The organism is Streptomyces sp. NPDC002588, assembly GCF_040295925.1.
Classification (GTDB): domain Bacteria; phylum Actinomycetota; class Actinomycetes; order Streptomycetales; family Streptomycetaceae; genus Streptomyces.
In genome coordinates, this window is sequence record NZ_JBEOWF010000022.1 from 113,211 (window position 1) to 163,134 (window position 49,924).

Sequence of the window (49,924 nt, forward strand, 5' to 3'; positions counted from 1 at the left end):
TTCATGAAAGTCGGCTTTCTGGCACTCGCGGTCTGTGCCGGCAGGGGCTATTCGGTGTCGGTGAGGATGGAGCGGGGGTGCAGTCGCAGGACCCCGACGCCCGGGATGGCGGTGGAGACCAGGGAGATCCCGAGCCCGATGCCGGCGACCTTGCCGACGGTGGCCGGCTCGACCCGCACCGTGGCCGGAGCGATCTCGGCATCCGGTGCACGGGCCGCCGAGGCCGGCTTGTCGTCCTGGCTGCCGAGGAGCGCGTCACCCGCGGGCTGTCCGGCGAGCGAACCGGCGAGCGCGGCGAGCGCGACGGCGGGCAAGGCCACGGCCGCCACCTCCACGGCGTGCTGGCCGATGAGTTTCCACTTCTTCTCGCCCATCGCGAGCAGCACCCCGAGCTCGGCGCGCCGCTCGCGGATCTGCAGCGTCACGATGAGGCCGAGGATCAGCGCACCGGCCAAGGCGATCACCCAGACGATCAGTCCCGCGAACGTGCCGACCCGCTGGATCGGGCGGACCTGATCCTTGTACGCCTTGTCGTTGACGCGGAAGTCGAAGCTGCCCGCGCCGAGGAGCCGTTCGGCCTCGTCGTGCAGCTGCTCGGCCTGGTCCGGCGATCCGATCCTGAAAACCGCCTCGCTGACCGTCACGATGCCGGTACCGAGCTGCTGCGCGGTGCCCACCGGCACGTACAGCGCGTTGCCGGGCAGTTCGTGCGGCGGCGCCCACCTCGTCGGATCCTGCCTCGGGTCCTGGAAGACGCCGACGACCGTCAGCGGCACCGTGCGCTTGCCGTCCGCAGACCGCACCCGGACGGTGTCGCCCGCCTTGAGGTCGTTCTCGTCGGCCAGGCGCTGCTCGATCACCGCGACGCCGTGCCCCGCGTCCTCGGAGGTGATGCCGCGGCCCTCCGTGATCTTCGTCGAACCGTACGAGAAGGGCAGCAGCAAGCCCGAGTCACGGACGCCGTTCACAGCCAGAGGATCTTGTTCCTCCTCCTCGGCTCCTGGGCCGCCCGGCTTCGGTGTATTCGATGTCAGCGGCGTGAAGCCACGCGCGCCGGCCCGCACCGGAAGCTCCGGGTTGTAGCGGTGCACCAGGTCCGAGGCGCCGAGCCGGTCGGCCAGGTCCGGGGTGAGGCCCTTCTTCCTGACCGTGACGTCGACGCCGATGGTGCGTTGCGCGTCGGCTTCCTGACGGGCCGCGGCGGCCTGCAGCAGGAAGCCGCCGAGGAGCAGGGTGCAGATGACGACGAAGATCGCCAGCAAGGCGGCGGTCTTGGACTTTCTGGCACCAAGGCTCATTCCGGCGCGCTTGACGAAGTTCATGCCGAAGACAAAAGCAGCTTGCCGTTTGCAGCAAGATAAGCGTGTTACAGCGGCATAAGGACCGGCCCCGGTCCTGGTCGAGGGCGCCGACTTCGGCCTGGCCCTCTTCACCCGCCGGTCCGGTACAGCGCCGGCCGGCTCGGAGCACACCGCTCCGCGTCCTTATCCGGCTGCAATCGCGATCTTGGTTTCATGGGGGCATGAGAGTTCTGGTAGCCGAGGACCATCGTGTTCTCGCCCGCACCATCGCCACCGGTCTGCGCCGCCAGGCAATGGCCGTCGACATCGCCGGCACAGGGGACGAGGCCGAGCGGATGTGTCTGCTCACCGCCTACGACGTGCTGATCCTCGACCGCGATCTGCCGGTCATGACCGGCGACGAGGTGTGCAGGCGGCTGCGGGAACTCCAGGACCCACCGCGGATCCTGATGCTGACCGCGGCCGGCGAGCTCACCGACAGGGTCTACGGCCTCACCGAGCTCGGCGCGGACGACTACCTCACCAAGCCCTTCGACTTCGCCGAGCTCGTCGCCCGCGTACGTGCCTTGAGCCGTCGCGCGCCGAAGCCGCCCCCCGCTGTACTGAGCTTCGGGAGCATCTCGCTGGACGAGGCGCGGCGTGCAGTGTCCATGGACGGCCGCCCGCTGGAGCTGAACCCGAAGGAGTTCGCGGTCCTGCATCTGCTGCTTGTGGCCGGTGGCGCGCCGGTGTCGCACGACGAGCTGGTCCGCACCGTCTGGGACGAGTACCTCGACCGGCGCACCAGCGCGGTCCGCGCCACCGTCAGCCGACTGCGCGGCAAACTCGGCGACCCCGGCCTGATCGCCGCCGACAAGGGAGAGGGATACCGGCTGTGCGACTGACACCACGGGCGCTGTTGAGCAGGATGCCCTTCCGCGCCCGCCTGGCCGCCGCCATCTCCCTGCTCTTCCTGCTCACCGGCATCGCCCTGCTCTCCTTCGTGGTGCTGCTCGCCCGCTACGGAACGGATCAGCAGGTCCAGGGGCTGTCGGTCAGGTACGGCGATACAGTGAGCAGCCCTGCGACGCGCTTCGAGCCCATGCGCTCCGCCAGGCCGGATCGCACCTCTGCGGACCGGGGCGACTTCGCCATGATCCAGAAGATCGACCAGACCGTGCAAGCCGTACAGGACACCGCGCTGCGCCAGATGGTGCTCTGGTCCGCCGTCGGCCTCCTCGTCACGGCGTCACTGGCCGGACTTCTCGGCTGGTGGCTCGCGGGACGGGCACTGCGTCCCGTCGCCTCCATGACCGCGGCAGCCCGCCGCATCAGCGAACAGAACCTGCACCAGCGCTTGGCACTCACCGGTCCCGACGACGAGCTCCACCGCCTCGCCGACACCTTCGACACCATGCTCGACCGGCTGGAGAAAGCCTTCGAGAGCCAACGCCGCTTCGTCGCCAACGCCTCCCACGAACTCAAAACGCCCCTCGCCGCCCAGCGCACCACCCTCCAGGTCGGCCTCGCCGACCCCCTCCCCGAGAACCTCGTCGGCGTTCGCGAGGACCTGCTCACGACCAATCGCGAAGCCGAACAGCTGATCAACGCGCTCCTGCTGCTCGCTCGCAGCGACCGCGGACCGGATGAGATCGAGAGCGTGGATCTTGCGGAAACCGCCCAGCTCGTAATCGCCGAACTCGCCCCGCAGGCATCGGAGAACGGCGTGCGCATCGACCTCAGTGCCGACACGCCCTTGGCCGTTCTCGGCGACCCCGTCCTGCTGCGGCACCTGCTGGCGAACCTGATTCGCAACGCCATCCAGTACAACCACCCAGGCGGCTGGGTCAGCGTACGACTCGACGCCCCCACCGTGACGGTGACCAACACAGGCCCCCACGTGCCCGCCGACCGGATCCCCGACCTGTTCGAACCCTTCCGCCGCCTCGACGCGGACCGCACCGCCACTGCCGGCCACGGCCTGGGACTGCCCATCGCCGCCTCCATCGCCGAGGCCCACCACGCCACGCTTACAGGGCAACCCGGCGCCGAGGGTGGACTCGCCCTCACCCTGCGCTTCCCCTGAGAGCCGTGGCGGTGCTCGTCGCCGCCTGCCTGCCCGCAGCCGCCGGCTGCCCCTCGATGGGACCGCTCGCAGCCCTTGTCGGTCCTCCGCACTCGCACCTCCGACGAGGACCGATCGAGCGGCCCGGTCCCGAAGGACCCAAACGGGCAACGCTTCCCGTCTTGTTCTGAGACAGGTGGCGCGTGGTTCGGAGTAGATCGTTCCGGCACTTCCACCCGGGTTCCGGTGAAACAGGAGGAGGACTGAGACATGCGGACTGTTCCTGACGGCAGTCACCCAGGGAAGTTCGTCGTCGTTCGCGTTGAAACGCCGACGCCTGGAAGGCCAGGCGGCCGCGCCGGGAACAGCCGACCCGGTCGGCACGGTTGCATCGACCGGGGGACCGGCGCCGCACAGGCGGGGAACACGGAGACCACAAGGTCGTCCGCCCCGCCGGGATCCGGGCCCCAGGATCGTGGTGCCCCCGCCGCACACTTGGACCAAGACATATTTCTGCAGGAGGACTGCTTCATGACTGACCGGCCCTTGACGCTGATGGCAGTACACGCCCACCCCGACGACGAGGCCACCGGAACCGGAGGGGTTCTCGCGCGGTATGCGGCGGAAGGCATCCGCACGGTGCTCGTGACGTGTACCGACGGCGGCTGCGGTGACGGACCGGGGGGTGTCAAGCCGGGTGATCCCGGGCACGATCCGGCGGCGGTCGCCTTGATGCGCCGCCGGGAACTTGAGGCGAGCTGCGACGTCCTGAAGATCGGCGCTCTGGAGATGCTGGACTATGCCGACTCCGGAATGGCGGGCTGGCCGAGCAACGACGCCCCCGGATCCTTCTGGCAGCTCCCCGTGCAGGAAGGCGCGGCCCGACTCGCGGAACTCATGCGGCACTACCGGCCTGATGTGGTCGTCACCTATGACGAGAACGGTTTCTACGGCCACCCCGACCACATCCAGGCCCACCGCATCACGATGGCGGCGCTGGAGATGACCGCGCTGGCACCGAAGGTGTACTGGACCACGATGCCCCGCTCGGGGATTCAGCGGTTCGGCGAGATCATGCGCGAGTTTCATGAGGACATGCCGGAGCCGGATCCCGCCGAGGCGGCCGCGATGGCCGAGATGGGCCTCCCCGACGACGAGATCACCACGTGGGTGGACACCACCGCGTTCAGCGGTCAGAAGTTCGACGCGTTGGCCGCGCACGCCAGTCAGGGCGAGAACATCTTCTTCCTCAAGATGGGAAAGGAGAGGTTCGGCGAGTTGATGGGCATGGAGACCTTCGTACGTGTCCAGGACGCCACCGGCGCGGCCGTACCCGAGAACGATCTCTTCGCCGGCCTGCGCTGATCCGCCGGGCCTGCGCTGATCCGCCCGACCGCCCGACCGGTGGCGTTCGACGCGTGCCCGCACTTCCGACCCGACACCGCGCTCGTCCCCAAGCCACCTGGAACCACACAAGCGGGGGAGCCGCGGGCTGCTGACTCGCAAGGGTGCGCGACAGCCCAGGTCACAAGCCCGGCGGTCTGCTCCGATCAGGACAGACCGCCGGGGAAGCGACACGAAGTTGAGGCTCCGATGTCCGACACGCCGTGAAGCCACTGGCCGGCCGGGTTCCCGCTGTCAGGGCCGGCCCACGAGGGCGCGCAGCCGGGAGAGTTGGCGCCCATGGATCACGGGTTCGATCACTTGGCGCAGGCTGAACTGCTGGGCGGCGCTGCTGGCGCGGTAGACACGTTCGACGGCGTCGAGGTCGTCGTTGCCGATCGCCCCGGAGAGCAGGCGGTCCACCACCCGTGCCTTCTCGTCGAGCGGCATGTCGCGAAGAACTGCCTCGGTCTGGCTCGCGATCCATTCCTTGGCGCGCGTGTCGCCGTTCACGGCCAGCAGTCCCGGCAGCTCCGACCAGGCCAACTGCCCGATCTCCGCAGCGAAGTCGTCTTTCCCCCAGCGATCCTCAGTCCAGATGTCGACGATCGGCACGAGTTGCTCGGCCCTGAAGGGCCCACTCGGCACCATGCGCATGTCGAGGGCGGTCTGGATGTCCGCCTTCGACGCCTCGACGGCCTCGCGGGCGATGCGCACACCGTCACCCTCCATCAACGGCGAGGGCGGCACCATGCCGGGAATCGGCTGCCGTCCGGCCAGTGCGCCGAAAGCTCCCTGGATGTCCGGCGCACGTGCCTCGAAGGACTTCTGGAGCATGTTCTGGACGTGGTTGAGGTGGTCGTCGCCGAACGCGAGCCAGCGGTCACCTCGCCGGTTATGGACCGCGACGCCGAACTCGTTGTCAAGGTCGTGCCATATCTTGCTCTTGACGCTGCCCAACCCCGGCACCTTGCTGTGCACCTCGCGTACACGGTCCGGACGCAGATGGCCCGCAGCGAACGCGTCGGTGAGGAAGTGGTCGGCGGCCGCGTTCATCGCCCAGGCGGCGTTCGCCCGGCCGACGGCGGCCAGTGCGAGCGCGGCCGCGTGCCCTTCCCGCCACGTGCCGAGGTTGTTGTGGCCGTCGCCGACATTGGAGAAATGCGAGACGTTGTGGGCGGCGAGGGTCAGGTAACGGCCACCGGTCGCGATCTCGACCTTCTCGGTGGAGGCGATCTCGAACTCACCGGTCGCCGAGCGAGCGTGCACGATCGGGATGAGGTCGTAGATCTCCACCAGCGACGCGCGGTTGATCCGCTGCATCGTTCCGACCACCGAAGTGGCCAAGGTCCCGGGATCGATGTCGGCGTACATGTCCCCGGACAACGCCAGGATCTCGCCGTATGTCAGTCCCTTGGTGATCGCGCGGCGCTGGTCCGCCGAGCCCTTGTTGTAGCGGGCGATCCAGTCCGGCGGCCATCCGACGGTCGGCGTCGCGTGCTGCGGCAGGTCGCGGGTGTGGGCGTCGAGGAGGAGGAAGCCGGTGGGACCGCCGGCGGACGTGTCGCCGAGCTGGACGTGCTCGAAACTGTCGAACCGCTGGACGTGCCCGGCCGCAGCCGGGTCCCGGCGCACTGGCGAGTGCACATGGCCGCCCCCGGACGCGCTGCGAGCCACGTCGTTCGCCTCACGTTCCGCCGCTGCCGGGCCGGGACCGGAGCGCGGCGGGGCGGTCCCGGGACCCTGCTGCACGACGTGCGCCAGTTCGTGAGCCAGCAGATACCGGCCGACCGGTGTCGACGGGGCGTACTGCCCGGCGCCGAAGACGATGTCGGTGCCGACCGTGTAGGCGCGCGCTCCGAGCGAACGGGCGGCCTCGCCGGCCTCGGCTCCCGTGTGGACGCGCACCGCCCCCAGGTCCGTCGCCAGCCGTGCCTCCATCTCGCGCCGTACGCCGGCGTCGAGCGGCTCCCCGGCCGAGTCCAGCGCGTGATCGGCCATGGGTCCGGGCCCGCGCGCCCAGATCGGTACGCGCGTGAGGGAGCCCGCGGAGGCTCCGGTCTCGGTGTGACGGCTGCCGGACTCCGGCGTCGGTGTCGTTCGGCGGACATCGTGGCGACCGCCTGGCCCGCGTGCGAGTTCGCTCATACCCGCCATGCTTCTCGGCCCGCGTCACCGTGCCGTCAACGGCCGCGAACACTGCGGCAAGGACGTCATTCCGTCCGCACCACCTTTCCCGGCCACGGCAGTGCCGAAGAACTCTGGCCGAGGCGGGCGTTGGCAGTGCCAGGGACCGGTCGGGTACGGCCTGCCGGCCTCCAGCCACCCGCTGTTCAGGCGGGTTGTACGCAGGGCGGTGGCTGAGACTGTGGAAACCCGACTTCCTGTCAGTGAACTCGTCCTCGACCTGATAGTCGTACACGGTGAGTTCCTCGTAGAACACCCGTGCATCATCGCGGTCCATCGGGCACCGCTTCGGCCGCTTCGGCGGTCAGAAGGCTCGTGAAGGCGCCGGATCGATACGTGCGGAAGCGATCCGCTCTGATGAGGCGTCAGACACATTGGTCATCACAGACCGCTTCCTGCGGGTGATCACTGTCCCAACGGCGGGCCACTGGCCCGGTCACGGTGCTTCAGGGGCATCTCGCCACCCGCGAACACCCACATGCAAGTCGCCGCGTCGAGATCGTTTTTCACGCAGGCGCGAAAGATCACCAGCGCCGTCGACGCCGTCTGGCGGGACGCGGGGCCGGAGCTCTTCCTTCTGGCCCCGATTGCTGAGAGGTTGTCTCACATGGCAAGTGTCGCGAGCTTCTTGTAGCAGGTCAGGGCGGCGGCCATGGCCAGGCCTCGGCTCTGCCAGTCGTTGCGGATGATGTACGGGATCTTGAGACCATGAGCAGCCCATGGCAGGCTCATGCCGCATGATCGATGAATTCGCGAAAGACAACCTGCACGAGAGACTGCGGCGGGACCGCAAGGCGCTGCTCTGGAAACTCGACGGCCTGTCCGAATACGACGCCCGCCGACCTTTGACAGCGACCGGGACCAACCTCCTCGGCCTGGTCAAACACGTGGCCACCGTCGAGGCCAGATACTTCGGCGAGGTCTTCGACCGCCCTTCCCCGGATCCGCTGCCCCGGTGGCAGGACTACAACGGCAACGACCTGTGGGCGACCGAGGACGAGACCCGCGATCAGATCATCGCGTTCTACCGGCGCACGTGGGAACACTCGGACGCGACGATCAACGAGCTTCCCCTCGACGCCCCCGGCCACGTGCCGTGGTGGCCGGAGCCTTACGCCAACACGAACCTGTTCGCCGTCATGGTCCATGTCCTCGGCGAGTCCATCCGGCACACCGGGCACGCCGATATCCTGCGCGAGGGCCTCGACGGCCGGACCGGGTTACGCGCCGAACACGAGAAGCAGATCGACGAGGAAGCCCGTGCAGCCTACTGCGCCAAGATCGAGCAGGCCGCCAGGTCGGCCGCACCAGCGGCATGATGCCGGTCGTGGGTGCTGATCCATCGAAGCGTCTGGTTCCTGATGAACTCTGGTAGCCGGCCGCCCCGTTGCTGCCGTCGTTCGCTCCTCGTCCGCAAGGCGGTGGGACCGCTCCGTGTGACGAGCGGGCCGTGTTCACGGCAGTGGCGTACGCGCTGACCGGCGGCTGTGCCGGGCGGCATCTGCCGCCGACGTTCGGCACGTCGCCCGCCACCGCGCATCGCCGCCTCACGGTATGGACCGAGGACGGCCTGTGGCGTCGGCTGCACCGGACGGTGCTGGACGAACTCGGGGCCCGGGGGAGGGGGGAGGGAGGTGGACCGGACCTCGGCGATCGTCGACGCGGCCTCCGGTCGCGCCAAAAAGGGGGATCGCTGACCGGGCCGAACCCGGTCGATCGCGGCAAGAAGGGCAGCAAGCTGCACGTGCTGTCGGATGCCCAGGGCATCCCGTGCGCCGTCGCCGTGTCCGGCGCGGACAGTTCGGCCCCGACTGCTTGGCGCTGGCGTACGAGGGCCGCGAGGGCGTGGAGGAGGACTCCACCCTCTCCGTCGGAGCAGTACTTTTGAGGCTTGACCCGTCGACACCCCTTGCGTGACCGGGACAGCCCTTAAGCGGCCTTGGGGGGTTCACACGCTGCCATCTTGCTCCTCGTCGATGCCGTTCCACCCCGCGTCGATCCGTAGCAGCAGTTCCTGCGCGCCCTCGTGGTCGCCGTCGGCGGCCGCCGATACCAGGGCGCGGGCCCCGACCCGGTCGTCATCCCACAGGAGCAGGATGCCCAGGCCAACCATGGCTTCGGTGTCCCCCGCCTCCGCTCCGACCCGCAGAAGCGGCTTGGCATCGGCATAGCTTCCTTGCTCCATCAGGAGTTTCCCCAATTCCCCTGCGGCCGTCACGTTTCCGGCCGCCAGAGCAGCGGTGAACCAGAACTCCGCCTCGGCGTGATTGCCATCCATTTGGGTCAGGTACATGCCGTGATAGACCATGGCCCTCGGGTCGCCCGCCTCGGCACCCTGCCTCATCAACTCCCGCACCCGTTCGACAGAAGCCTGCCCGGCTTCCGGATCGCTCTGCCCTCGCCCCTCCGACTCCGGCAGGTCCTCGCGCTTCGGCTTCCAGCGCCACCACTTACCGCCCCTCGCCACCGCAGGCTCCTCTCCCATCGCGTGATCCCGCCCGCAGGGCAGGAAACCAACGTGGCAACACCATCTCGCCGCCCACGGCGTCTGACCGGCGAAACCCACAACACCGACTCCGCAGTCAACCGCCCTAGGCGGGGACAGGGAAGTCCTTGCGCTTGATCTTGGCGCGGCGACCGTCTGGGTGGTGGAAGACGATGCCCTCGGCCAGGGTGCCGGGGGCGAAGCAGCTCTCCAGTTCGGCGAGAAAGTCGCGAAGGCCGGCGTAGTCGCGCGGCACGCCCTGGTAGACCGGCACCTCCAGGTTGAACGGCACGCACCGATGGTCGTCCAGCCGCAGGGGATTGCCCTGGATGCGGGGGCCGAGCGCTTCGCAGGAGTGCTCGCCGTCCGGCCACGACGTGACGTCGGTATTGCGGGCGGCGGCGAGGACCCACTTGTCCTCCGCGGCACCCTCGGCGGTGTCGACGTACCAGCCGTCTTTGATCCCCTGCTTCTTCTGCAGCTTGCTCGGGTTGCGCCGCTTCTCCACCCGTACCAGCTGGCCGGCCCGGACGGTGAGGCGGACGTTCGTTCCGTCGAGCTTCTCCGTCGGGGTCCCCTCGCCGTCGAACACCCATGCACACTCGACCCGCGGCCGGTCGACGACCCGAAAGTCGCCGTCCCGCTCGAACAGCGTAGGGATCTTCTCCATGACCTGCATGCCCTTCCTGACGTGGCCGATCAGTTCTTCGTGACTGATGGCGCCAGACGCCAGACCGCCCGCCAGTGCGCGGACCAGGTCCGCGACTGAGACCTCGGCCTCGACGGCAACCCGCTTCAGCGCCTTCTTCTCCTCGGGCGAGATCCAGGCGACCAGTCGGGACCAGCCTTCGGGCGGTGTCCATCGCGCGAGCTGCTCCGGATTCTTCCGGGGCCGACCGCGTCCTCTGCGCTCCTCCATGGACAGGACCCTAGGCTGGCATTTAACGATGTGTCAATTGGCATAACAGAAAATGGTGGGCCTGGACCTCGGGTGGTGTGGCCGGTGCCAGGCAGGGGTCCTACGGTGTCCCATCCGTCGGATCGCCGATCATCGCTGCTGGACCTGACCGATGACGGCCTGCGTTCGTCCAGGCGGCGGAGCGATCTTCACCGAAACGCTGACCGGGCTGACCGCGGGGCGCCTTCGACGGCCTGTCGCTGATGTCCGCAACGAAGCAGAGGCCTGTCCGAGGACCTGCTCGCCTACCCCGACTGGGTCGAAGCGCTCTCGCTCTCACCCGCGGAGACCTACGGGTGTGCGCACCTCGCTGGTTCAAGCACTTCGAGAAGGACGCCGAGGCCGCGCGGGTCTTCGACCTGGCGATGGTGGAACTGGCCCACCCGGTGGCCGTCTCCCCGCTGCGTACCCGCGACTTCTCCGGCGTCGCCACCGTCGGCGACTTGGGCGGCGACGGCGCGCGATGGTGCGGTTCACGGAGTCGCTGAGCGAGAAGATCAAGTACCGGTTCGGCGCGAACTACGAGCACTTCGTCCACGAAGGCGACTACACGATGGTCGGCCCGCGAGTCCGTCCGCCGTGGTCTCCTCGCATCGTCGTCCGCACGCCCTCCGGTCCCGTGACGAACAGGTGGGAGGTGTCGCGGACCATGAGGACGAAAATCGGTCACCGCGGAGCGGTAGGCCGCTCCACAGGCGCACGGGCCGAGCACCACGCCCGCATAGGCCTGGCGCGACACTCTCCGCGTGGCCGCGTGAACATCACCGAAATCCTGGCGTACCTCCAGGCTCGGCACGACGAAGCCACCGCCCGGGCCGGCGAAGTACGCGCCCAGATCGAGCACTTCACGCCGCTCTCACCGACACCGAAGCGCGTCGAGCGGACCTGGCGACCACCCGGAAGGCCATTCGCCGACCTCGCGCCGGCCAGGGGCGCACCGGATCCGCCCGAGTCGACCACCGGCCACCGGACCATCCTGAACGCCTCGGACCAGCACCCTGACCAAGCGTTCCGCGTCCGCGAACTGCACGAGCCCCTCGGCATGCCCACCGATGACCCAGCCCTGAACCTCACCCGCAGTCGTCTCGGACGTCTCACCCGTCAAGGCTGCCTCACCACCCGGGCGAGGCAGCTACCCGAAACGGACTGGACGCCCTCTGAGAACCGCGGCACCGCGCGGACCCGGCCTGTACGAAGTGGACCTTTGCCAAGCGGGCGGGCGGTCTCTCAGCGCGCTGCCCGCGGCGCACTCCGCTGTGCGTTCTCGACGGTGCCTCAGGCGGTGACGGGGGCGAGGCGGTCCCGGTGGGCGCGCACGAAGTCACCGAACGCGCGAGGGGCGCGGCCGGTCAGTTCCTCGACGACCGGACTCACGGCCGCTTCACTGCCCGCCCGGATCTGGTCGTCGAGCGAGGCCAGGGCGGCGGAGAAGACGGCCTCGTATCCGGCCTCGGTCAGCAGGCGCGCGAGTTCCTCGGCCGTGACGTCGACGTGCTCGATGGTGCGGCCGGCTGCCTCGGAGAGCACCGCGGCGACCTCGGGGTAGCTGAGGCTCTGTGGTCCGGTGAGCACGAGGTCGGTGTTCAGCGCCTCATCGCGGGTCAGGGCGGCCACGGCCACGGCCGAGATGTCGGCGGCATCGATGAAGCCCACTTTGCCGTCGCCCGTCGCCGTGACGATCCGGCTGGTGGCGCGGACGGCGTCGGCCACCGGGTGGCTCCCGACGAAGTTCTGCATGAACCACGAGGGCCGCAGGACCGTCCATTCGGGGAACACCTTGCGCACCAGCTGGTGGAGCTGCCCGAGTGCGGGGTCGCCCTCGGCGACCGCCGAGGAACTGAGCAGCACCACTCGGCGTACGCCCGCCTGGACGGCCAGGTCGAAGAACGGCCGCACGAGTTTTTCCGGCGTCGCGACACCGACCGGGGCCACGAGGTAGATCCGCTCGACGTCACGCAGGGCAGGGGCGAACGTCTCCGGCCTGGTCCAGTCGAACGTGACGGGCTCCGCGCCGTCCCGGCCGTCCGGGTGCCGGCTGGCGGCCCGGACCGGCCAGCCCAGCGAGCGCAACCCGGTCACCACACCGGCGCCCGTGTTGCCGGTAGCGCCGGTCACCAGCACCAGAGGCTGTTCACTCATCGTTGTCTCCATTGGTCGCGAAACGAGCCATGAATGCCTCGGCCCCACCCATGGCGAGTGCGATGGCCAGGGAGTTCCAGTGGTCACGGTAGGACTCGATGCCCTCGTCTCCCACAGTGATCACCGAGACGTAGCTCATGTTGTAGTCGGCCCCGTTGTGCACCAGCTTGCCGGCGACCTCGAACTCCAGGACGACGGTGTCGGGTTCAAGCGCGCTGTAGTGCCGGGCCCTCTCCACGACCTCGTGGAGGTCGATTTTTTCGGTGTAGTCCTTGAGGTACGCCCAGACCTCTTCGCGACTTTCGTGGCGAGGGTAGCCGGGTGGCGCGAACGGGAACTCCATCGTGCCGTGGGGCGCCCAGGAGTCGGCGAACGCCTTCATGTCGTGGCGCCGAAGCGCGTCGAGCAGCCCGTCGACGGTTGCCCCGGCACGCTGCCGACGTTCATCGTCACTCAAAGTAGTCATGATGGTGCTCTCCCTCTTTTCTTCTCATGCGGTGCGGGCCGCGAGGATGCCCTCGCGTGCCACCCGCACCAGATTGGTGAACTCCACGAGCCCGTGCTCCCGGCACCCGTCCAGGACTTCCTGGGGCACTCCATCGGTGTGCATGATCGCGGACAGGAAGGTGCCGTCGTCCCAACGTCCCGCGGCGCAGATGCGGTGGAGTGCGGCAGGCTCCCACATCTCGTCGATGTCGATGTCGATGCCCTCGGCCCGCAGCTCGTCCGGGTCGCCGAACGCCGCGCGCGGGAGAGGATCATCGCGCTGCCCCAGGGCTCGGCGCTCGTTCCGTGGGCCGGTGAGCGACTTCATGCGGTGTTCCGGTGGCGCAGAATCCAGTCGTTGATGAGGCCGGCGACCCGCGCGGGGTGTTCGAGTGCCACCCCGTGCCGCGCCTCCTCGAGTTCGACCAGCTCCGCGGCCGGAAGGGCCGCCCGTAGTTCCCGGCCCTCGGAAGGCGGTACGACGGGGTCGTCCGAGCCGTACACGAGCAGTGTGGGTACGGCGATCGAAGCGAGCTGCGTTCGGGTGAGGTGATGGGTTGTGATGGCCGCGGCGCGGCGGGACCCAGGCGCGGTGACCCGCCCCCGGAGGAGGTCATTGACGACCCCCATCAGCCGCTCGTCGCGCTGCGCTCGCGGCGAGATGCTCGCGTCCAGCATCACGACGGCGCGCTCTTCGGGCGTCAGCGTCAAGGCCCGTTCGACGAACGGACTCGGCCGGGCGAAGCTCCGTGGTGTCGCGCCCACCACGAGGGACCGCACCCGCTCGGGGTGCCGGAGCGCCACGTTCAGAGCGATCGCGCCGCCGAAGGAGAAGCCCGCGAGATGGGCGTCGGCCAGCCCCAGTGCGTCCATCAGGCCGACGCAGTCCTCCACGAGGCCGTCCATCGTGTAGTCCCGGAACGCGCTGTCGGAGTCACCCACATCACGCTGGTCGTAGGCGATCGCCCGGATCGCCGGGGAGAGGTGCGGCGTGAGGAGCCCGTGCTGTCCCTTGTGCGACTCCGCGCCGTGGTGGAGCAGCAGCGGTTCGCCCGAGCCCGTCTCGACGAAGGCGAGTGCGAGATCTCCCACGTCGGCTTTCTCTGTCCCGTTGCGGCCCATGCCGGATGCCTCGCCTGGGCCTCGTCGGCTCTCTTCCTCGGTCACTGACCGGCGTCGTCGGATGATTCGTCGTACATCTCGCCGCGGTCGTTGATCTCGTACTCCTTCTCGCCGGCGCTCGGCGAGGGGTCGAGGAGCTCGACGATGAAGTGCGTCGTGGAGTAGCCCTCAATGTTGTGCAGACGGTGGGGATGCAGACCGTGCTCGTGTCCGACGGTCTTGAAAGCGATGAAACCCGGGCGGGCGTTCTGGACCCGGGTCGGGTTCTCCTGCCCCAGCAGTTGGCCCTTTGACCGACCCTCGGCGGGCCAGATCAGCACGTGGTCGTGCTGGTGGGAGTGGTAGTCGCCGTGGCTGCCGCCCTCGACGGTCATCGACCACACCCGCACCCGCTCGTTCTCGAACAGCAGGGTGTCCCCTGGATTGGGCTGGTACGGATCAGGGTGGGCCATGTCTGTCCTCCTCAGAATTGGATTCTAAATGAATTTATAGCATCCAATTTTATCTGCCTGCAAGGGATGCATCTTGTGTGTTCTGCATCCAAAATATCTCTCATTGGATGCGCGGTTGCCGTGTGCTTGGAGAGACGGACGGCTCGATGGGCTCGGGGGTCCGGGGACCGGACGGAGTCCGGATGACACTCACCGGCGGTGAGTCAGCGCGTATCGACCCGGTGGACGGCGTGGAAGGGCCGCAATTCCGGTTGCGCGGGTTCGCCTCCGGGCCGGATCCGGTTGCGCCGCCGCGCCCCGAAGACACAGGACCGCGCCGGCCGCGACGTGCGCATCGGACCGAGCGTCGCACGGCGCGGTCCTGTGGCACCCAAAAGTTGGGACCTTGAAGGTCGGCGCGGAAGGGTCGCGCCGAAAGGGTGGAGCAGCGGTCAGTTGCCGTTGGCCGAGTGGTCCTGGTTCTCGACCCAGCGGGCCAGGGACTCACTGGCGGACAGGATGTGCTGCACCATCGCGGCCCGGGCCTTCTTCTCGTCGCGGGCCACGATCGCCTCGGCCACGGCGCGGTGCTCGGCCAGGTTCCGGCGCAGGAGCCGGGAGTTGCCCGCGTAGACGGAGTAGGAGGAGTTGCGGGGGAGTCGCCGGCCGATGTCCTCGATGCTCACCAGGAGTTGCCGGTTGCCCGAGGCGCGCAGGATCGCGCCGTGGAAGGCCTCGTTGGTCTCGCGCCAGCGGGCGTTGGCCTCGGGGGAACTGGAGAGGGCGGCGTCGGCCTTGCCCTCCTCGATGGCCTTCTCGAAGTCCTGGAGAGCGTTCTGCATCTGAGCGAGTTGCTCGTCGTTGATCCGGTGTACGGCCAGGCGGGCCGCTAGCCCCTCCAACTCGCCGCGGATCTCGCCCAGTTCGCGGATTGTACGAATCGAGAGCCCGTTGACCCGGGCGCCGCGGTTCTGGACGATGGTCACGATCCCGTGAGCGTTGAGCACACGCAGGGCCTCGCGGACGGGAGTGCGGCTGATGCCGAACTCCTCAGCGATCGCGGAGTGCCGCAGCCACGACCCCACGGGAATCGTGCCGCTCAGGATCCGGCGCTGCAGCTCGTCGACCAACCGGTCGCCAAGGGCTCCCTCACCGCTGGTGAAGTCGGTCACGCTGCCTCCTCGGATACTGCCCGGACACGAGGTTCAGTCCTGGTAGTCGCATTATTGCATCCCATCTGGAGGGCATCCATCTCGATTCGACGGGCAGACACTCGCCCCGGGCGGTGCCGCACAACGTCTCGACGATCGGTCGCCGGCCTTCGGGGACGGAGCCGAGGTCGGCTGCCGGAAGGCATCGACGGACGACCCGGATCGGTGGTGCGGATCGGTGGTGCGGATCGATGTGAAGTCCGTCGGACGGAGCCGAGGATCCTGTCATCGTCGCCCCTGGTTCGCCCGGGCCTGGGCCCCGTCGACGTTGAGGGGGTCAGCCGGGAGCGGTCAGTGCTTCCTGTCGGGCGAGCCCGGCAGCCCTCGGGCGGCGTGCTCGAACGGTGCGGACGTCACCGGCGGCCGATCGCGTTCAGTTCCGCGTTCCGCCGGTCGATGGCTTCTTGCGTCTGGGGGAACAGCAGATCCATCCCGTCCAGCGCCATGCTCTGCGCCTCGGTCACATGAGGGCGCATCCGCTGCTCGTACCGTGACAGCGCGGCCTCGACCGAGCCGCCGGCCGAGAGTTCGCCCGCCAGGAGGTCCGCGCCGAGCATCGCCAGGCTGCTGCCCATGCCCGAGAAGAACGACGGCCCGTACCCGGCGTCGCCCACCAGCACCACCCGGCCGTTCGACCAGCCTGGCATGCGCACCTGCGCGATCGAGTCGAAGTAGAAGTTCCCCGATGTACGTACCTCGGCGAGCGCGTCGGACACCCGCCACCCCGACACTCCCTCGAAGGCGGACAGCACGATCCGCCGCTGGGCGTCCACGTCGCGGTAGTCGTAGTCGAGCCATGGGCTGCGGAAGGCGAGCATCACCACCGGCTCGGGACTCTTGCCGGCTACGCTCATCACCCGACCGGGGACGTTGTAGATCTGTGTGCCTCCCGGACCCGCCAGGGAGTACGCCCCCCGGACCAGGCCGACGTAGCTGCCGAGATGGTGGAGGTGGTCGCGCTCAGGCCCGAAGACGAGTCTGCGGACCGTGGAGTGCAGACCGTCGGCACCCACCACGAGGTCGAAGCGCTCGGGTGCGCGCTCGCTGTAGGTCGCGGTGACACCCGACCCGTCCTGCGACAGGCCGGTCAGGGTCTCGTCGTATCGGAACTCGACACCCGCCGGCACGTGTGCCGCGAGGATCTCCACCAGCCGGTCACGGAGCAGTTCGACGTCGTCCGGGCTGTCGTAGAACTGCTCGGCGACGCGCCACGAAGCCTGGGTCCGGCCCTCGCCGTCGACGAACTCCCACGCCTCGTTCTCCGTGATCCGGCTCTCGTAGATGTCCTCGTAGACGCCCATCGCCCGTGCCGTGTCGAGCGCTTTGCCGCGGACATCGATCGCCACACCGCCGGACCGGCGCCCGCCGGCCTGCTCGACAACCGTCAGCCGATGACCTTGCGCCCCGAGGGCCACTGCCGTCGAGAGCCCGCCGATGCTGGCTCCCACCACAAGAATGTCCACGCGACGTCCTAACTTTCTCGGGACCCTGTGCCGGGTCCGCCGATCTCATTTCATGTACGGGACGATACGGATCTGCCCCACTTGGTACCGGGTCCGACTCCGGTCACCGAACCGTGCAGGCCGAGCGTGACGATCTCGGCGGCATCGCGTGGGAAGGGCATGGGATGCTCAGCGCCGCCGAAGAACGCGATGGTGCGGCGAAAGGCCTCGGTGACACCGTCACCACCGGGTCCCTTGCTGTACCGGAAGCCGGCCGGTCGCCGTCTGGGAGAGTGCCCGGCGGGAGGCCGATCCGGCTGCCCCGCACCGCCGAAGAGGCCGGACACGAACCGGAGGTCCTTCACGACGAGCACGCCGGACATCGCGGCGAGCAGGCGGTCCGGGCCGTCGGGCGGACCGCCTGGCGGCCCGGGACGAGCGAGTCGCGCCCATCCCGCGTCGCCTGTCCGGGGAGCGATGCCCGACGAGGAGCCGCGCGAGCGCCTCACGCCGGTCAGCGGCATCGGAGGTCCCGGCCTGCGGTGCCGTTGCCGAGGCCGCCGGTCTTTGCGACCGGTCGGAACAGTGCCTCGGTCACGACTGGCTCCCCGGACTGCGGGGCGTGGCCGCCGCGAGGCGTTCCTCGACGATGTCGGCGGCGACCTGGCCCGGGAGGCGTCCCGTGGCCTGCGCCTGCGTGAGGATGCTGTGGACGGTCTCCGCGATGCGTGAGACGTCGTCGCGGACCTGCTGCTCGGTGCGCTGCCAGATCTCGCCCCCGACCTGGATCAGGCCGCCGGCGTTGGCCACGAAGTCCGGGACCCAGGTGATCCCACGGCTCTGGAGCAGCGACGCGACCGAACTGTCCAGAAGCTGATTGTTGGCCGCCCCGCAGACGACGGTCGCCTGCAGTTCGGCCACCGTCGCCGGGGTAAGGGTCCCGCCGAGCGCGCACGGTGCGTAGATGTCGACCGGTGCGTCCAGCGCGGCGTGACGGACCGTGACGCCAGGGTGCTCCTTGAGCAGCCGCGCGATCGCCGCGTCGGTTGGGTCGGACACGGTGACCTCGGCGCCCTCGGCGAGGAGGAGGCCGACGAGGTGCCCGCCGACCTTGCCCACACCCTCGACCGCGACCGTGCATCCGGCAAGGGCGGTCTTTCCCCAGGTCAGCTCGGCAGCCGCGTGCATCGCGCGGAAGACTCCGTACGCCGTCGAGTAGCCGCTGTCACCCGATCCCTTGTTGGTGCCGACGACGAAGCCGGTGGATGAGGCGATGAGATCCAGGTCGGCAGAGGTCGTGCCGACGTCCGCCGCGGTGTAGTAGCGCCCCGACAGGGAGTCCACGAAACGACCGTAGGCGTGCAGGAGGTCCGGGGTCTTCAGGTCCGACGGGTCACCGATGATGACCGCCTTCCCTCCGCCCAGCGCCATTCCGGCCGCGGCAGCCTTGTGGGTCATGCCCTGCGACAGCCTCAGGACATCCGTCAGTGCCTGACTCTCCGACGCGTACGGATAGAAGCGGGTCCCCCCGAGAGCGGGACCGAGACGGGTGTCGTGGATGGCGATGATCGCCTGAAGTCCGGTCGCCTTGTCCTGGCAGAGCACGACTTGTTCGTGACCGGCCGTTCCGAGTTCGTCGGTTCGGTCGAACAAGAGATTCGCTTGCTCAACGACGGTCATACGACCTCCTGCTTTGTGGAAGTGACGGATGTGCCCGCCGGTTGCCGCCCGGGCGCTTCCGGCTGCGCCGGAGCGTCCGCGTGCCGACGCACGAGGAGGTCGCCCAGGATCGCGACGGAAACGGTGATGACGGCGGGCACGGCAACGCTCAGCCAGGCCGACACCGTGAGGAGGAGAGCGCCCACCGTGGCGCCGGCTCCTATCAGGGCGATGGCGCCCGCACGTCGTCGCCACGGCTGGTCGCCGCCCGCGCCGAGCCGCGAGTCGGCGGCGAGGCCGGTGATGGTCGACGTGACGACGACCGTCGTCACGTCCTTGACCCCGATCCGGCGGGCGACCGCGGCCTGCAGGCCCATGGCCGCCGCGAGCGCGACGGTCATGCCGTACGCGGCGGCCGATCCGTTTTCCGGGGGATCGACCGCGAAGACGACCGCCGCGGCGCCGAAGATGAGACCGACCACCCCGATCAGCGCGAAAACCTGACGGCTCCCGGCGTCGGCCCGGCCCCGCATCGCCCGCCCGCCCAGCGCGGCGCCGAGCATGAAGGCGCCGAGCGCGAGCAGCGGCCCGGTGACCGGCAGGTCGGTGGTGCCGGAGAGGCCCATGCAGAGGATGACCACGTTGCCGGTCATGTTGCCGGTGAAGACCTTGTCGAGTGCCAGGTACCCGAACACGTCGGCCATTCCCGTCGAGAAGGTCAGCAGGAGCATGCACCACAGGTGCACCTCCGCCACCGTCCATCCCGCGCGGACCCTCTCTTGTTCCTCCGTCACGTTCATCGGCCCACCGCGTATCCCTGGGCGCCGCGGGCGTTGGCGGCGCCGCCCAGCGCTCCGGTCAGATGGTCCCGTGTCACGGTGGAGAGTCTGCCGAGGCTCCAGTCATGGGACACGGTCACGTCGTGGCCACGGCGGCGGAGCTCCTCGATGACCTCGGTTCCGAGGCGACGCTCGACGACCACACCGGCGGGATCCCAGACCCGTGGCCAGAAGCTGCTGACGGCATGGGTGGTGTGGAACGCCGGTGCGTCGATCGCCTGCTGGGGGGCGTAGTCACCGACCAAGAGCCGCAGCAGGTAGAGGAGTTGCCACTGGTCCTGCTGGTCTCCTCCGGGGGTACCGAGGGCGGCGACCGCCGCGCCGTCCCGGACGAGCATCGTGGGGCTCAGGGTCGTCCGCGGGCGCCGTTCCGGCGCGAGGGCCGACGGGCTGGCAGGGTCGAGCCACGTCATCTGCAGGCGCGTTCCCAGGCAGAACCCGAGCGCCGGGATCGTGGGCGAGGACTGCAGCCATCCGCCCGACGGGGTGGCGGAGACCATGTTGCCGAACCTGTCGACCACGTCGACGTGACAGGTGTCGCCCCGGGTGACACCGTCCGCGCCCACCGTCGGCTCGCCGACTCCTCCCTGACCGGCAGCGTGCGCCGGCCCCCCGTGGACGGGCGGGACGAACGGCACGACCCCGGGCAGATGTCCGGGCCGCTGGACCTTCGACGCGGTCTGCGCGATCAGTGCGGCCCGTGCGGATGCGTACGGCCGGCTGATCAGTACCGCGGGGTCGAACGCGCCGTGTGCCGCGTCGCCGTAGTAGGCGTCGCGGTCGGCCATCGCGAGCTTCAGCGCCTCGAGGATCGTGTGCGCACCACGTCCCGTCGAGGGGTCGAGGAGGAGGTCGTCGCCGAGTGCGTCCAGGATCGCCAGCGTCTGGAGGAGCACCGGGCCCTGCGTCCAGAACCCGGCCTTGACCACGTCGACGCCACGGAAGGGCAGAGACAGGGGCTTCTCACGGTCCGGCCGGAACGACGCGAGGTCCGCGGCGGTGATCACCCCTGGGTGGCTGCCGCCGTCGGAGTGCAGGTGGGGCGTGCGCGCGAACTCCTCGATCGCCTCCGCGACGAACCCGGTGCGCCAGGCGCGTCGCACGGCGGCGATCTGCGCGGTCCTGGTGCCGCCCTCCGCCTCCGCCGTCTCGACGAGCCGGCGCAGCGTACGCGCGTACGCCGGGTTGGTGAGCCGCTGACCCGGTGTGGGCACCGCGCCGGACGGCAGCCACTGCGCGGCCGAAGTCGGCCAGGCCGCCTCGAACTGCGGACGCATCGTCTTCAGAACGGCACACAGTTGGGCGCCGGCCGGGTAGCCCTCCTCCGCGTAGTGGATGGCGTACGCCAGCACTTCGCGCAGGTGCCAGGTCCCGTGGACCTCGAGCAGCTCGAGCCATGCCTCGACGGACCCGGGGACCGCGGCGGCCAGCGCGCCGGAGCCCGGGACCTCGCTGAGCCCCTCGGCACGGAAGTGCTCGATGGTCGCGGCCCGGGGCGCCGGCCCCTGGCCCACGAGCACCTCGGGCAGGCCTGCGCCCTCGGACAGGAGGAGGACCATGTCGCCGCCCGGACCGTTGAGGTGCGGCTCGACCACGTGCAGCACGAATCCCGCTGCGACCGCCGCGTCGAACGCGTTCCCGCCGCGTTCCAGGACCGACTGGGAGGCGCCGGTCGCGAGCCAGTGCGTGGAGGCCGACATGCCGAACGAGCCGGTCAACGTGGGCCGTGTCGTGTCGGGAGAAGGAGGGGTGTATGCCGGTGTCGGCAGAACGTCACTCACCCGGACAGTATGCAAGAATGATTTATTGGATGCAATATCTTGGTTTTGGCATCTTTTCTGTCGCCTATTTGATCTTCGCCTCCCGGATTTGTCGACGAGTCGGCCCAGGGGGTTGGCTGGATGCGGGCCGCGCGTATCCGCTTGGTTCAGGAGCGGTTCGTCGACCGGGCAGGCAGGCGTCGTCCTGCCCGGCCTCGGCCAGGGCATCGCCTGGACCGCGACGTTCGTCGCCGCCGGAACCGGAGTCGACGCCCACCACCAGGGCCTCGCCTCCGCCGTCGGCCTGGTCATCCTGGTCGCCGTCGCCGTCGCCGACTCCGGCGTCCACACCACCACCTAGCTCTGAACGTCTTCTCTGGCCCCAGAGGAACGAGTCCGGTGGCCCCAGGGGACTTGATCGGGAAATGAGTGTTAGTCAGAAGTGGCCCCAGGGGCGGTCTTGCGGTGGGAGCATCGATGTGCTCCGACAGTCAGGGGGCCCGGATGGACGGCCCGAGAACCAAGGTTGAGCTCTTCGCAGCGATCCGCCGGGACGCGCGTATGGAGAAGCTGTCGATCCGCGAACTCTCTCGCCGTTACGGGGTACACCGGCGACTGGTCCGCGAGGCTCTGACCTCGCCGTGGCCGACTGCGGCGAAAGCCGATGCCGCCACGCGCGTCGGTTCTGGACCCGTACAAGCATCTGATCGACTCGATCCTGCGCGCCGACCTGGACGCTCCGCGAAAGCAGCGGCACACCGCCAAGCGGGTCTTCGACCGGCTGGTGGACGAGCACGGCATGGAGAACGTCTCCTACGGCCGGGTACGTGACTACAGCAGGCGCCGCAAGCCTGAGACATGGGTCGAGGAGGGCCGTGGCCCGCCCGCGGTGTTCATTCCGCAGACCCGACGGCCGTGAGGAGGCTGAGGTCGATTTCGGCGACGTCTATATCACCCTCAACGGCGTGCGCACTCTGTGCTACCTGTTCGTCTTCCGGCTGTCCTCTCCGGAAAGGCCGTCCACCGGGTCTTCCTCTCGCAGGGGCAGGAAGCCTTCTTCGAAGGCCACCTCCACGCGTTTGAAGTGCTGGGAGGCGTACCACGTGGGAAAGTTCGCTACGACAACCTCACCTCCGCGGTCGCCCGCGTCCTCGGCTTCACCCGCGCCCGGGTGGAGACCGACCGCTTGACGGCCTGCCGCTCCTGGGCCGGCCTGGAGGTCCTCTACTGCGCGCCGGGCATCGACGGCGCCCACGAGAAAGGCGGCGTCGAAGGCGAGGTCGGCCGGTTCCGCCGCAACCACCTGGTCCCCGTCCCGACGTCACCAGCCTGGCCGAGCTCAACGCCCAGATCGACGCATGGGATCGGCAGGACGACCAGCGCCGGATCCGCGAACGCCCTCGCACCGTCGGCGAGTACTTCGCCGTCGAGAAACCCCTACTGCAGCCGATGCCCGAAGATCATTTCGAGACCGGGCGGCTCCTGACACCGCGGGTGGACCGCTACGCGCAGATCACCATGCGGATGAACCACTACTCGGTGCCGGTACGGCTGATCGGCCGCCAGGTCCGCGTCCTGCTGCACGCCTGCGAACTGGTGGTCTACTACGGCTGCACCGAAGTCGCCCGGCACGAGGGCCTGCCCACCCGCGGCGGCAGCCGCCTGGACCTGGACCGCTACCTGGAAGGACTGCTGCGCAAACCCGGAGCACTGCCCGGCGCCACTGCGCTGGACCAGGCCCGGGCGGCGGGGAAGTTCACCCCGGTGCACGACGCCTGGTGGGAGGCCACCCGCCGCGCACACGGTGGCTTCGTAACCGAGAGCGGGCTCTGGTCCAACTTCTGTGGTGTGCCTACTCCCTGTGACCGTTGAGCTTGCTGGCGCCCCCGCGAGGTCGTCTGGAAACTGCCGGAGCCGACCTCGTTCGGGCTGATGGTTCTGGATTGTGCGCGAGGTACTGCTCCGGCTGGAAGAGCTGCTCTTCCTGGCGGCTCCGGAGATCAGGGTGGTGTCGGTGCAGGACGACGGCGAGGTGATCCGAGTCGGTGTCAGATGTCGAACAGCCGGGGCCCGGTGTCCGGGTTGCGGGATCTGGTCGAGGCGGGTGCACGGCTCCTACATGCGGTTTCCCGCAGATCTTCCCGTGGCGGGACGGCGGGTGGAGCTGCGGCTTCGTGTCCGGCGCTTCACGTGCGAAGACGTCTCCTGCGGGCGGCGGACGTTCGTCGAGCAGGTCGCGGGCCTGACCCGCCGGTACAGCCAACGGACCGAACGAATGCGGTCAGTGCTGGCCGAGGTCGGCCTCGCGTTGGCCGGCCGCGCCGGTGCCCGGCTGGCCGACGTCTTCGGGGCAAGGGTCAGCCGGAACACGGTCCTGCGGCGGGTCGACGCCCTCCCGGAGCCCCAGCCACAGGTCCCGCGGGTGGTCGGCGTCGACGAGCACGCGATGCGCAGGGGCCGTGTTTACGGGACCGTGCTGGTCGACGTCGAGACCATCTGTGGCGCAACCTCGGCGAAGCGGCCGAGCGGTGCGTTTCCCGCCACCGGCCCTGCCTTCGCGCGACCACCGCCGAGCCGGCCACAGAGAAGGCGCTGGCTCCAGAATCGGCCGACGGTGATTCGCCATGGCCCACCGGGCACCGGTTCGCGGACCGTACTCGCGCCAAGCACGCCACCGTTCACGCGCTGTTGGCCGCCGGCCATAGCCGACGCTCGATCCAGCGACAGCTCGGCATGACCTACCGCACCGTCCAGCGGCTGGCGGACGCCGCGGAACCGGAAGACCTGTTCCAGGGACAGTGGCAGAACCGCAGGACCAAGCTCGACGACTTCAAGCCGTACCTGCACGAGCGATGGGCCGAGGGCTGCACAAACGCTTGGACTCTATGGGAAGAGATCAAGACTCACGGCTACACGGGCGGCTACGGAGCCGTCCGCGCCTACCTCCGGCCGTTGCGCACATCCCCGACCGCACCGACGGCTCGTCCGCCGTCCCCACGCACGGTGACCGGCTGGATCCTGACGCACCCCGACACCCTGCCAGAGAGCGAACGCCTGAAGCTCAAATCCGTCCTCGCCGGCTGCCCCGAACTGGATGCCCTCACCGGGCACGTCCGCGCGTTCGGAAAGATGCTCACCCAGCTCCAGGGTGACCAGCTCCCGCAGTGGATCAAGGCGGTCCGCTCGGACGACCTTCCCAGCCTCCACACATTCGTCAACGGCCTCGAACGGGACCTTGCCGTCGCCGCGGGCCTTACGTTGCCCTGGAGCTCTGGCGTCGTCGAGGGCCACGTCAACCGGATCAAAATGATCAAGCGTCAGATGTATGGCCGGGCCGGCTTCGGCCTGTTGCGGAAACGAGTCCTTCTCGCCTGACCGCAGCTCTGTCGCTCGACAAGCAGGCCCGTTCAGCTGATCGCGAGCGACACGGGATCCAGGCCCAGCTTGCTCCGGCATGAGTCGACGGCCCGCGTGACCCATGCGGCCACGGCGTCACGATCTGCCGCGATCGCGTAAAGCTCACGCGCCTTCTCCTGGGCTTCGACCATCCACGGGGCCAGCGCGTCCTCTCGAAGGACTCGTTCGAAGTGATCGCGGGCCGTGTCCGTGTCCCCAACCAGGGCGGCTACGATCCCAGAGTCGAAGCTGTCCCAGAGGAATCCCCGCCGCAGCGGCCTGGACGTCAGGTATCGGGCGACGTCCGGCAGAGCCGGGAACTTCTCCCTCAGCGCGGTCACGTTCGCAGCCGCCTGCCGACTGAGTTCCAGTGCCAGCGGCGTGAACTGGTCCTCGGTACGAAACAGCTCGGAGCCGACCCGGACTGCGTCCACGTGGAACGCCAGATGGTCCACGTCGTGCCACAGCCACATCGCACCGACATACAGACCGCTGCCGGAAATCCGCGGCGGGGTGAACTCCACAACCCCGAGCCACCACCCGTGATCATCAATCCACAGCCGCGACCGCCCGCGCCGGGTCAGGCCGAGCGGCTTCAGGGACTCCCGTGCCGCCGAGGTAATGATCCGGAGCACCGGACTACGATCTGCCATGACCGGCATTATCGACTGTCCCACCGACACACCGTCGGTCGTGGTGACACATCACCATCGCAGAACTGCTCAACAACACTGAGCGTCACCGCTCCACAAAAGTTGGACCAGAGCCACTCAGGCTCTGGCTCAGATTCCGTGACATCGCCACGGTGAGTGACGGTTGGCTGTTGCGTCGGCCTTCGGGAAGTTGCCCGAAATTGATCAGTGGCGATCTCGAGTGGCTGACAGCTCGGGTCTGTGGAAGAGATGGTGCTCCGGCTGGAGGAGCTGCTGTTCCCGTCGACGGCGGACGTATCGGTGCTGGCGGTGGGCGTGAAGAACGAGACGGTACGGATCGAGGCCCGCAGTACGGCGGGCGGCTCGGCTTGTCCGGGTTGCGGAAGCTGGTCCACCCGGGTCCACAGCTCCTACCTGCGGTTTCCGGCAGACGTGCCTAGCGCAGGGCTGCGGGTGCTGCTCTGTCTGCGGGTCCGTCGGTTCATATGCCAGGTTGCTTCGTGCGGGCGGCGGACGTTCGTTGAGCAGGTGCCGGGCCTGACCCGCCGCTACAGCCGGTGGACCGAGCGCCTGCGATCGACGCTGGCAGCGGTGGGCCTCGCGCTCGCCGGCCGGGCGGGTGCACGGATGGCCAGCGTCCTCGGGGTGTCCGTCAGCCGCAGCACCGTGCCGCGGCTGGTCGAGACACTGCCCGAACCGGACTTGCCAGCGCCGAGGGTGGTCGGCGTCGATGAGTACGCGACTCGCAAGGGCCGTCATTACGGCACGGTGCTGGTCGACGTCGAGACACGACGGCCCGTGGACCTGCTGCCGGACCGGGAGGCGTCGAGCCCGGCGGCTTGGCTGGCCGAGCGGCCAGGCATCGAGGTGGTCTGTCGGGACCGGGCGCCGTTCTTCGCCGAGGGCGCCACCGTTGGGGCGCCCCAAGCGGTGCAGGTCGCTGATCGCTGGCATCTGTGGCACAACCTTGGCGAAGCCGCCGAGCGGTGCGTTGCAGACCACCGCGGCTGTTTACTGAACAGGGCGCCCGAGCCACCCGGGCAGGTCCAGGAGCCCGAAGAACCGACGGATACTCCTGGCTCCCCGTGGCCTACCGGCTAAAGGAGTCCCGCCATGAGTGTCACCCGCCGTCGCGGCCTGACCGAACCGGCTGCCGACGCGGCCATCGACGCCGCCTGCCGCAACCTGCGGCTGCCCACCATGCGCGGCCAGTTCCCCGAACTCGCCGACGCTGCGGCCCGCGACCAGATGACCTACCGCGGGTTCCTGGCCGAGCTGCTGATGGCCGAGTGCGACGACCGCAACCGCCGCCGTTCCGAGCGCCGGATCAAAGCCGCGGGCTTCCCACGGGAGAAGGCACTGCGCACCTTCGAGTTCGACGCGAACCTGCCATCGACCCCGCTGCCATCCACACCCTGGCCTCCTGCGAGTGGGTCTGCAAAGGGCTCCCGCTGTGTCTGATCGGCGACAGCGGCACCGGCAAGTCACACCTGCTGATCGCACTGGGCACCGAGGCCGCGATGGCCGGCTTCCGGGTCAAGTACGTCCTGGCCACCAAACTGGTGATCGAACTCGTGGAGGCCGCCGACGAGAAGCTGCTGACCACGACCATCGCCCTCTACGGGCGGGTCGATCTTCTCTGTATTGACGAGCTCGGCTATATGGTGCTGGACCGGCGCGGAGTCGAACTGTCGTTCCAGGTTCTGACGGAGCGTGAGGAAAAGAACAGCGTGGCGATCGCTTCCAACGAGTCGTTCTTCTCGTGGACCAAGACGTTCACCGACCCCCGGCTCTGCCCGGCCATAGTGGACCGCCTCACCTTCGGCGGCAACATCATCGAGACCGGCAGCGACTCCTACCGCCTCGCCGGCACCCGGGCCCGGACCGGACAGGCTCAAGTCGGCTGACAAGACGTATCGACACGGATCCTCGTCTGCTGCCGGTTGAGCTCCTCCACGACACGGTCGCGGAGAAGCTCGTACTCCTCACGAAGTCTGCGCCATTCGGTCACGGGCGGTCGGGGAATGACAACACCCCCGGTGACAGTCTCCTCCGGCCCGAACTGCTCGCGGGTGAGGTCGATCTCAAGGCCCATGCCCAGGCGGTTCCACCAGTGGTAGTCCACACGCTTGCCGTCGACGTGGACTTCTCCCCGGATCAGCTCGCCTCCCAGCAGGTCATTGAGCACCATGGCGGTCACACCGCACTGGTCCCGAGCCGGATTGTCCGGGCTCCAGCGCGATCGGAACTCAGGCGTGCATGTCTCGGCACTCCAGCTGCTGCGAACGGCTCGCTCGATGTCGGTGATAAGCAACGGTGTCATGCCGGTGATCCTCCCAGCCAGCACTGACATTGATGCTGATACTCAGGTTCCGGTGGTTGTGGCTCGGGCACTGACTGACGCCCTGCTGGGCTGTCCTGCCGCTGTTCTGCCCGGCCGCCGGAACCTGTTCTCATGGCTCCGGCCGGGCGGAACATGACCTGATAGGAGCTTGGTCAGAAGCCCCCTCAATGTCCTGTCTGCGCCACCCGGCCGGCGCCCACCTCCGGTTGGGAAGGCATCATCAGCATGACATCAGAGGTCGGAGCGGACACCGCGGCCCAGACTGTGTTCGGCGAGGTCGACTCCCACGCTGACACCCTCCATGTCGCGGTCATCAGTGACAACGGCGGCCACCTCGCAGACGCGGAGTTCACCACCGCCGCCGCCGGATATGCCGCGGCCCTGGCCTTCCTCGATGCCCACGGCTACGTGAGCGCGATCGGTGTGGAAGGCACCTCCTCATACGGCGTCGGCTTCACCCGCGCCGCCCGATCACACGGGCACCCGGTCGTCGAGGTCAACCGTCCTGACCGGGCCGAACGACGCCGCATCGGCAAGTCCGATCCCGTCGACGCCTATGCCGCCGCCCGCGCCGCGCTGTCCGGACGGGCCTCCAGCGCGCCCAAGGACGACACCGTCGTCGGCATACGCGCCCTGCACAACGCCGCCCGATCCGCCGTCAAGGCACGCACCGCAGCCCTGAACCAGATCACCCACATCCTCTTCGCCGCTCCCGACAGCATCCGCGCCAAGTACGGGCGGCTGAGAGGAACGGACCGCATCGACGCCCTGGCCCGGCTGCGGCCGACCGGAGACGCGGTCCACGTCGCGGTCCTCGCCGCGCTCAAGATCCTCGCCCGACGCGTCAAAGAACTGACCGCCGAGCACACGGCCCTGACCAAAGCCCTGGACAGCGAGGTCACCGTTCACAACCCCGGCCTGCGGGCCACCTACGGGGTCGGCCCCGACACCGCAGCCCAGCTGCTGATCACGGCGGGAGGCAACCCCGAACGCATGCGGACCGAGGCCTCCTTCGCTGCCCTCTGCGGGGCCGCGCCGGTCCCCGCCTCCAGCGGCAAAACCAACCGGCACCGCCTCTCACGAGGCGGCGACCGGGCAGCCAACGCCGCCCTCTACCGCATCGCACTGGTCCGCATGGCCGGAGACTCCCGTACCCGCGAATACGTGGCACGACAAACCGCCGCCGGCCGCACGAAGAAGGAGATCATCCGACTCCTGAAGGGAGCCATCGCCCGGGAGATGTTCCGCTGTCTGACCACCACGGTCGCCGTCCCCGCCATCGCCGACCTGAGACCTCTGCGGCAGTCCAAGAACATCACCCTTACCGCCGCAGCACGCCACTTCGGCGTCTGGCCGGCCACCGTCTCCACCCTCGAACGGGGAATGCGCCGAGACGACGACCTCGCTCACGCCTACCGGGACTGGCTCCAGGCCGCCTGATCACCCACCAGAGTTCATAGAGCGTCCGGCACGACAGGCCACGGACGACCGTCAGGGGAAGCGCCCGGCGGCCGACCCGCGCGGACGAAGTCGCCGTACTCATCCTGGATGACGTTCTCGTTGACCCACCGACCGCGCTCGGCCCCGGTGCGCTGCTCGGCAGCGATCAGCGCGGTCAACGGGTCCTCAGTCGTGCCCAGGAGCCGACCGAACTCGACGGCCTCGTCATCGGGATCCAACGGCGGGAACTCGCCCAGGTCCAGAAAGCTCTCGCTGCCAGCGTCCTCGACCGCATGGAGATAGACCTCATAGGACGCCTTCGTCGGGCGAACCTCGACATAGCGCACACCCGGGCGCTCTGACGAGCCGCACGGCCCAAGAAACTGCTCGACCGGACGACCTCGCCGCAAGGACCCAAGGATGAACGACTCTGCCAAGTACCGCACCCGGCCACTTTACGGTGCACAGCCCCGTCTCCATGGCTTGACGATCAATAGGAGCATCAACGGCCTGCTCGACCAACGCCGTCGGCGGACACGATCAAGTCACCGGGGCCAATCGACTCGTTCACGAGGAACCTCGAAGATCGCCGCCTGGGGCCAGAAGACTCGTTCCCGTGGGGCCAATTGACGGGTCTGGCACAAGTTCCGTGAGCCGGTCACGCATTGTGGCTGTTGATCTTCCCTCGGGTGGTGCGGAAGTCGCCTTGAAATCGCTCCTTGTTCGGGTGGTACGGCTGACATTCGGTGGCCGTGAACGAGGTGTTGTCCCTCTTGCAGAAGCTGTTGTTCCCGTCGGTCCCCGGCGTCGCGGTCCTGGCCGTGCGTGCGGACGGCGAGGTGATACGCGTCGAGGCCCGGTGCACGTCCACGGGGGCCTCCTGCCCTGACTGCACCCAGTGGACGGAACGGGTTCACAGCTCCTACCTGCGGTTTCCGGCAGACCTGCCCACGGCTGGGCGGAGAGCGCAGCTCGCGTTACGGGTGAGGCGGTTCTTCTGCGCTGCCTCGGCATGCGGGCGGCGGACGTTCGTGGAGCAGGTGCCCGTACTGACCCGCCGTCACGGCCGGGTCACCGAGCGCTTGCGGCAGGCGATGGGGGAGATCGGGCTGGCCCTGGCTGGCCGGGCCGGCGCCCGCCTCGCCCGGCTCATGGGCATCATCACCAGCCGCACCATGCTGCTGCGGCGTGTGATGGACCTGCCCGACCCGGCAGCGACGGAGCCCCGTGCCGTCGGCGTGGACGACTTCGCCCTCCGGCGCGGCCACATCTACGGCACCGTGGTGATCGACGCCGAGACCCACCAGGTCCTCGACCTGCTGCCCGAACGCGACGCCGCCACCCTCGCCCCGTGGCTCACTGCCCATCCCGGCATCGAAGTCATCTGCCGCGACCGCGCCGGCGCCTACGCCGAGGCGGCCGCGACCGCGACCGCGCCTACGCCGAGGCGGCCGCCACCGCCGCGCCCCAGGCTCTCCAGGTCGCCGACCGCTTCCACCTCTGGCAGAACATCACCACAGCGGTCGAGAAGACCGTGGCCGCCCACCGCTCCTGCCTGCGCGAACTCCCGCCGACCGCCCCCGAGCCAGAGCCCGAGTGGGCGACGCCCACCGAGGAGACCCCCGCCCAGGGCGATCAGGGCGAGGATCCGACGGGCAAGTTCGCTGAGCGGGCCCGCGCCCACCATGCCCTCGTCCACGACCTCCTCGCTCAGGGCATGGGCATCCGTCACGTCGCCCGCCACCTGGGCTGGGGACGGCACACCGTCCAGCGATACGCCCGCGCCGCCCGCTGGCAGGACATGGTCATGGGTCGCAAGCGTCAACTCCCAAGCCAAATTGACCCGTTCAAGCCCTACCTGGCCCAACGCTGGGCCGAGACCTACGGGAAGATGACCGTTCTCGACCTCTACCGCGAGATCACTTCCCGCGGCTTCCGCGGCCACTACTCCACCGTCCGCGACTGGGCCCGGCGCGATCTGCCCCGGCCGAAAGGCTTCACCCCCGCTCCGCCACCGCCGTCGGTACGCCAGGTGACCGGCTGGCTCACCCGGCACCCGGCCACCCTCACAGAGGAGGAGAAACTGCACCGCAAGGCCGTGCTCGACCACTGCCCCGAGCTGGCATCCGCCGCAGAGCTGACCAGTTCGTTCGCAGAGATGCTCACCACGCTCGGCGGGGAGCGCCTGCCCGATTGGATCGCCGGGGCCGCGGAGGCCAGCCTGCCCGGCATCAGCAGCTTCGCCGTCGGCCTGCACAGCGACTTCGATGCGGTGACGGCCGGCCTGACCACGGACTGGAATTCCGGCCCGGTCGAAGGAGCAGTCAACCGGATCAAGATGCTCAAGCGGCAGATGTTCGGCCGCGCCGGATTCCCACTCCTCCGCAAGCGGGTTCTCCTCGCTCCGTGATCCGGTCACTCGACTTGGCACGGACCTTACGATCGAGACGTGACGATCACCTATCAGTGGCGGGGCAACTTCGACAACGCCACCCTAAACGCGCTACACGCTGAGGGCTTCGGACACCCGGTTGCTCAGACCGACTGGCGAACACGGCTTGAGCGCCACAGCCTGGGCTGGGTCTGCGCGTGGGAGCAAGGCACTCTGATCGGCTTCGTCAACGTCATCTGGGACGGTGGAGCCCACGCTTTCATCCTGGACACGGTGGTCGCCCAGCATCGCCAGGCACAAGGAGTTGGTGCCGCGCTGGTCTCAACGGCAGCGCATGGAGCCCGTGCCGCGAAGTGCGAATGGCTTCACGTCGACTTCGAGGAGCACCTGCGTCCGTTCTATTTCGGTGCCTGCGGCTTCAAGGAGACCGCAGCCGGTCTGATAGCTCTGTAAGACCGGACCCAGGCACCGAGTCGGCCGCATGCGATCAGGAGCGGTATCAGGACGCCCTGCGGGACCCCTGACCCGGTCTTGGCTGTCACGAGGAGCGACCACGTCACACAAGCTGTGCCAGACCCCAATTGACTCGTTCGAGGCCAACCACCGGCCCGCAGAGCGCGGCACGTGTTGCTGTCATAGCCCCGGTCGAGGTTGACGCACGTGCTCGAACACAGTCGGGTCGGGGACGCGGTGGCGGTGGCAGCCAAGCGGGTGGCCCGCGGCGAAATCCTCCTGAGCAGGCAGGAGCGCCACGAACTGGTTCCAGAAGGGTTCGAGCAGACAAGATGGCAGTGCGGGCACGGCTGTCCATCGTGATCACTGAGCGTAGAGAACCCCATGATCACGTGGATCCGTGCCCGTTCTGATGCTCATCCCATCTCCCGGACACCTGCCGGGCCGGCTCGAGAAAGAAGATCAGTCACCCGTTGCCCCGTCGGTCCGCTCCCGCAGGAAGTCGGCGTGGCCGTTGTGGCGGGCGTACTCCTGGATCATCAACACGTAGACCCAGCGCAGGCTGAGGGTAACTCCGCGAGAGGACACGAAGGTCTCGTCGAGGTCGTGCCCGGCCGCCGCCGCGTCGCACGCTTTGACCTCGGTCTGGAACAGTCCGAAGTCTCTCTCCGCATCGGCTGCGTGAACTCCGTCGAGTCCCTCATCGCCATCTGACGGGCCGGTGAAGACATCGCCGACAGCCTCACCCGCGAAGCTTCGCCGGAACCACCATCGCTCTATCTCCGCCATGTGCCGGACCAAGCCAAGGAGGGTGAGGTTCGACGGCTCTACGGTCGTCCGCGCCAATTGAGCCGACTCCAGCCCGGCGCACTTGGTCAGCAAGGTTTCCCGATGCCAGTTCAGCCAACCCTCCAACATCTGACGCCCAGTTACGGTGCCCAGGCCGCCTAGCTGATTGGTGCGCTCGACCGACGGTGCTGTCCATGTCATGGATCCACCCTGCACCGCCATCTGGGAGGGTTCAAGCAGACAAAATGGCGGCGCGGCCAGGCAGTCCTATGTGATTACTGAGCGTGGAGAACCCCATGATCACGTCGATCCGGGGCCCTTCTGATGGCCCCGCCACCTCCCGGGCGCTGCCTATCGCCGGTCGGTCCAAGTTCGATGAGGCAACGTCCGGGCGTCGCGCGACTGGGCCGTCAGCGTTGCGAGCCGCTACGAACGCGATTCCGATGCGGACAGCCTCACTGTGGTGGCGACGCCACCGACGTCCGCGGCCACCTCGAGATTCGTCACTCTGAGCCTGAGCGCTGTGGGGTCACAGGCTGTGGGCGATGGGGTGCAGCGGTTCGTACAGCGGGAGTTCGCTACCGCTGGGGAGCCGGATCGCAGTCAGTTTCCCCCATCGCTGCTCGCTGACCGGACGGGTGATCTCGACACCCTGTGCGCGGAACTCGCCGAGCTGGGCGTCAAGGTCGTCGCACATCAGGAAGAACTCGTGCTGCGGCGGACCGTCGGTCGGGTGCACGGCCACCTCGGCCGGGGGGAGCTTGAAGATGAGCCAGCCGCCGCCCGCGTCGACGCCGGGTAAGCCGAGGACGTCGCGGAGAAAGGCGCGGTCCGCCTCGGCGTCCTGGCTGTAGAGAATGACATGTGCACCGCTGATCATGGCTGGCTCCTGCTCCGTCGACGTGCCGGCGGTCGTGCCCCCGCATCCTGGCACGCCCAGGTCCAAGAAGGCCTTCAACTGCATTCGACGACACGACGACTGAGAGGTCGCGCAGACAGGCGCGGTGGTGACACCTCGGCAGCAAGACAGGCATAGGGCCCGGCGATCATGGAGTTGCGACGCTCTGTGATCACCGGGAGCCCTGCGCCTGCACTGCCATCATGGCTGACTGAACCTCTCCCGGGTCTTCGCGGCTCTGTTGCCCCAGCGGGCAGGACTACCGTCCGGACCATCCGCTGGGCCGCCACCACGGGCGTGCCAGCCACCGGATCGTCTTCGACGAGATGCTGCAGTTCCTGCTCTTCGGCTGCTCCTACCAGGCGATCGCCGACACGACTTGAAGCCGGGAACGGGTCGATTCACCGCCGGACCGTCCCGGGCTAGGGGATCCTGACCTGGTAGACGCCGCTGGAGACGTCGGCGGCCGTGGGCTTGACGGTCACGCCACCGAGGGATTGCGTCCACCGACCCGTCTGCGGGACGTATGTATCGCAGCGACCGCCTTCCCAGGCGGAGATGCCGTAGGTGGTGCCCTCGGTGATCTTGTAGTCGGTGGTGAGCACGACCCGGCCGTTACTGCCGGAGACGGCGCCGTCGTCCGAGTTCAGACAGGTGACGGAGGTGCCGTCGTCGATCCGGATACTGCCGAACCATACGACGGAGGTGCCGGCTCCTGCGGCGGTCAGCGGTGCGTTGACGGTGAGTGAGGCCGTGGGGGCTGCGGACGCTGCGGGTGCCGCGGCGAGGGCGGTGGCGCCGGTGAGGGCGAGCAGGGCGGTCACGGCGGCGGAACGGGCCTTGCGGCGCGTGCGGCCGTGGGGGTGCGTGAGGCTCATGCCTTCTTCCACCTGTCGAGGTCTTCTTCCACCTGTCGAGAGGTTGTCCAAATCTGGAGCAACTTGTGTGCCCAGTGTTACCCGAGGGAAGAGCAGCGCAGGATCCCGGTTTCAGCCATGTTTGATCTCCGTCGTGACCGGGGCCGCGCACACTGGTGCCATGGACAAGGCTGTGTGATGTGCGGCCTGCTCGCTCAGCTGGCGAGGGCGAGGTTGTGCAGGCGGGCGATGCCAGCATGGCGTGGTGAACGCCGTCGCCTTTGAGGCGGCAGTCGCGGGGGACCTTTCAGCTCTTCGTCTGGGCGAAGACGTGCTCGACGCGGGCACGGACCTTGCGGTGGGAGGCATTGTGTTCCTCTTTCCAGGCCGGGAGTTCGGCCTGGCCTCTCGCCCGGAGGTGCGGGATGACGAGGCCGTGCCCCGGTAGCCGCCGTCCGCGATCACCGGGGTCCTGCCGACGGCGTCCTTGGCGCCGGAGAGTCCCCATGCCCTGCAGTCGTTCCCGTTGCCCGGCACCGGCCGGCCGACGGCGGCGATGGTGTGGTCACAAGCGACGGCCCAAGGTGGTCAATGATGCGGTCGGCAGCCGATTTCGACACCCCGAACAGCTGTGCCAACTGCCGCAGGGTGAGGATCGTGCGCCAGTACGCGGCGACCAGCAGAACGCGGTCTTCCAGCGGCAAGCTCCAGGGCCGCCCCTTGCGGACCCCGGTCCGCACCCTCGCGCCGCAACGCGGTGATCAGCTTGCCGAACTGACGCGGACTCAGCCCGGTGAAGGGGACTATCCAGGACGGCTCGGACGCCATGACCACACCAGCCCCAGCAAGATCGTCTCACTGAGGTGTGCTGGGCTGCCCCTCTGCCCGTCGCAGACCCGGCCACATGTCGCCATACACAGCGTCCATGAACTGGACCTGCGGCCCACGCAGCGCGGACGCGTCGGTTATCTCGCCTCGGGCCGCCTCAGCAAGGCGGAACGCATAACGATAGGTAGCGCCCCGTAGGGGCTCGCTTCTGGCTGCCAGGTCGATCTCCGCCTGGGCGAGCCAAAGGCCATCGAGGAGCTGACCGAGCGCGGGAGCGACCGCGCTGCCGCCACCGTCCGATCGCGTGAGCGCCGCCTTCTCCACCTGCAACGCAATGCTCACGAACTTCAGAACCGCGTCCTTGAGCTGCGCCCGGTGGGCGGCTGATTCCTGCACTTCGAGCTGCCGAGTGCTCGCGCGCGAGACGAGGTACTGACCAAACAACGATCCGCCCGCGCCGAGCGCAACCCCTGCGAGAGACAACAACGCCGGCCCCAAGGTTCCCCAAGATGCCATAGCTGGAGTCTCTCAACATCGGTCCAGCCCTTGAGGAGAGCGGGTGCCCGTCCACCAGCCGCTCAGGACAGTTGCGGGACAGCCTTTGCTGCCCGAATCATCGTTTGATGATCACCGGGTAGGCCCGCGTTCGTAGCGCGGGCCGGGAAGGCACGCCCGTGCTCAGCGCAGTGAACGCCGAGGGCCGTACCGAGTCCGGTTCCCTGATCGACGAGATCGTCCGCGAGGGCGCCCGTCGGATGCTCGCCGCCGCGCTGGAGCCGAAGTCAACCAGTGCATAGCCGAGTTGGCTACGGAGACGGAGACGGATGAGGCGGGGCGCCGACTGGAAGATCTTTCCCCTGTGGTGCCGCAAGTCGCCCAAGGTCAGCGAGGTACTGCCGTTGCTGTACCTGCATGGGCTGTCCGCGGGGGACTTCGCGCCCGCGCTGGAGCAGTTCCTCGGCTCGGCGGCCGGCCTGTTGCCGACGACCGTGACCTGGCTGACGAAACACACGAACGTCCTGCCGAAGTCCACACAACCGGGTGCAATGAAAGCGATGCAGGAGATCTACAGCGCGGAGGACCGCGTGTACGCCAGGAAGGCGATCGAGGCGTTGGTGAAGACCTACGGCGCCAAGTTCCTCAAGGCCGTCGCGAAGATCACCTACAACCGCGACGAGCTGCTGGCGTTCTACGACTTCCCGGCCGAGCACTGGACCCACCTACGGACCACGAACCCCATCGAGTCGACCTTCTCCACCGTCAAGCTCCGCACCAAGGTCACTCGCGGCGCCGACAGCCCGGCCGCGGCTCTCGCGATGGTCTGCAAGCTCGTCGAGTCCGCTCAGGCCCGCTGGTGCGCGATCACCGGAGTCCACCTCGTCGCCCTGGGCCGCGCGGGCGCCAAGTTCGAAAACGGGCGTCCTCGTCGAGCGAGAACAGGCAGCGGCCGCCTGACTACCCCTGCCACCTGTCACATCGCGAAAGGGAGAGAAGGAACAGTCAATGCCCGAACCCACTGCATCGCTCACCGAGTTCATCCGCGCCTACGAGCAGGCGACCAACAGCCACGACATCACCCAGCTCCTCCCACTGATCGCTCCCGAGGCCGTCTACTGGTTCTCCGACGGATCGCACCGCGGCAGCGAAGCCGTCCTCTCCGCCATCGCCGAGACTTTCGCCACCATCCGCGACGAGATCTACCAGATAGACGACCTGGAGTGGATCGCCCACAGCGATGAGCACGCGGTATGCCGCTACCGGTTCACTTGGACCGGAACCGTCGACGGCCAGCCGCGATCAGGAAGCGGCCGCGGTACCAACGTGCTCGTCAACAACGCCGGAACCTGGCAGATGCTTCACGAACACCTCAGCGCGTAACCAGGCGGCAGCACCGATCCACGGGACGTGACAATTTGCTCGTGACGGCGCTGGGTTCGCTCCTTCTGGGACGAGGAAGCCGTCTGGCTCTCCTTCGAGTTGGACACCGATGGCCACGTGATCCGGCAAGTCGAGTTTCACGAGCCCGGAAGCAAGGCTTTGGTCGCTCTTCCAAGACTTCTCGTGTGCGGACTGCCTGCCCGTCATGAAGGCGGCCTGGGGCCCGCGAGCGTTCGGCGGTGAGTGATTAATGCGGTCAACTTGCACTGAAGGACCTCATGCGTGAGTGATGTTTTCGATATTTACGTATGAATTTCAGTGACTTACTGAGTGTATTCTGTTATCATGGTGGGGAGTTGGGTGCACTTGGAGGGTGAGTGAGCCAGAGTCAGGAACCACCGGCCGAGACCGCGATGAACGCGACCGAAGCCCGTACGGAGCTCTTCGCTCTGGTGAAGCGCGCCGAGGAGGACGGGGTCACGACACTGATCCACAAGCGGGAGGATCGCGCTCTGCTGGCACCGCTGGACCGGTTTCCGGCAGCGCGGAAGGCCGACGCGTTCCCGTCCCACGCGCTGAGTGCGGCGCAGAAGGACTTCGGTGAACTCATCACGCTGGCGGCTCAGGGCCGGCCGCAGGTGCTCCGGCGCAGTCGAACCCCGGTCGCGGTGCTGCTGCCCCTCGACACCGGCTCCGCCACCCACTCGTCTGGCCCTTCCGCAGTCATGGGCGCGGCATCCGCAGGAGGTGCGGTGAACAGCCAAGGCAATCAGGAACGCGGCAGCGCGCCGCGCAGACTCGCCACGCTGGGCGACGCCATCGGTGCCGTGCTCGCCTCCGGCCCGACAGGTGGCCCCACGTTCGGGCTGCCCGGCCTGGACGCTGCCACAGGTGGTCTGCAGTCCGGCCGGCTGACGCTGGTCGCCGCCGCCCCCAGTGTGGGTGGAAGTCTGCTGGGCTTGGCTGCCGCACGCCAGACCGCGCTCGTGGACAACCACCGGGTCCTGTACGCGGCGTCGGGGCCGAACCAGGCCGACATCATGCGCCGGATCATCTCCGCGGAGACCGGAGGCGACTACCCGCGCTTGAAGCAGGGCCACCTCACCGCTCACGAGCAGCAAGTGGCCCGGGAGTTGGTCCAGGCGCCGCTGCTGATCGACGACGGCAGTGATCTGACCGCCGAGGCGATCGCGGAAACCGCCCCGTACGTTCAGGACCTGGCTCTGGTGGTCGTGGACCGGCTGCAGGCCGCCCACAACCCCCGGCTTCCACTGTCGGGTGACCGTCTCCCGGCCGCCTCCCAGGTCCTGGCATCCCTCGCGCGCACCCTGCACGTGCCGGTGCTGGTCATCGTGGACTGCGCCGATCCCACGCTCCTGGGTCTCCTGGACGCCGACGTTCTGTTGACGCTCGCACCGGCCGAGGACCCCTCCAAGGTCCAGGTGACGGTCGCGGAGCGCGACTTCGGCGTGATCGGCTCGGCGTACCTGAGCCCCGATCTGCTGCACGCCCGCTTCCTCGACACCGCAGCCGTTGCCCTCGGCCGCACGGGCGGCGAAGGACCCGCGCGGTATCTGGGCAGCGCGGTGGAGCGGGAACTGGCCGAGGCCGCGCTCCCGTACACGTCCGGCGCCCAGCAGGGGCTGCCCGCTTCCGTCACCCATGTGCTGGCGGCGTTGCGCACCGCGCTGGCCAACGGCAACGCAGAAGCCCTGGCGGAACTCGGGGCGTCCCTCGCGGAGGCAGCTTCAACACCGCCGCGGCTGGCAGACACCGCCGAGGGACGTCGTCTCGCCGCCGCGCTACACGCATACAGCACCGCCGCGGCCACCGACACCAAGGGGCAGCCCGCCCCCGACAGCGCGCATGCCCCCGACGACGTCGACGAAGAAGACGAGGAAGACGGCGGAGACGGTCTGCTGCCGGGGGATGAGGAAGACGAGCCCGAGGGAGCGGTCTTCCCCGGTCTGAAGATCCTCAAGGAGGCGGTCGACCGATCGAAGATGCACCCGATCAGAGTGATCCGCGCGGAGGACCGGGACAGCGGCCCGTGGCCCCTGATCAGCGAAGACATGGACGGCGAGCCCCGCTGGGTGCACCCCGACATCACGCTCACACGCGTCCCCCACATCAAGGCCAACGGGAAGCGCGTCCGGCGGGACAAGCTGGACGTCCCCGACTCCTTCGGCGAGGGTGTGATGTGCCTTGTCGACCGTAACGGCAGCTACCCCTCCGCCTGTTCGGCCGTCCCCCTCGCCCCCAACAAGCTCCTGCACACCGGCCCCCTCGAAGCGTTCGACAGGACCCAGGCCGGCATCTACCTCATCGACATCCCCCAGTGGAACCATCCGGACATGCCGCACCCCCTGGGGCGAATCATCGACCGGCCCGACGAGCACGGCCGCGTGTGGGTCACCACCCCGCACATCAAGCAGCTCGAGAAACTCGTCCGCGAAGGCCACCTCGATGCGGCGCCGGACATCCACGACTCCTGGACCGGGAAGGCCAACGAGTCCCTCTTCAAGCCCTTCTACGAGGCCACCAAGAAGGCACGGACCGAGCTCGTCCAGGTCGGTGGCGACCCCTACAAGGCCTACAAGACCCGGCTGTCCATCGCGCTGCGTCTGCTGTGGCCCAAGCGCCAGGAACAGCGTTCTCCGTTCTGGCGGCCGGACTGGCGCATGAGCATGGTCGCCGAGGCCTCCGTCCGGCACTGGTCGGTGGCCTTCCGAGCCGTCCAGCAAGGGCACCGGCTCATCGCCCTGCGCAACGTCGACGCCGCCGTCTTCTGGACACCCCCGGGCGCCCCGCCCGCCACGTACCGGATCGGGACGGGCTTCGGTGAAGTGAAGGCCAAGTTCATCCAGCGCGGGGAGATCGTCCCCGAGGGTGACGACTGATGGCCGGACCCACCGGTCGCGGAGGATCCCTGGGCGCCGCCCTGGGTGACCTCCTGCGCTCCCAGGTCACCTCCCGGCACCGGCTGTCGTCCTACAACGCCCGGCACTGGCATGCGCAGCTAAGCCAGCTGACCGGAACCCACCGCGGATACCAGGCCCTCGAGGAGGCCGGTCTCCACGTGACCACCAAGACCCTCGTCAACTGGCTGTCCGACCCCGAGTACAACATCCGCCGCAGCTACCGCGACCTCATCCACACCGCCTACGAGAACACCGCCATCGTCCCCGCCGACCCCATCCCCGACCACATCAAGAACGGCCAGTTCGAGATCAGCGGCACCGTCAGGACAGGCGACGACGAACGCGAGCGCGGCAACCGGCGGGCCGCACCTCTGCGTATCGACGGCAGCCGAGGCTACTGGGACGCGATCGAGGAACTCTGGCTGGCCGGCGAGCTCACCGACGACGAGTTCGAGGACCGCTTCATCGACGACGTCATCGTGGCAGACATCGGCGAAGGCACCGACGGATGGGACTTCCCCGGAAGTTCGTACGCCGTCGAACTCAGGTGACATTCCCATTCCGCCAGGACGATCAAGCCCAAGGTGAGGCCGAGGTCGGCAAACACGTGTCGTCGAGATCCGGCACACGATGCGACGGCCGGATCGAGGGGAGCGGACGTGGACGGCGAGGAGAGGATCGCGCGGGGGGCCCGGGTCCTCGCCCGTCACCAGGCGGCACGAGCAGACCCTCCCGCCTGACGAGCTCCGCCTCGAAGTCACCCCGGAGGAGGTCGTTCTGCGAGGCGAAGCAGCGGAAGAAGGCGCGGCGGCCGATGCCCGCGGCGGCGGCGATGTCGTCGACGGTCGTGCCGTCGAACCCCTGCCGCGCGGAGAGCTCGCCGGCGTCACCGCACGGGCGCGCGCCCTGGGCACCGAGCCGGTTGTCGACGGCGCCCGCTACCGGCTGGACACCCTCATGGACGGTACCGGGATCTGAGGGTCGGCCACGATCCCCGAAGACGCATACGACGTGGACCAGGCGCTGTTCATCCCGTCTCCCGTCCGGTGACGACGTCGGCATCACCCACCGGTGCCTGCTCGTGAACGAGATCGGGGAGGACGGCGACCTGCTCTTCAGCGGCCACTCGCCCGTGCGGGGGAGGTCCTGGCCGTCACGAGCGCCTCCCGCCGCCGCACCCGCAGTCAGCGCCCGAGCCCCTTCGACGGGCACGTCCTCGCCGACGGCATCACCCGCGGCTCGTGCCGGTTCGCCGCCTACCCCACCCACACCAACGGGTGGCCCGGTCCTGAGGCTCTCGTGGAGTCACAAGCCGGCAGCGGTGAGGATTCGATACATCTGGGTCGCTCGCAGCGCGGAGTTGGCAGCGGCATCGTCGGCTACCTGGGGGTCCGGGTCGCAGAGCAGATGCTCCAGCAACGCGTCCGTGATGTTGGGGTGACGGGCGACCCCGCGGCGCAGGAAGGACTCGGCAGCGGTGGCGAGTTGGTGAAGGTCTGCCACAGGTAGTTCGGGATCTTGCAGGGCCAGGTAGCGCACGTTCGGGCTTGGTTCGTCAACGAACGTGCGCAGCATGTGACGAGGGAAGTTGGGGTGGTCGACGAGCAGCGGTCGGATGTGCAGTACGTCGCCGTGTGCGCGTACCAGCCCCTCCAGGACTTCCGGTGGTGTGTCGGACCTACGGGCGGCAGTACGACGGACCACGAGTTCCGGGTCGTTGTCCAGCCGACGCCATGCCTCTTCAGGTAGGTCGTGGCAGGAGGCCAGTACACGCCGGAATGTCGTGTACTGGCAGTCCAGGTAGGTCATCCGCTCGTTGAGGGGCGCCTCGCGCAGCCAGTCGGGTTCGGCGAAGTTCCAGCTCAGAGCAACGTCGGCCTCGATGCTTCCGTCCGCGCGCTCGGCTTCTACGAGCGCATACAGTCGGTCCCGGGTTTCGGCGTCCACATGGCGACTCTGCGCGGCCGCGACCCGCACGAGCGGGTCGTCGATGTCCAGGAGCCGGGCAACCATCTCTGCCGACAGATGCGGGTTGCCGGCGACAGCCTGATGGACCTCCTCTTCCTCGCTCCGCATCAGCTGCGCAAACTGCTCCGACGTGAGCGGAAGGTAGCGCGCCACGTTGACGCGCACGGCAGGGTCGGCAAGGCAACGCTCCCTCCACTCAGGCGGGACACCCGGTTGCCTGTGCTCTGTGGCGGCTGCACGGACCTGCGGATCCGGGTCGGCGAGTAGTTCCACCTGCACGGCGAGGGGCCGGTCGTACCAGGCTCGCGCGACCGCGGCGCGCAAGCCCGGACCCGGCGCGCTGACGAGTGCCGTCCGAGGCTGGCCGAAGGCTTCCTCCAGGTCATCGATGCCGATCCGCACCTTGCGGTCCACCATGCCGCGGACAAAGTCTGTGTACGCGTCACGGATCGCCGGATCGGGATGTTCGGCGATCCTTCGGCGCATCGCCGGGGAAATCCGGTCCCCGTGAAGCCCCACCGCGGTGCTGTCGTCGCCGTGTGTCAGCAGAGCCTCGACAACAGCGTCCTCCAGCCGCCCGCGACGCAGCGATATCCCGTGTCGGCCGGCCTTGTGTGTGGCCAGGCGTACGAGGACGTCCTGAGGGGCTGTTGGGTTCCGTCCCAGCCCGGACAGCTGGGGGTGATCGAGGCTTGTCATGCGCTCAACCTAGTTGGGCCGCTGCGTGCCAGCCTTCCATCGGTCCTCAGAAGCTGTTGCCGACTGCTGGACCAGTACGCTTTCCGGCCGCCCGCCGCCCCGGCCGCGCAGCCAGCCGGCACCGGCAGCAGCGGCCGGACGACCGCCCACTGCGCGTCCGTCATGCCCGACGGGTGACACGGAAACTGCGGCGGGGGCCTCCTGCTGCTGCCCGCTGATTCGACACCACCGAGCTGTTCGAGCAGCCCAAAGCCTCGCCCGTATGCGCCAAGCGCCCCACGACCACCCGATCGGGCCTCCCGTTCGGTGCGCCTCTCTCAAGATCAGAAAACGACGGCTACTGACTCCGCAGCTGGGCGGTGAACAGCGGCTCCAGGGTGTTCAGCATGAGTGTCTTGGCACGCTCAACTCCGCCCGCGACCCGGCCGGCCATCGCGAGCGACACACATCCGTGAAGGAAAGCCCAGACAATGTCGACCGCCCCCGTGGGGTCGGCCAGCTCGGCGCCCCTCGCCTCCGCAATGCTCTGCAGGGCGGTGCGGAGCGTTCGGAAGGCGGCCTTGGCCTCAAGGGGGGTCTCGGCAGTGCCGAACGGCACCCCGTCCATGCCGTTCATCGCCTGGTAGAGCTCGGACGAGGTGAACGCGAACGCCCAGTACGCCTCGGCCATCGCGGCGAGCCGCTCCGATGCCGGGGCCTGTGCGGCCGCCTTCAGCTGGTCGGTGAGCTCGGAGAAGCCGACCATCATCAGCTCGACGAGCAGCGACTCCTTGCTGGAGAAGTACTGGTAGAGGATCGGCGCGGTGTATTCGAGCTTGTCAGCGATGCGGCGGATCGTGACCGCGTTCCAGCCGTCTTCTGCCGCAATGTTCCTGGCAGCTTCCAGCAGCCGCGCGCGCATCTGCTGACGCTCCCTTTCGCGCCGCTTCTGACTCGCGCTCGGCTCGGGCCGCGCGGGCTTGGCTCTGGTCGTCACGTGTTCGTCCTCCCATTGACACCGGTATTCTATCGCAGTTGTAATTTCTAACATTGATAGCTTTCCAGACACTGTTAGGGAGTCGAGTGTGATCGTCGTCTTCGGCGGTACCGGCAAGGTCGGCCGCCAGATCGTGGACCAACTGCGCAACGACGGGCACACGGTGCGTGTCGTCACCCGCGATCCCTCCTCGGCGAGGGGTGCCGGGAACGTCGAGGTCGTCTGGGGCGATCTGCACGACAGACAGTCGCTCGTGCGGGCCGTCACCGGCGCCAGCGCGATCGTCTGCACCGCTCAGGGCGGTGGCGGCAAGGGAGCGAACGGTCCCCGGGGCATTGAGGGCGCGGGAATCCCAAGCCTCATCGGCGTCGCACAGGACGCCGCGATCGAGCACTTCGTGTACTTCTCGACCGCAAGCGCCCGCCCCGACAGCCCGGTCGAGTTCTTCCGTCTCAAGTTCGAGGTCGAGCGCACGCTGCGTGCCAGCGGACTGGCGTTCTCGATCCTGCGGCCCACCCACCTGATGGACACCTGGGTGGAGATGCTCGCAGAGCCGATCACCAAGAAGGGGAAGGCCATGGTGCTCGGCTCGGGCGCCAACCCGGTGTCGTGGGTGGCCGGCGAGGACGTCGCCCGGGTAGCGGCGGCGCTGGCCGTTCGCCCGGGTGAAGGCTGGTCTGCGGACCTCGGTGGACCCGAGGCGCTGACGCTCACCCAGGTCAACGAGCTCATTGCGGTTTCACTGAGCACGCGGATCAAGGGAGAGAACAAGATGCCGCTCGGCATGCTCCGGGCGATGAGCACACTCCTGAAGCCGTTCAACCAGGCCCTTGCCCGGCAGATGCAGATGGGCGTGCTCCTCGACACCCAGCCGCAACTCGTCGACTCCAGCGCGGTCTGGGCCCGGTACGGCCAGCCGCTGTCGCCATCGGCCTGGCTGGAGCGCAACCCCCCGGGCATCGCGGGAGCCGTCTGATGCACACCGCTCATGGTGTCCGGGGCCGGGCTGGGAAGGTCTGGGCACATCGGCGGGACGGGCCGTCTTCACGCGGAAGCGGCGGAACCCCCGGAGGACCCGGGCAGGGGCAAGCCGACGCGACGGCGCCGGCCGCTTCCAGGGCCTACGAAGATCGTCCGCGAGTGGCCGGGCAGGACGGAGTCGGGTGTGGGCGCACCAGTGGCCGTTCCTTCACGCGACGTTGTTCGACACATCGAAGCGTCAACAACGGCCGCCCTGTTGTCCCGGGAACGAACCAAGATCAGCGGGTCAGATGAACGGCCGAGGTCAAACACCAAGTTGAGGCTTGGGCGGCAGGTGCATGGAGGTGGCCGGGCCCCTGCCGCATGGCCGGCAGCACCTGGTCCTCGAAGGCCCCCGCCGTAGGCGCCGGACGGTGATGTGCGGCGCCCCGCCGCCGGAGAGTCCGGGGCGGGACGCCGAGTGGAGGTGGAGATCAGATCAGAAGGCGCAGATGGCGTAGACGCTGATGCCGACGCTGCTGTAGGCGTTCTGCCTGCCGAGGGCAATCCAGCCGGACCCGTCCGGGGTGGGGAAGCTGCCGACGAGGATCGCGTCGTTGCCCTGGGCTTCGGCTCCTCCGCCGATGACGTGTTTGCCGGCCGGGCAGAACACGGTCCGCCGCTGGAAGTTCGGGACGTTTGCGTTGGGGAGCGTGACGATCTGGTAGCCGTCGACGACGCGGCTCTGTGCGGGCTTGGTGGCGGGGGCGTGTTCGGGGGCTGCCTGGGCGGCCCAGCCGGCTCCGGCGGCGAGGGTGAGCGCCAGTGCGCCGGCGGTGAGGGCCGTCTTTGCTCGCATGTGTCTCCTCCTGGACGTGCGGGACGCTTGTGGTTGGCGTCCCGTCACTGAGGCAACGTTGCCCGGCGCGGGAGATGCGGGCCGGGCCTTTGCTGGTCAAACGCCCTGATCGTGGGAGGCGGGTGTGCAGGCGCGTGAGAGGCGCAGGGCCGGGCGCACGGGCTGGCGGAGGTGTCGATGAAGGCCGTGATACGGGCTGTGAGACGGTCCCGCTGACGACAGGTCCGGTGCTCTCTTGGCTGGGCGGGGGACCGGGCCCTGCGGCAAGCCGGTTCCTCCGGCGTGGCCCCCAGGGCCGGGGCGGCCGATACCGTTGAAGGAGACGCCAGTTCTGCTTTCCGAAGCCCTCGATGAGCGAACATCCGGCCGCACCCGCCCGCCACGCCCGGCAACAATTGGAGCCTGCGGCCGCTGACGCGTTGCGTGCGTACGCTGCCAAGGCCCGTGGACTGCGGACCAGTTCGCCGCGGTCTGGAGGACATCGAGGAGGAGGACTGCTCGCCGTCCGAGCCACTCCTGCCAGTTCCCAATGATGGAGTCAATCGCCTGCAGGCGAGGAAGCGGGCTTGCGCAGCAGCCACTGTCCGAACGTCCGCCGTGCGTGCCGTACCACGACGCGGCCGTGGGTCGTCGTGCCTACCAGCTCCACACGCAGCGTGATCGGCGTCCCGTGGTCTGGAGCCTGATGAATCTTGATCTTGCTGTGTACGAGGCTCAGGGCACCGGTATCGACCACGATGCCTGGCTTGGTGATCAGCGTCAGCTTCTTACCTGCCGTGTTCATGTCGATCCGCAAGGTGTCCTGCGTGATCACTGCCCGAGTGAAGTCGAGTGTCACCGTCCACGCAGGTAGGCGCGGGTACGACTGCTGAGCCCCTGTCGGCGCTGACGCTGTCGGGTGTCGTGCGAGGCCGGCCGGTGGCCAGGCGGGGCACCCGGATCCGTCCCATGACAGCCTCGAACTGGGTGCGGTCGGCCCGCTGACCGGGCGTCAGGACGAGCGAGAGCCCTTCGCCCGTGAACAGCGGCACCGGCGCCGCACAGTGTCCCCCAGCGCAGCGGCAGCCGCCCCCAGGTGCGCCTTTCGCCCTTGAACAGCGGGCCCGCAGCCTGCCCGCAGCCGCGCGATGTCCGCAGCCCTGGGCCCGGTGGCGCCCGCAGGAGCGCGCGCACCACCGACACCTGCGTCACAAGTGCGCGTTTTACGCGTTCGGGTCCCAGTCTGCGAGCTGCTCCATCGGCTCGGTGTCGCCGGTGGTCTCCAGGCCGTCGAGCGGGATGCGCTCGTAGAAGTAGAGGACCAGTTCGCTCGCTGCGCCTCGCATCGCCATGTCGCCCGGCTCCGCGTCGGCGGCGAGGTCGTCGCAGCGGACGCCGTCGGCGTTGAGGGTCAGGCGCCAGGAGCGGCCCTCGGTCGTGTGCAGGTCGATGGTTGCAGGCTTGAACGGCCAGGGGACGGTCGTCGCCGAGACGGTCGTCAGGAACTCGTCGACGCCCTCGACCGCGACGTCCGTCGGCAGCGGCTGTGCGGTGCCCTGGGTGAGCTGGGCGTCGTAGGTGTGGACAGCGATCTCCTGGATCTGGTGCCGGGCCACGGCTCCGCTGGTCTCCGGGGCCTGCGAGCGGCCCCACCAGGTCCAGCAGCCGCGGTCCGGGCCGGCCTCGCGCATCGCGTCGAGCATGAGCTCGGTCGACTCGGCGAGCCAGGCGTCCAGGGCTTCGCGGTCGCGGGGCGCGGTCGGGGCGCCCTTCGGGTCCGTCCTCGCCGGGGGCTCAGCGCCCGGGCCCGCCGCGACGATGGCGGCCTGGCGGCGGCGGCCGTCACCAAGGTGCTGCGCCAGTTCGCGCAGCGTCCAGTCCGGGCAGGTCGGGACCTGGACGTCGAGGTCGGGGGCGGACGCGATCGAAGCGCGGAACGCGGCCGAGCGGTCTTCTATCAGCCGCAGGACCTCGGGGAACTCCAAGATGTTTTGCACGGCGGTTGTGTATCACGGCGTTCCGGCCGCCGGGTAGCGAATTTGTCGGACGAACGCGTCGACGGCCGGGCGGACCGCCGGCGCCGAAGCCGTCCTGAAAATCCGCGCACTGCTCGCCAACGGCGACTTCAACCGCTACGGGACCTACCATCTGGGCCAAGAGCACCAGCGCAACCACCAGCCCCGCTACCAACTCGCTGCTCGACCTACGAAGTCACTCCCAGCAATCCGCACCCCCTGGCCGATGTCAGCGGCCTGAGTAGTGTGTGCGGCCCGGCGGCGCCGGCGCCAGAGGAGTGAAACGAGAGCTAGTACTCCAGTCGTCGATCGCTGGTGCGACGTCCGACCGACCGCGCCTACGGGTGCGTGTCCGTGATCGCGATGACCTCGTCGAGGCGGTCCAGGGCGGCCTGCAGGTCGTCGACCTTGGCCTGGATGCGGTCGCGCTCGGCGCGCAGCATGGCTCGTTGCTCGTCGTCCGTGTGCCCGGTGTCCCAGCATGGAAGGAGTTCCGCGATCCTTCGGCTGCTCAGACCGGCGGCGAACATCTGCTGGAAGAAGCGCACCAGGGTGACGGTGTCCTGCCGGTAGAGGCGCTGGCCGGATGGGCTGCGCTCCGCGATGAGCAGCCCCTGCTGCTCGTAGTAGCGCACGGCGCGTACCGAGACGCCGGCGCCCCGTGCCACCTCGCCGATGCGGACCAGCCGCTCGGCCGCAGCCTCCGTGACGGTCATGGTGATTCCTCTCGTCCCGGTCCTGACGGCCAGCACTTGCCTCTGACGCCAGCGTCAGGTTTTAGCGTACCGGGCATGGATATCAACAACTCCGTCGCCCTTGTCACCGGAGCCAACCGCGGCCTGGGCCGCGCCTTCGCCCAGCGCCTGCTCGAACGGGGCGCCCACAAGGTCTACGCGACGGCCCGCCGACCCGAGACCGTGGACCTGCCCGGGGTCGAGGTGCTCCCCCTCGACATCGCCGATCCCGCATCCGTGAGGGCCGCCGCCGAGGCCGCCCCGGACGTCTCGCTACTCATCAACAACGCGGGAATCAGTACGGGGACCGACCTGGTGACCGGTTCGCTGGACGCGGTGCGGCACGAGCTGGAGACCAACATGTTCGGCCACCTGGGAATGATCCGGGAGTTCGCGCCGGCGCTCGCCAGGAACGGCGGGGGCGCGATCGTCAACGTCCTCTCCGCCATGTCGTGGTTCGGGGGCAAGGGCGCCAATGCCTACCACCTGACCAAGGCCGCCGCCTGGGCCATGACCAACGGCGTCCGCCTGGAGCTCGCCGAGCAGGGCACGCTCGTCACAGCGGTACACCTCGGCCTGGCCGACACCGACATGGCGGCGGGCTGGCCCGTGGACAAGATCGCTCCGTCGGACCTGGCCGACGCGGCGCTCGACGGTGTCGAGGCGGGCTCCGCCGAGGTCCTCGCCGACCAATGGAGTCGGGACGTCAAGTCCCGGCTGCCGCTGACGCCGGAAGAGTTCAACGCCGCGATGGACCGCGCCCTGGCGGCGCTGATGGCGGCCTGAGGGGCCCTCGGGCGGCGCTGACTTCGGTCGGTTGCTTCTTACGGTCGGTCAATTAATGCTCCGTCCGCAGTTGTGGATCTTCATGTTGTGGCCTCGCGTCGGCGGTAGTGGCAGTCGCGGGCGCGGGCCTGGTGTCGGCGACGCCATGGTGACCAGCGCAGGCGATGGTCGCGTTGGTCGTTCGGGTATGCGACGGGCAGGGCGAACAGTCGCTGTATTTCGTTGCAGGTGAGGGGGATGAGTCCGGTGGGGGCAGGGTGTTCGCGGTGCTCGTCGGCACGGATGACGGCCAGGAGGCACCGAGTCTGACAGACAGGCCGTTGTCCAGTGGCTTGAACTGGTGGAACGCAAGGACGTTGATGTCAGTGCCGTCGCTGGCCAACGACGTATGACCGGCGGTGAGCAACGGATAGTCGGCTTCCCTCTCGATGGGCACCTTCACATCCGGGTCTGCCGTGACCTGCACCTCGGAAGGGCCGCCGTACATGCCGAAGGTCTCCATGGCGCATACCTGTTCCGTGCCCGTACAGGAAATAGTGGTCAGGGTTGATCCGTGCCTAGTGCCGCGGCAGGCAGCGTTTGCCCGTCAAGGAGCGGCGTCCGGCGCGTGCTCTCGGCGTGCCGGGTGCAAGCCCTCGTACTGGATGTACTT

Annotated in this window: 51 protein-coding genes and 7 pseudogenes (1 of these 58 running past the window's edge); 24 read left to right on the forward strand and 34 right to left on the reverse strand. The window is 68.6% G+C overall.

What is annotated here, in order from left to right:
* A protein-coding gene (locus ABT057_RS25260; RefSeq protein WP_352345846.1) for an FtsX-like permease family protein crosses the window boundary here: on the reverse strand, positions 1–5 show its start. The gene continues 1,384 nt to the left of window position 1, outside the view; 5 of the gene's 1,389 nt are visible here — the first part of the coding sequence; its start codon is at positions 3–5; its stop codon lies off the left edge, out of view.
* A gap of 42 nt (positions 6–47) precedes the next feature.
* The gene (locus ABT057_RS25265) at positions 48–1,472 is read right to left on the reverse strand and encodes an ABC transporter permease (protein ID WP_352345847.1); all 1,425 of its coding nucleotides are present in this window, start codon (positions 1,470–1,472) and stop codon (positions 48–50) included.
* A gap of 50 nt (positions 1,473–1,522) precedes the next feature.
* On the opposite strand from ABT057_RS25265, the gene ABT057_RS25270 reads away from it, so the two are divergent.
* From ABT057_RS25270 to ABT057_RS25280, 3 genes are all read left to right on the forward strand, one after another.
* Complete coding sequence (locus tag ABT057_RS25270; RefSeq protein ID WP_352345848.1) at positions 1,523–2,185, forward strand: response regulator transcription factor; 663 nt, start codon at positions 1,523–1,525, stop codon at positions 2,183–2,185.
* Positions 2,176–3,366 carry a sensor histidine kinase gene (locus ABT057_RS25275; protein ID WP_352345849.1) on the forward strand — a complete coding sequence of 397 codons (1,191 nt, stop codon included), beginning with the start codon at positions 2,176–2,178 and terminating at the stop codon, positions 3,364–3,366. Before ABT057_RS25270 ends, ABT057_RS25275 begins: the two co-directional genes overlap by 10 nt.
* Positions 3,367–3,876: 510 nt before the next feature.
* A complete protein-coding gene (locus ABT057_RS25280) occupies positions 3,877–4,710 on the forward strand; it encodes a PIG-L family deacetylase (protein ID WP_352345850.1) in 834 nt (277 codons plus the stop codon).
* A gap of 273 nt (positions 4,711–4,983) precedes the next feature.
* On the opposite strand, the gene ABT057_RS25285 is transcribed toward ABT057_RS25280, so the two are convergent.
* Positions 4,984–6,729, reverse strand: a complete 1,746-nt coding sequence (locus tag ABT057_RS25285) for an eCIS core domain-containing protein (protein ID WP_352345851.1) — start codon at positions 6,727–6,729, stop codon at positions 4,984–4,986.
* A gap of 789 nt (positions 6,730–7,518) precedes the next feature.
* Positions 7,519–7,647 (reverse strand): hypothetical protein, encoded by a 129-nt coding sequence (locus tag ABT057_RS25290; RefSeq protein ID WP_352345852.1) that lies wholly within the window; start codon positions 7,645–7,647, stop codon positions 7,519–7,521.
* Between the two features lie 5 nt (positions 7,648–7,652).
* On the opposite strand from ABT057_RS25290, the gene ABT057_RS25295 reads away from it, so the two are divergent.
* Positions 7,653–8,234, forward strand: coding sequence for a DinB family protein (locus ABT057_RS25295; RefSeq protein ID WP_352345853.1), 582 nt, complete (start codon positions 7,653–7,655; stop codon positions 8,232–8,234).
* Positions 8,235–8,302: 68 nt separating this feature from the next.
* Positions 8,303–8,803: a transposase gene (locus ABT057_RS25300; protein WP_352345854.1), complete on the forward strand. Its 501-nt coding sequence runs from the start codon at positions 8,303–8,305 to the stop codon at positions 8,801–8,803.
* A gap of 60 nt (positions 8,804–8,863) precedes the next feature.
* Here the strand turns inward: ABT057_RS25300 and ABT057_RS25305 are convergent, their stop codons facing one another.
* The gene (locus ABT057_RS25305; protein WP_352345855.1) at positions 8,864–9,382 is read right to left on the reverse strand and encodes an SEL1-like repeat protein; all 519 of its coding nucleotides are present in this window, start codon (positions 9,380–9,382) and stop codon (positions 8,864–8,866) included.
* Between the two features lie 124 nt (positions 9,383–9,506).
* Complete coding sequence (locus tag ABT057_RS25310) at positions 9,507–10,319, reverse strand: hypothetical protein (RefSeq protein WP_352345856.1); 813 nt, start codon at positions 10,317–10,319, stop codon at positions 9,507–9,509.
* A 335-nt stretch (positions 10,320–10,654) separates the two neighbouring features.
* Between ABT057_RS25310 and ABT057_RS25315 the strand changes: the two genes are divergently transcribed.
* Positions 10,655–10,846, forward strand: a complete 192-nt coding sequence (locus ABT057_RS25315) for a hypothetical protein (protein WP_352345857.1) — start codon at positions 10,655–10,657, stop codon at positions 10,844–10,846.
* 787 nt (positions 10,847–11,633) lie between these two features.
* On the opposite strand, the gene ABT057_RS25320 is transcribed toward ABT057_RS25315, so the two are convergent.
* The 10 genes from ABT057_RS25320 to ABT057_RS25365 form a co-directional block, all read right to left on the reverse strand.
* Positions 11,634–12,497, reverse strand: coding sequence for an NmrA family NAD(P)-binding protein (locus tag ABT057_RS25320; protein ID WP_352345858.1), 864 nt, complete (start codon positions 12,495–12,497; stop codon positions 11,634–11,636).
* Positions 12,490–12,963: a nuclear transport factor 2 family protein gene (locus ABT057_RS25325; RefSeq protein ID WP_352345859.1), complete on the reverse strand. Its 474-nt coding sequence runs from the start codon at positions 12,961–12,963 to the stop codon at positions 12,490–12,492. Before ABT057_RS25325 ends, ABT057_RS25320 begins: the two co-directional genes overlap by 8 nt.
* 24 nt (positions 12,964–12,987) lie before the next feature.
* Positions 12,988–13,311, reverse strand: coding sequence for a hypothetical protein (locus ABT057_RS25330; protein ID WP_352345860.1), 324 nt, complete (start codon positions 13,309–13,311; stop codon positions 12,988–12,990).
* Positions 13,308–14,075: an alpha/beta fold hydrolase gene (locus ABT057_RS25335; RefSeq protein ID WP_352345861.1), complete on the reverse strand. Its 768-nt coding sequence runs from the start codon at positions 14,073–14,075 to the stop codon at positions 13,308–13,310. The genes ABT057_RS25330 and ABT057_RS25335 overlap by 4 nt, the downstream gene beginning before the upstream one ends.
* 71 nt (positions 14,076–14,146) lie before the next feature.
* A complete protein-coding gene (locus ABT057_RS25340; RefSeq protein ID WP_352345862.1) occupies positions 14,147–14,557 on the reverse strand; it encodes a cupin domain-containing protein in 411 nt (136 codons plus the stop codon).
* Positions 14,558–14,988: 431 nt separating this feature from the next.
* Complete coding sequence (locus ABT057_RS25345) at positions 14,989–15,708, reverse strand: GntR family transcriptional regulator (RefSeq protein WP_352345863.1); 720 nt, start codon at positions 15,706–15,708, stop codon at positions 14,989–14,991.
* A gap of 392 nt (positions 15,709–16,100) precedes the next feature.
* Positions 16,101–17,210, reverse strand: coding sequence for an FAD-dependent monooxygenase (locus tag ABT057_RS25350; RefSeq protein WP_352345864.1), 1,110 nt, complete (start codon positions 17,208–17,210; stop codon positions 16,101–16,103).
* A 573-nt stretch (positions 17,211–17,783) separates the two neighbouring features.
* Positions 17,784–18,869 carry a Glu/Leu/Phe/Val dehydrogenase family protein gene (locus tag ABT057_RS25355; RefSeq protein WP_352345865.1) on the reverse strand — a complete coding sequence of 362 codons (1,086 nt, stop codon included), beginning with the start codon at positions 18,867–18,869 and terminating at the stop codon, positions 17,784–17,786.
* On the reverse strand, positions 18,866–19,648 hold the full coding sequence (locus tag ABT057_RS25360) for a YoaK family protein (protein ID WP_352345866.1): 783 nt from the start codon (positions 19,646–19,648) through the stop codon (positions 18,866–18,868). Before ABT057_RS25360 ends, ABT057_RS25355 begins: the two co-directional genes overlap by 4 nt.
* A complete protein-coding gene (locus ABT057_RS25365; protein ID WP_352345900.1) occupies positions 19,645–21,387 on the reverse strand; it encodes a gamma-glutamyltransferase family protein in 1,743 nt (580 codons plus the stop codon). Before ABT057_RS25365 ends, ABT057_RS25360 begins: the two co-directional genes overlap by 4 nt.
* Before the next feature lie 193 nt (positions 21,388–21,580).
* Between ABT057_RS25365 and ABT057_RS25370 the strand changes: the two genes are divergently transcribed.
* On the forward strand, positions 21,581–21,808 hold the full coding sequence (locus ABT057_RS25370; RefSeq protein WP_352345867.1) for a hypothetical protein: 228 nt from the start codon (positions 21,581–21,583) through the stop codon (positions 21,806–21,808).
* A 303-nt stretch (positions 21,809–22,111) separates the two neighbouring features.
* Positions 22,112–22,366: a hypothetical protein gene (locus tag ABT057_RS25375; RefSeq protein WP_352345868.1), complete on the forward strand. Its 255-nt coding sequence runs from the start codon at positions 22,112–22,114 to the stop codon at positions 22,364–22,366.
* Positions 22,367–22,426: 60 nt separating this feature from the next.
* Here the strand turns inward: ABT057_RS25375 and ABT057_RS25380 are convergent, their stop codons facing one another.
* The gene (locus ABT057_RS25380; RefSeq protein WP_352345869.1) at positions 22,427–22,750 is read right to left on the reverse strand and encodes a hypothetical protein; all 324 of its coding nucleotides are present in this window, start codon (positions 22,748–22,750) and stop codon (positions 22,427–22,429) included.
* A 146-nt stretch (positions 22,751–22,896) separates the two neighbouring features.
* Between ABT057_RS25380 and ABT057_RS25385 the strand changes: the two genes are divergently transcribed.
* The 3 genes from ABT057_RS25385 (at position 22,897) to ABT057_RS25395 (ending at position 24,822) form a co-directional block, all read left to right on the forward strand.
* Positions 22,897–23,319: a Mu transposase domain-containing protein gene (locus ABT057_RS25385; protein ID WP_352345870.1), complete on the forward strand. Its 423-nt coding sequence runs from the start codon at positions 22,897–22,899 to the stop codon at positions 23,317–23,319.
* Positions 23,320–23,392: 73 nt separating this feature from the next.
* Positions 23,393–24,184 (forward strand): transposase family protein, encoded by a 792-nt coding sequence (locus ABT057_RS25390; RefSeq protein ID WP_352345871.1) that lies wholly within the window; start codon positions 23,393–23,395, stop codon positions 24,182–24,184.
* Positions 24,181–24,822 carry a transposase gene (locus ABT057_RS25395; protein WP_352345872.1) on the forward strand — a complete coding sequence of 214 codons (642 nt, stop codon included), beginning with the start codon at positions 24,181–24,183 and terminating at the stop codon, positions 24,820–24,822. Before ABT057_RS25390 ends, ABT057_RS25395 begins: the two co-directional genes overlap by 4 nt.
* Positions 24,823–24,854: 32 nt before the next feature.
* Here the strand turns inward: ABT057_RS25395 and ABT057_RS25400 are convergent, their stop codons facing one another.
* Positions 24,855–25,496, reverse strand: coding sequence for a hypothetical protein (locus tag ABT057_RS25400; RefSeq protein WP_352345873.1), 642 nt, complete (start codon positions 25,494–25,496; stop codon positions 24,855–24,857).
* Between the two features lie 249 nt (positions 25,497–25,745).
* On the opposite strand from ABT057_RS25400, the gene ABT057_RS25405 reads away from it, so the two are divergent.
* Together ABT057_RS25405 and istB are read left to right on the forward strand one after the other, a co-directional pair.
* Positions 25,746–26,597: an ISL3 family transposase gene (locus tag ABT057_RS25405; protein WP_352345901.1), complete on the forward strand. Its 852-nt coding sequence runs from the start codon at positions 25,746–25,748 to the stop codon at positions 26,595–26,597.
* Positions 26,598–26,609: 12 nt separating this feature from the next.
* Positions 26,610–27,403 (forward strand): annotated as a pseudogene (gene istB, locus ABT057_RS25410) (IS21-like element helper ATPase IstB).
* On the opposite strand, the gene ABT057_RS25415 reads toward istB, so the two are convergent.
* Entirely contained in the window at positions 27,391–27,819 is a 429-nt protein-coding gene (locus ABT057_RS25415; RefSeq protein ID WP_352345874.1) for a YunG family protein, read from the reverse strand. The pseudogene istB and the gene ABT057_RS25415 sit on opposite strands and share 13 nt — an antisense overlap.
* A gap of 246 nt (positions 27,820–28,065) precedes the next feature.
* On the opposite strand from ABT057_RS25415, the gene ABT057_RS25420 reads away from it, so the two are divergent.
* Complete coding sequence (locus ABT057_RS25420) at positions 28,066–29,280, forward strand: IS110 family RNA-guided transposase (RefSeq protein WP_352345875.1); 1,215 nt, start codon at positions 28,066–28,068, stop codon at positions 29,278–29,280.
* 14 nt (positions 29,281–29,294) lie between these two features.
* Here ABT057_RS25420 and ABT057_RS25425 read toward each other — a convergent pair whose 3' ends face one another.
* A complete protein-coding gene (locus tag ABT057_RS25425; RefSeq protein ID WP_352345876.1) occupies positions 29,295–29,627 on the reverse strand; it encodes a hypothetical protein in 333 nt (110 codons plus the stop codon).
* A 492-nt stretch (positions 29,628–30,119) separates the two neighbouring features.
* Here ABT057_RS25425 and ABT057_RS25430 point away from each other — a divergent pair.
* From ABT057_RS25430 to ABT057_RS25440, 3 genes and pseudogenes are all read left to right on the forward strand, one after another.
* A pseudogene (locus tag ABT057_RS25430) lies at positions 30,120–30,650 on the forward strand (transposase family protein); the annotation flags it as partial.
* Positions 30,632–31,690: a transposase gene (locus tag ABT057_RS25435; RefSeq protein WP_352345877.1), complete on the forward strand. Its 1,059-nt coding sequence runs from the start codon at positions 30,632–30,634 to the stop codon at positions 31,688–31,690. The pseudogene ABT057_RS25430 and the gene ABT057_RS25435, both read left to right, overlap by 19 nt.
* Positions 31,691–31,729: 39 nt before the next feature.
* A complete protein-coding gene (locus tag ABT057_RS25440) occupies positions 31,730–32,125 on the forward strand; it encodes a GNAT family N-acetyltransferase (RefSeq protein ID WP_352345878.1) in 396 nt (131 codons plus the stop codon).
* 204 nt (positions 32,126–32,329) lie between these two features.
* Here the strand turns inward: ABT057_RS25440 and ABT057_RS25445 are convergent.
* From ABT057_RS25445 to ABT057_RS25455, 3 genes and pseudogenes are all read right to left on the reverse strand, one after another.
* Positions 32,330–32,473 (reverse strand): annotated as a pseudogene (locus tag ABT057_RS25445) (IS5/IS1182 family transposase); the annotation flags it as partial.
* 114 nt (positions 32,474–32,587) lie between these two features.
* Positions 32,588–33,115 carry a DinB family protein gene (locus ABT057_RS25450; protein ID WP_352345879.1) on the reverse strand — a complete coding sequence of 176 codons (528 nt, stop codon included), beginning with the start codon at positions 33,113–33,115 and terminating at the stop codon, positions 32,588–32,590.
* Positions 33,116–33,443: 328 nt separating this feature from the next.
* Positions 33,444–33,794 carry a VOC family protein gene (locus tag ABT057_RS25455; RefSeq protein WP_352345880.1) on the reverse strand — a complete coding sequence of 117 codons (351 nt, stop codon included), beginning with the start codon at positions 33,792–33,794 and terminating at the stop codon, positions 33,444–33,446.
* 168 nt (positions 33,795–33,962) lie between these two features.
* Here ABT057_RS25455 and ABT057_RS25460 point away from each other — a divergent pair.
* Positions 33,963–34,192, forward strand: a pseudogene (locus tag ABT057_RS25460) (hypothetical protein); the annotation flags it as partial.
* A 42-nt stretch (positions 34,193–34,234) separates the two neighbouring features.
* On the opposite strand, the gene ABT057_RS25465 reads toward ABT057_RS25460, so the two are convergent.
* The 3 genes and pseudogenes from ABT057_RS25465 to ABT057_RS25475 form a co-directional block, all read right to left on the reverse strand.
* On the reverse strand, positions 34,235–34,690 hold the full coding sequence (locus ABT057_RS25465; protein WP_352345881.1) for a hypothetical protein: 456 nt from the start codon (positions 34,688–34,690) through the stop codon (positions 34,235–34,237).
* 194 nt (positions 34,691–34,884) lie between these two features.
* Positions 34,885–35,497 (reverse strand): annotated as a pseudogene (locus tag ABT057_RS25470) (transposase family protein).
* A 27-nt stretch (positions 35,498–35,524) separates the two neighbouring features.
* Positions 35,525–36,013, reverse strand: coding sequence for a hypothetical protein (locus ABT057_RS25475; RefSeq protein WP_352345882.1), 489 nt, complete (start codon positions 36,011–36,013; stop codon positions 35,525–35,527).
* Positions 36,014–36,171: 158 nt separating this feature from the next.
* Between ABT057_RS25475 and ABT057_RS25485 the strand changes: the two are divergent.
* From ABT057_RS25485 to ABT057_RS25500, 4 genes and pseudogenes are all read left to right on the forward strand, one after another.
* Positions 36,172–36,952: pseudogene (locus tag ABT057_RS25485) on the forward strand (transposase).
* 48 nt (positions 36,953–37,000) lie between these two features.
* Positions 37,001–37,375, forward strand: a complete 375-nt coding sequence (locus tag ABT057_RS25490) for a YybH family protein (RefSeq protein ID WP_352345884.1) — start codon at positions 37,001–37,003, stop codon at positions 37,373–37,375.
* 377 nt (positions 37,376–37,752) lie between these two features.
* The gene (locus ABT057_RS25495; protein WP_352345885.1) at positions 37,753–40,275 is read left to right on the forward strand and encodes a DnaB-like helicase C-terminal domain-containing protein; all 2,523 of its coding nucleotides are present in this window, start codon (positions 37,753–37,755) and stop codon (positions 40,273–40,275) included.
* The gene (locus ABT057_RS25500; RefSeq protein ID WP_352345886.1) at positions 40,275–40,847 is read left to right on the forward strand and encodes a hypothetical protein; all 573 of its coding nucleotides are present in this window, start codon (positions 40,275–40,277) and stop codon (positions 40,845–40,847) included. Before ABT057_RS25495 ends, ABT057_RS25500 begins: the two co-directional genes overlap by 1 nt.
* 22 nt (positions 40,848–40,869) lie before the next feature.
* Here ABT057_RS25500 and ABT057_RS25505 read toward each other — a convergent pair whose 3' ends face one another.
* The 3 genes from ABT057_RS25505 to ABT057_RS25515 form a co-directional block, all read right to left on the reverse strand.
* Positions 40,870–41,358, reverse strand: coding sequence for a TetR family transcriptional regulator (locus ABT057_RS25505; protein WP_352345887.1), 489 nt, complete (start codon positions 41,356–41,358; stop codon positions 40,870–40,872).
* A gap of 243 nt (positions 41,359–41,601) precedes the next feature.
* Positions 41,602–42,963 carry a variant leucine-rich repeat-containing protein gene (locus ABT057_RS25510; protein WP_352345888.1) on the reverse strand — a complete coding sequence of 454 codons (1,362 nt, stop codon included), beginning with the start codon at positions 42,961–42,963 and terminating at the stop codon, positions 41,602–41,604.
* A gap of 337 nt (positions 42,964–43,300) precedes the next feature.
* The gene (locus ABT057_RS25515) at positions 43,301–43,939 is read right to left on the reverse strand and encodes a TetR/AcrR family transcriptional regulator (RefSeq protein ID WP_352345889.1); all 639 of its coding nucleotides are present in this window, start codon (positions 43,937–43,939) and stop codon (positions 43,301–43,303) included.
* Between the two features lie 88 nt (positions 43,940–44,027).
* On the opposite strand from ABT057_RS25515, the gene ABT057_RS25520 reads away from it, so the two are divergent.
* On the forward strand, positions 44,028–44,915 hold the full coding sequence (locus ABT057_RS25520; protein ID WP_352345890.1) for an SDR family oxidoreductase: 888 nt from the start codon (positions 44,028–44,030) through the stop codon (positions 44,913–44,915).
* 483 nt (positions 44,916–45,398) lie between these two features.
* Here the strand turns inward: ABT057_RS25520 and ABT057_RS25530 are convergent, their stop codons facing one another.
* The 4 genes from ABT057_RS25530 to ABT057_RS25550 all read right to left on the reverse strand — a co-directional run bounded on the left by ABT057_RS25530 (position 45,399) and on the right by ABT057_RS25550 (position 48,468).
* Entirely contained in the window at positions 45,399–45,758 is a 360-nt protein-coding gene (locus tag ABT057_RS25530) for a hypothetical protein (RefSeq protein WP_352345891.1), read from the reverse strand.
* Positions 45,759–46,296: 538 nt separating this feature from the next.
* Positions 46,297–46,572 carry a hypothetical protein gene (locus ABT057_RS25535; RefSeq protein WP_352345892.1) on the reverse strand — a complete coding sequence of 92 codons (276 nt, stop codon included), beginning with the start codon at positions 46,570–46,572 and terminating at the stop codon, positions 46,297–46,299.
* 388 nt (positions 46,573–46,960) lie between these two features.
* A complete protein-coding gene (locus ABT057_RS25545; RefSeq protein ID WP_352345893.1) occupies positions 46,961–47,734 on the reverse strand; it encodes a maleylpyruvate isomerase family mycothiol-dependent enzyme in 774 nt (257 codons plus the stop codon).
* 356 nt (positions 47,735–48,090) lie between these two features.
* Positions 48,091–48,468 (reverse strand): MerR family transcriptional regulator, encoded by a 378-nt coding sequence (locus ABT057_RS25550; protein ID WP_352345894.1) that lies wholly within the window; start codon positions 48,466–48,468, stop codon positions 48,091–48,093.
* A 75-nt stretch (positions 48,469–48,543) separates the two neighbouring features.
* On the opposite strand from ABT057_RS25550, the gene ABT057_RS25555 reads away from it, so the two are divergent.
* Positions 48,544–49,272 carry an SDR family oxidoreductase gene (locus ABT057_RS25555; protein ID WP_351482901.1) on the forward strand — a complete coding sequence of 243 codons (729 nt, stop codon included), beginning with the start codon at positions 48,544–48,546 and terminating at the stop codon, positions 49,270–49,272.
* A gap of 80 nt (positions 49,273–49,352) precedes the next feature.
* Here ABT057_RS25555 and ABT057_RS25560 read toward each other — a convergent pair.
* A pseudogene (locus ABT057_RS25560) lies at positions 49,353–49,565 on the reverse strand (IS701 family transposase); the annotation flags it as partial.
* Positions 49,566–49,924: the final 359 nt, after the last annotated feature.

Coding starts and splice junctions, on each gene's coding strand:
- ABT057_RS25400 (WP_352345873.1), bottom strand. CDS start 25,496: ATGGCAGATCGTAGTCCGGTGCTCCGGATCATTACCTCGGCGGCACGG.
- ABT057_RS25385 (WP_352345870.1), top strand. CDS start 22,897: ATGCCCGAAGATCATTTCGAGACCGGGCGGCTCCTGACACCGCGGGTG.
- ABT057_RS25270 (WP_352345848.1), top strand. CDS start 1,523: ATGAGAGTTCTGGTAGCCGAGGACCATCGTGTTCTCGCCCGCACCATC.
- ABT057_RS25465 (WP_352345881.1), bottom strand. CDS start 34,690: ATGAGCCTCACGCACCCCCACGGCCGCACGCGCCGCAAGGCCCGTTCC.
- ABT057_RS25280 (WP_352345850.1), top strand. CDS start 3,877: ATGACTGACCGGCCCTTGACGCTGATGGCAGTACACGCCCACCCCGAC.
- ABT057_RS25285 (WP_352345851.1), bottom strand. CDS start 6,729: ATGGCCGATCACGCGCTGGACTCGGCCGGGGAGCCGCTCGACGCCGGC.
- ABT057_RS25340 (WP_352345862.1), bottom strand. CDS start 14,557: ATGGCCCACCCTGATCCGTACCAGCCCAATCCAGGGGACACCCTGCTG.
- ABT057_RS25455 (WP_352345880.1), bottom strand. CDS start 33,794: ATGATCAGCGGTGCACATGTCATTCTCTACAGCCAGGACGCCGAGGCG.
- ABT057_RS25360 (WP_352345866.1), bottom strand. CDS start 19,648: ATGAACGTGACGGAGGAACAAGAGAGGGTCCGCGCGGGATGGACGGTG.
- ABT057_RS25510 (WP_352345888.1), bottom strand. CDS start 42,963: ATGACAAGCCTCGATCACCCCCAGCTGTCCGGGCTGGGACGGAACCCA.
- ABT057_RS25320 (WP_352345858.1), bottom strand. CDS start 12,497: ATGAGTGAACAGCCTCTGGTGCTGGTGACCGGCGCTACCGGCAACACG.
- ABT057_RS25295 (WP_352345853.1), top strand. CDS start 7,653: ATGATCGATGAATTCGCGAAAGACAACCTGCACGAGAGACTGCGGCGG.
- ABT057_RS25325 (WP_352345859.1), bottom strand. CDS start 12,963: ATGACTACTTTGAGTGACGATGAACGTCGGCAGCGTGCCGGGGCAACC.
- ABT057_RS25450 (WP_352345879.1), bottom strand. CDS start 33,115: ATGACATGGACAGCACCGTCGGTCGAGCGCACCAATCAGCTAGGCGGC.
- ABT057_RS25330 (WP_352345860.1), bottom strand. CDS start 13,311: ATGAAGTCGCTCACCGGCCCACGGAACGAGCGCCGAGCCCTGGGGCAG.
- ABT057_RS25290 (WP_352345852.1), bottom strand. CDS start 7,647: ATGAGCCTGCCATGGGCTGCTCATGGTCTCAAGATCCCGTACATCATC.
- ABT057_RS25475 (WP_352345882.1), bottom strand. CDS start 36,013: ATGGCATCTTGGGGAACCTTGGGGCCGGCGTTGTTGTCTCTCGCAGGG.
- ABT057_RS25355 (WP_352345865.1), bottom strand. CDS start 18,869: ATGACCGTCGTTGAGCAAGCGAATCTCTTGTTCGACCGAACCGACGAA.
- ABT057_RS25405 (WP_352345901.1), top strand. CDS start 25,746: ATGGTGCTCCGGCTGGAGGAGCTGCTGTTCCCGTCGACGGCGGACGTA.
- ABT057_RS25375 (WP_352345868.1), top strand. CDS start 22,112: ATGCCGCCACGCGCGTCGGTTCTGGACCCGTACAAGCATCTGATCGAC.
- ABT057_RS25420 (WP_352345875.1), top strand. CDS start 28,066: ATGACATCAGAGGTCGGAGCGGACACCGCGGCCCAGACTGTGTTCGGC.
- ABT057_RS25530 (WP_352345891.1), bottom strand. CDS start 45,758: ATGCGAGCAAAGACGGCCCTCACCGCCGGCGCACTGGCGCTCACCCTC.
- ABT057_RS25505 (WP_352345887.1), bottom strand. CDS start 41,358: ATGCCGACGTCGTCACCGGACGGGAGACGGGATGAACAGCGCCTGGTC.
- ABT057_RS25500 (WP_352345886.1), top strand. CDS start 40,275: ATGGCCGGACCCACCGGTCGCGGAGGATCCCTGGGCGCCGCCCTGGGT.
- ABT057_RS25395 (WP_352345872.1), top strand. CDS start 24,181: ATGACCTACCGCACCGTCCAGCGGCTGGCGGACGCCGCGGAACCGGAA.
- ABT057_RS25490 (WP_352345884.1), top strand. CDS start 37,001: ATGCCCGAACCCACTGCATCGCTCACCGAGTTCATCCGCGCCTACGAG.
- ABT057_RS25365 (WP_352345900.1), bottom strand. CDS start 21,387: ATGTCGGCCTCCACGCACTGGCTCGCGACCGGCGCCTCCCAGTCGGTC.
- ABT057_RS25555 (WP_351482901.1), top strand. CDS start 48,544: ATGGATATCAACAACTCCGTCGCCCTTGTCACCGGAGCCAACCGCGGC.
- ABT057_RS25550 (WP_352345894.1), bottom strand. CDS start 48,468: ATGACCGTCACGGAGGCTGCGGCCGAGCGGCTGGTCCGCATCGGCGAG.
- ABT057_RS25310 (WP_352345856.1), bottom strand. CDS start 10,319: ATGGAGGAGCGCAGAGGACGCGGTCGGCCCCGGAAGAATCCGGAGCAG.
- ABT057_RS25415 (WP_352345874.1), bottom strand. CDS start 27,819: ATGACACCGTTGCTTATCACCGACATCGAGCGAGCCGTTCGCAGCAGC.